At 52.6% G+C, this 57,249-nt stretch carries 53 protein-coding genes, 2 tRNA genes and 1 other RNA gene; 12 read left to right on the top strand and 44 right to left on the bottom strand.

Annotation, left to right across the window (positions count from 1 at the left end; genetic code table 11):
* Positions 1 to 106 precede the first annotated feature (106 nt).
* From SPK40_RS21710 to pncC, 7 genes are all read right to left on the bottom strand, one after another.
* Positions 107 to 183: transfer RNA gene (locus tag SPK40_RS21710), tRNA-Arg, on the bottom strand.
* 32 nt (positions 184 to 215) lie between these two features.
* Positions 216 to 307: transfer RNA gene (locus SPK40_RS21705), tRNA-Ser, on the bottom strand.
* Between the two features lie 215 nt (positions 308 to 522).
* A complete protein-coding gene (gene csrA / locus SPK40_RS21700) occupies positions 523 to 720 on the bottom strand; it encodes a carbon storage regulator CsrA (RefSeq protein ID WP_027253546.1) in 198 nt (65 codons plus the stop codon).
* 321 nt (positions 721 to 1,041) lie between these two features.
* Entirely contained in the window at positions 1,042 to 3,666 is a 2,625-nt protein-coding gene (alaS, locus tag SPK40_RS21695) for an alanine--tRNA ligase (protein ID WP_330961872.1), read from the bottom strand.
* Positions 3,667 to 3,852: 186 nt separating this feature from the next.
* Positions 3,853 to 4,314 carry a recombination regulator RecX gene (gene recX, locus SPK40_RS21690; protein WP_330961871.1) on the bottom strand — a complete coding sequence of 154 codons (462 nt, stop codon included), beginning with the start codon at positions 4,312 to 4,314 and terminating at the stop codon, positions 3,853 to 3,855.
* A gap of 165 nt (positions 4,315 to 4,479) precedes the next feature.
* On the bottom strand, positions 4,480 to 5,547 hold the full coding sequence (recA, locus tag SPK40_RS21685) for a recombinase RecA (protein ID WP_248144060.1): 1,068 nt from the start codon (positions 5,545 to 5,547) through the stop codon (positions 4,480 to 4,482).
* A 129-nt stretch (positions 5,548 to 5,676) separates the two neighbouring features.
* A complete protein-coding gene (gene pncC / locus SPK40_RS21680) occupies positions 5,677 to 6,165 on the bottom strand; it encodes a nicotinamide-nucleotide amidase (protein WP_330961870.1) in 489 nt (162 codons plus the stop codon).
* A gap of 185 nt (positions 6,166 to 6,350) precedes the next feature.
* Between pncC and mutS the strand changes: the two genes are divergently transcribed.
* On the top strand, positions 6,351 to 8,888 hold the full coding sequence (gene mutS / locus SPK40_RS21675; RefSeq protein WP_442957597.1) for a DNA mismatch repair protein MutS: 2,538 nt from the start codon (positions 6,351 to 6,353) through the stop codon (positions 8,886 to 8,888).
* 80 nt (positions 8,889 to 8,968) lie between these two features.
* Here mutS and rpoS read toward each other — a convergent pair whose 3' ends face one another.
* The 13 genes from rpoS to rlmD all read right to left on the bottom strand — a co-directional run bounded on the left by rpoS (position 8,969) and on the right by rlmD (position 22,969).
* A complete protein-coding gene (gene rpoS, locus SPK40_RS21670; RefSeq protein ID WP_248144057.1) occupies positions 8,969 to 9,970 on the bottom strand; it encodes an RNA polymerase sigma factor RpoS in 1,002 nt (333 codons plus the stop codon).
* A 54-nt stretch (positions 9,971 to 10,024) separates the two neighbouring features.
* Positions 10,025 to 11,107: a peptidoglycan DD-metalloendopeptidase family protein gene (locus tag SPK40_RS21665; protein ID WP_330961868.1), complete on the bottom strand. Its 1,083-nt coding sequence runs from the start codon at positions 11,105 to 11,107 to the stop codon at positions 10,025 to 10,027.
* Between the two features lie 3 nt (positions 11,108 to 11,110).
* Positions 11,111 to 11,740, bottom strand: a complete 630-nt coding sequence (locus SPK40_RS21660; protein ID WP_248144054.1) for a protein-L-isoaspartate(D-aspartate) O-methyltransferase — start codon at positions 11,738 to 11,740, stop codon at positions 11,111 to 11,113.
* Entirely contained in the window at positions 11,740 to 12,492 is a 753-nt protein-coding gene (surE, locus tag SPK40_RS21655; protein WP_248144052.1) for a 5'/3'-nucleotidase SurE, read from the bottom strand. The genes SPK40_RS21660 and surE overlap by 1 nt, the downstream gene beginning before the upstream one ends.
* The gene (truD, locus tag SPK40_RS21650; RefSeq protein WP_330961867.1) at positions 12,473 to 13,537 is read right to left on the bottom strand and encodes a tRNA pseudouridine(13) synthase TruD; all 1,065 of its coding nucleotides are present in this window, start codon (positions 13,535 to 13,537) and stop codon (positions 12,473 to 12,475) included. Before truD ends, surE begins: the two co-directional genes overlap by 20 nt.
* A gap of 30 nt (positions 13,538 to 13,567) precedes the next feature.
* Entirely contained in the window at positions 13,568 to 14,041 is a 474-nt protein-coding gene (gene ispF / locus SPK40_RS21645) for a 2-C-methyl-D-erythritol 2,4-cyclodiphosphate synthase (protein ID WP_248144049.1), read from the bottom strand.
* Positions 14,041 to 14,736, bottom strand: coding sequence for a 2-C-methyl-D-erythritol 4-phosphate cytidylyltransferase (ispD, locus tag SPK40_RS21640; RefSeq protein WP_330961866.1), 696 nt, complete (start codon positions 14,734 to 14,736; stop codon positions 14,041 to 14,043). The genes ispF and ispD overlap by 1 nt, the downstream gene beginning before the upstream one ends.
* 38 nt (positions 14,737 to 14,774) lie before the next feature.
* Positions 14,775 to 15,056 (bottom strand): cell division protein FtsB, encoded by a 282-nt coding sequence (gene ftsB, locus SPK40_RS21635; protein WP_248144208.1) that lies wholly within the window; start codon positions 15,054 to 15,056, stop codon positions 14,775 to 14,777.
* Between the two features lie 188 nt (positions 15,057 to 15,244).
* On the bottom strand, positions 15,245 to 16,546 hold the full coding sequence (eno, locus tag SPK40_RS21630) for a phosphopyruvate hydratase (protein WP_248144046.1): 1,302 nt from the start codon (positions 16,544 to 16,546) through the stop codon (positions 15,245 to 15,247).
* Positions 16,547 to 16,626: 80 nt separating this feature from the next.
* Positions 16,627 to 18,270, bottom strand: coding sequence for a CTP synthase (locus SPK40_RS21625; protein WP_248144045.1), 1,644 nt, complete (start codon positions 18,268 to 18,270; stop codon positions 16,627 to 16,629).
* Between the two features lie 170 nt (positions 18,271 to 18,440).
* Positions 18,441 to 19,256, bottom strand: coding sequence for a nucleoside triphosphate pyrophosphohydrolase (mazG, locus tag SPK40_RS21620; RefSeq protein WP_330961865.1), 816 nt, complete (start codon positions 19,254 to 19,256; stop codon positions 18,441 to 18,443).
* An 85-nt stretch (positions 19,257 to 19,341) separates the two neighbouring features.
* A complete protein-coding gene (relA, locus tag SPK40_RS21615) occupies positions 19,342 to 21,567 on the bottom strand; it encodes a GTP diphosphokinase (protein WP_248144043.1) in 2,226 nt (741 codons plus the stop codon).
* Between the two features lie 64 nt (positions 21,568 to 21,631).
* Positions 21,632 to 22,969, bottom strand: coding sequence for a 23S rRNA (uracil(1939)-C(5))-methyltransferase RlmD (gene rlmD / locus SPK40_RS21610; RefSeq protein WP_330961873.1), 1,338 nt, complete (start codon positions 22,967 to 22,969; stop codon positions 21,632 to 21,634).
* Positions 22,970 to 23,125: 156 nt separating this feature from the next.
* Here rlmD and barA point away from each other — a divergent pair, with 156 nt between their 5' ends.
* A complete protein-coding gene (gene barA / locus SPK40_RS21605) occupies positions 23,126 to 25,903 on the top strand; it encodes a two-component sensor histidine kinase BarA (protein ID WP_330961864.1) in 2,778 nt (925 codons plus the stop codon).
* A gap of 81 nt (positions 25,904 to 25,984) precedes the next feature.
* Here the strand turns inward: barA and acpS are convergent, their stop codons facing one another.
* The 11 genes from acpS to rpoE all read right to left on the bottom strand — a co-directional run bounded on the left by acpS (position 25,985) and on the right by rpoE (position 35,006).
* Positions 25,985 to 26,368: a holo-ACP synthase gene (gene acpS, locus SPK40_RS21600; RefSeq protein WP_330961863.1), complete on the bottom strand. Its 384-nt coding sequence runs from the start codon at positions 26,366 to 26,368 to the stop codon at positions 25,985 to 25,987.
* Positions 26,368 to 27,099 carry a pyridoxine 5'-phosphate synthase gene (gene pdxJ / locus SPK40_RS21595; RefSeq protein ID WP_248144040.1) on the bottom strand — a complete coding sequence of 244 codons (732 nt, stop codon included), beginning with the start codon at positions 27,097 to 27,099 and terminating at the stop codon, positions 26,368 to 26,370. Before pdxJ ends, acpS begins: the two co-directional genes overlap by 1 nt.
* Entirely contained in the window at positions 27,096 to 27,806 is a 711-nt protein-coding gene (gene recO, locus SPK40_RS21590) for a DNA repair protein RecO (protein WP_248144039.1), read from the bottom strand. Before recO ends, pdxJ begins: the two co-directional genes overlap by 4 nt.
* Before the next feature lie 8 nt (positions 27,807 to 27,814).
* Positions 27,815 to 28,720 (bottom strand): GTPase Era, encoded by a 906-nt coding sequence (gene era, locus SPK40_RS21585; protein ID WP_330961862.1) that lies wholly within the window; start codon positions 28,718 to 28,720, stop codon positions 27,815 to 27,817.
* Positions 28,717 to 29,391 carry a ribonuclease III gene (gene rnc, locus SPK40_RS21580; RefSeq protein ID WP_248144037.1) on the bottom strand — a complete coding sequence of 225 codons (675 nt, stop codon included), beginning with the start codon at positions 29,389 to 29,391 and terminating at the stop codon, positions 28,717 to 28,719. Before rnc ends, era begins: the two co-directional genes overlap by 4 nt.
* Positions 29,392 to 29,401: 10 nt before the next feature.
* On the bottom strand, positions 29,402 to 30,307 hold the full coding sequence (lepB, locus tag SPK40_RS21575) for a signal peptidase I (protein ID WP_330961861.1): 906 nt from the start codon (positions 30,305 to 30,307) through the stop codon (positions 29,402 to 29,404).
* 83 nt (positions 30,308 to 30,390) lie between these two features.
* Positions 30,391 to 32,187: a translation elongation factor 4 gene (lepA, locus tag SPK40_RS21570; RefSeq protein WP_248144035.1), complete on the bottom strand. Its 1,797-nt coding sequence runs from the start codon at positions 32,185 to 32,187 to the stop codon at positions 30,391 to 30,393.
* A gap of 73 nt (positions 32,188 to 32,260) precedes the next feature.
* Positions 32,261 to 32,773, bottom strand: a complete 513-nt coding sequence (locus SPK40_RS21565) for a SoxR reducing system RseC family protein (protein ID WP_330961860.1) — start codon at positions 32,771 to 32,773, stop codon at positions 32,261 to 32,263.
* Positions 32,770 to 33,741, bottom strand: coding sequence for a sigma-E factor regulatory protein RseB (gene rseB / locus SPK40_RS21560; protein ID WP_330961859.1), 972 nt, complete (start codon positions 33,739 to 33,741; stop codon positions 32,770 to 32,772). The genes SPK40_RS21565 and rseB overlap by 4 nt, the downstream gene beginning before the upstream one ends.
* A 14-nt stretch (positions 33,742 to 33,755) precedes the next feature.
* Positions 33,756 to 34,403, bottom strand: a complete 648-nt coding sequence (locus SPK40_RS21555; protein WP_330961858.1) for an RseA family anti-sigma factor — start codon at positions 34,401 to 34,403, stop codon at positions 33,756 to 33,758.
* Between the two features lie 24 nt (positions 34,404 to 34,427).
* Positions 34,428 to 35,006 (bottom strand): RNA polymerase sigma factor RpoE, encoded by a 579-nt coding sequence (gene rpoE / locus SPK40_RS21550; RefSeq protein WP_248144030.1) that lies wholly within the window; start codon positions 35,004 to 35,006, stop codon positions 34,428 to 34,430.
* Between the two features lie 329 nt (positions 35,007 to 35,335).
* On the opposite strand from rpoE, the gene nadB reads away from it, so the two are divergent.
* Positions 35,336 to 36,955 (top strand): L-aspartate oxidase, encoded by a 1,620-nt coding sequence (gene nadB, locus SPK40_RS21545; RefSeq protein ID WP_248144028.1) that lies wholly within the window; start codon positions 35,336 to 35,338, stop codon positions 36,953 to 36,955.
* Between the two features lie 57 nt (positions 36,956 to 37,012).
* Here the strand turns inward: nadB and SPK40_RS21540 are convergent, their stop codons facing one another.
* The 3 genes from SPK40_RS21540 to SPK40_RS21530 form a co-directional block, all read right to left on the bottom strand.
* The gene (locus tag SPK40_RS21540; protein ID WP_330961857.1) at positions 37,013 to 38,839 is read right to left on the bottom strand and encodes a methyl-accepting chemotaxis protein; all 1,827 of its coding nucleotides are present in this window, start codon (positions 38,837 to 38,839) and stop codon (positions 37,013 to 37,015) included.
* Positions 38,840 to 39,055: 216 nt separating this feature from the next.
* Positions 39,056 to 39,412 (bottom strand): protein YgfX, encoded by a 357-nt coding sequence (locus SPK40_RS21535; RefSeq protein WP_442957596.1) that lies wholly within the window; start codon positions 39,410 to 39,412, stop codon positions 39,056 to 39,058.
* Positions 39,413 to 39,437: 25 nt separating this feature from the next.
* Positions 39,438 to 39,698 (bottom strand): FAD assembly factor SdhE, encoded by a 261-nt coding sequence (locus SPK40_RS21530; RefSeq protein ID WP_036749374.1) that lies wholly within the window; start codon positions 39,696 to 39,698, stop codon positions 39,438 to 39,440.
* 240 nt (positions 39,699 to 39,938) lie between these two features.
* Here SPK40_RS21530 and ygfZ point away from each other — a divergent pair, with 240 nt between their 5' ends.
* From ygfZ to SPK40_RS21515, 3 genes are all read left to right on the top strand, one after another.
* Entirely contained in the window at positions 39,939 to 40,922 is a 984-nt protein-coding gene (ygfZ, locus tag SPK40_RS21525; RefSeq protein WP_330961855.1) for a tRNA-modifying protein YgfZ, read from the top strand.
* Positions 40,922 to 41,386, top strand: a complete 465-nt coding sequence (locus SPK40_RS21520) for an aminoacyl-tRNA deacylase (protein ID WP_330961854.1) — start codon at positions 40,922 to 40,924, stop codon at positions 41,384 to 41,386. Before ygfZ ends, SPK40_RS21520 begins: the two co-directional genes overlap by 1 nt.
* A 463-nt stretch (positions 41,387 to 41,849) precedes the next feature.
* Positions 41,850 to 42,053: a DUF1107 domain-containing protein gene (locus SPK40_RS21515; protein WP_248144019.1), complete on the top strand. Its 204-nt coding sequence runs from the start codon at positions 41,850 to 41,852 to the stop codon at positions 42,051 to 42,053.
* Between the two features lie 59 nt (positions 42,054 to 42,112).
* On the opposite strand, the gene gcvH is transcribed toward SPK40_RS21515, so the two are convergent.
* The 4 genes from gcvH to SPK40_RS21495 form a co-directional block, all read right to left on the bottom strand.
* On the bottom strand, positions 42,113 to 42,505 hold the full coding sequence (gene gcvH / locus SPK40_RS21510) for a glycine cleavage system protein GcvH (protein ID WP_248144017.1): 393 nt from the start codon (positions 42,503 to 42,505) through the stop codon (positions 42,113 to 42,115).
* 222 nt (positions 42,506 to 42,727) lie between these two features.
* Positions 42,728 to 43,936: an FAD-dependent 2-octaprenylphenol hydroxylase gene (locus SPK40_RS21505; RefSeq protein WP_330961853.1), complete on the bottom strand. Its 1,209-nt coding sequence runs from the start codon at positions 43,934 to 43,936 to the stop codon at positions 42,728 to 42,730.
* 2 nt (positions 43,937 to 43,938) lie between these two features.
* Positions 43,939 to 45,126: a 2-octaprenyl-6-methoxyphenyl hydroxylase gene (gene ubiH, locus SPK40_RS21500; protein WP_330961852.1), complete on the bottom strand. Its 1,188-nt coding sequence runs from the start codon at positions 45,124 to 45,126 to the stop codon at positions 43,939 to 43,941.
* A 29-nt stretch (positions 45,127 to 45,155) separates the two neighbouring features.
* Entirely contained in the window at positions 45,156 to 45,731 is a 576-nt protein-coding gene (locus SPK40_RS21495) for a YecA/YgfB family protein (RefSeq protein WP_248144011.1), read from the bottom strand.
* 391 nt (positions 45,732 to 46,122) lie between these two features.
* Between SPK40_RS21495 and zapA the strand changes: the two genes are divergently transcribed.
* The 5 genes from zapA to serA all read left to right on the top strand — a co-directional run bounded on the left by zapA (position 46,123) and on the right by serA (position 49,566).
* The gene (zapA, locus tag SPK40_RS21490) at positions 46,123 to 46,425 is read left to right on the top strand and encodes a cell division protein ZapA (protein WP_248144010.1); all 303 of its coding nucleotides are present in this window, start codon (positions 46,123 to 46,125) and stop codon (positions 46,423 to 46,425) included.
* Positions 46,426 to 46,432: 7 nt separating this feature from the next.
* Positions 46,433 to 46,614, top strand: a non-coding RNA gene (gene ssrS, locus SPK40_RS21485) — 6S RNA.
* A gap of 67 nt (positions 46,615 to 46,681) precedes the next feature.
* Positions 46,682 to 47,305 carry a 5-formyltetrahydrofolate cyclo-ligase gene (locus tag SPK40_RS21480; RefSeq protein ID WP_330961851.1) on the top strand — a complete coding sequence of 208 codons (624 nt, stop codon included), beginning with the start codon at positions 46,682 to 46,684 and terminating at the stop codon, positions 47,303 to 47,305.
* Positions 47,306 to 47,423: 118 nt separating this feature from the next.
* Entirely contained in the window at positions 47,424 to 48,083 is a 660-nt protein-coding gene (gene rpiA / locus SPK40_RS21475) for a ribose-5-phosphate isomerase RpiA (RefSeq protein ID WP_330961850.1), read from the top strand.
* Between the two features lie 253 nt (positions 48,084 to 48,336).
* Entirely contained in the window at positions 48,337 to 49,566 is a 1,230-nt protein-coding gene (serA, locus tag SPK40_RS21470; protein WP_330961849.1) for a phosphoglycerate dehydrogenase, read from the top strand.
* 81 nt (positions 49,567 to 49,647) lie between these two features.
* Here the strand turns inward: serA and SPK40_RS21465 are convergent, their stop codons facing one another.
* Positions 49,648 to 50,343, bottom strand: a complete 696-nt coding sequence (locus SPK40_RS21465) for an oxidative stress defense protein (RefSeq protein ID WP_330961848.1) — start codon at positions 50,341 to 50,343, stop codon at positions 49,648 to 49,650.
* A gap of 176 nt (positions 50,344 to 50,519) precedes the next feature.
* Positions 50,520 to 51,416, bottom strand: coding sequence for a LysR family transcriptional regulator ArgP (locus SPK40_RS21460; protein ID WP_248144005.1), 897 nt, complete (start codon positions 51,414 to 51,416; stop codon positions 50,520 to 50,522).
* Between the two features lie 135 nt (positions 51,417 to 51,551).
* Between SPK40_RS21460 and SPK40_RS21455 the strand changes: the two genes are divergently transcribed.
* Positions 51,552 to 52,172, top strand: a complete 621-nt coding sequence (locus SPK40_RS21455; protein ID WP_248144004.1) for a LysE/ArgO family amino acid transporter — start codon at positions 51,552 to 51,554, stop codon at positions 52,170 to 52,172.
* Between the two features lie 61 nt (positions 52,173 to 52,233).
* Here the strand turns inward: SPK40_RS21455 and mscS are convergent, their stop codons facing one another.
* The 4 genes from mscS to epd all read right to left on the bottom strand — a co-directional run bounded on the left by mscS (position 52,234) and on the right by epd (position 56,877).
* Positions 52,234 to 53,118: a small-conductance mechanosensitive channel MscS gene (gene mscS / locus SPK40_RS21450; protein WP_248144003.1), complete on the bottom strand. Its 885-nt coding sequence runs from the start codon at positions 53,116 to 53,118 to the stop codon at positions 52,234 to 52,236.
* A gap of 258 nt (positions 53,119 to 53,376) precedes the next feature.
* Positions 53,377 to 54,453 (bottom strand): class II fructose-bisphosphate aldolase, encoded by a 1,077-nt coding sequence (gene fbaA / locus SPK40_RS21445; RefSeq protein ID WP_248144002.1) that lies wholly within the window; start codon positions 54,451 to 54,453, stop codon positions 53,377 to 53,379.
* A gap of 139 nt (positions 54,454 to 54,592) precedes the next feature.
* Positions 54,593 to 55,756, bottom strand: a complete 1,164-nt coding sequence (locus tag SPK40_RS21440) for a phosphoglycerate kinase (RefSeq protein WP_330961847.1) — start codon at positions 55,754 to 55,756, stop codon at positions 54,593 to 54,595.
* A gap of 44 nt (positions 55,757 to 55,800) precedes the next feature.
* On the bottom strand, positions 55,801 to 56,877 hold the full coding sequence (epd, locus tag SPK40_RS21435; protein WP_248144000.1) for an erythrose-4-phosphate dehydrogenase: 1,077 nt from the start codon (positions 56,875 to 56,877) through the stop codon (positions 55,801 to 55,803).
* Positions 56,878 to 57,249: the final 372 nt, after the last annotated feature.

Raw genomic sequence — 57,249 nt, 5'->3', positions numbered from 1 at the left:
TTCGAACCTCCGACCGCCTGGTTCGTAGCCAGGTACTCTATCCAGCTGAGCTACGAGCGCGCAGAATCTTGTGTTTTCACAATGCGTTAGCACTGAGATCAAATTATGGCGCGTCCGGGAGGATTCGAACCTCCGACCGCCTGGTTCGTAGCCAGGTACTCTATCCAGCTGAGCTACGGACGCGCAATTGCAAGATTTATTTCTTCAGGAAGAAATGGCGGTGAAGGAGGGATTCGAACCCTCGATACGGGATAAACCGTATACTCCCTTAGCAGGGGAGCGCCTTCAGCCTCTCGGCCACCTCACCGTCTTGCGGTCGCTCATATTACTGTCAGGCAAAAATAAGTCAAACACTTTATTGAGAAAAAGTGCCTTTCCGCCCCCAGCTGGATACTTAATCACCAAACCGCTAACAAAAGCAACCTAAGCGGTACAACCTACTCTATTTCCTGACCAAACAAAGCTGGCCGCCAAAAAACAAAAAAGGCCAGCTTCAATGCCGACCTCTTTATAAAACAGGGTTTAGTAGTTACCCGAGCCTTGCGTTCCGGTATCTTTCTCTGCCTGTATCCGCATGTAAATTTCTTCACGGTGAACAGACACTTCTTTCGGCGCATTAACACCGATGCGAACCTGATTTCCTTTCACGCCAAGTACGGTCACTGTTACTTCGTCACCGATCATTAGCGTCTCACCTACGCGACGAGTCAAAATTAGCATTCGATTGCTCCTTGAGTAATCTTACTTTTAATTAGTTTAAACAAGGCCATTATTCATTCAACAATGTCCTTCGGGTTCATGGTCACTGCTCAAGAAACAGCGAGAAGTGGGCGATTATCCAGACTTTGACAATCAACCACAAACATTTTCTGCATCAGGCGTACAGCTCAGATCCTTCTCGAATCACTGTACATGACCACCCGCCCGAGCATCCACTGTCAGGTTCAACGACTCAATTGCCTGTAATTGTAGCACTTTCTTCATCATTGATGTCGACTGAACCACAGCCGACATCAGACACTTCAGTGCGAATGACCAGAATCAGAGACGTTCACTCAGCCAAGGCGACACACTTTCCAGCGCGGCAGGTAATGCACCGGCATCGGTACCACCAGCCTGAGCCATATCCGGACGACCGCCGCCTTTACCGCCAACCTGCTGGGCGACCATATTAATGAGTTCACCGGCTTTCACTTTGGCGGTCATATCCTTAGTCACACCTGCAATCAGGCCAACTTTACCATCGCTGACATTCCCCAGTACGACGACACCGCTTCCCAGCTTGTTTTTCAGCTCGTCTACCATACCACGGAGTGCTTTGTTATCTGCACCGTCAAGCTTCGCAATCAAGACCTTAGTCCCATTGATATCCTGTACCTGATTGATCAGGTCAGCACTTTCCTGAGCCGCCAGTTTGTCTTTCAGTTGCTGAATTTCTTTTTCCAGCTGCTTGTTCTGCGCCACCAATGCGCTGACTTTGCTGGTCACAGACGCTGAATCAGACTTCAGCAGGCTGGCCGTTTCTGCCAGTTGACTGTCCTGGGCATGCAGCGCAGCAATCGCACCGGCACCCGTCACCGCTTCAATACGGCGGATACCGGCAGCAATACCACCTTCAGAAACAATCTTGAACAAGCCGATATCACCGGTCTGACGCGCGTGAATACCACCGCACAGCTCAGTCGAGAAGTCGCCCATACTCAGAACACGGACTTCATCGTCATACTTCTCACCAAACAGTGCCATCGCACCTTTGGCTTTCGCCGCTTCGATATCCATGATGTGGGTTTCAATCACATGGTTCAGACGGATCTGCTCGTTGACGATACGTTCGATCTTACGCAATTGTTCCGGTTTGACCGACTCCAGATGCGAAAAGTCGAAACGCAGGCCGTCTGGTTTCACCAATGAACCTTTCTGAGCCACATGCTCACCCAGCTCCTGACGCAATGCTGCATGCAGCAGGTGCGTTGCGGAGTGGTTCAGGCTGATTGCAGCACGACGCTCTGCATCAACCACAGCGTTGAGGCTGTCGCCGACAGACAGGCTGCCTGCTTGCAGGACTCCCTGATGACCAATGGCATCACCAAACTTCTGGGTATCTTCAACACTGAAAGTCACCCCGTTGCCAGACAGGATACCGGCATCACCACACTGACCGCCAGATTCGGCGTAGAACGGTGTATGGTCCAGAACCACCAGCGCTTTTTCACCGGCAGCAATCGCATCCACGGCTTCGCCGTCACGGAACAGTGCAATCACCTTGCCTTCACCCTGTGTGCCTTCATAGCCACAGAATTCAGTTTCCGCATCCACTTTCACGCTGTCGTTATAATCCACACCGAACTGACCGGCTTCGCGAGCACGCTGACGCTGTGCTTCCATCGCATTATTGAAGCCTTCTTCATCAATGCTGAAACCGCGCTCACGTGCGACATCGTTGGTCAGGTCAGCCGGGAAACCGTAGGTATCATACAGTTTGAATACCGTCTCACCGTCCAGCACTTTGCCATTCAGTGTTTCCAGCGCTTCGTTCAGAATTGCCATGCCGCGATCCAGCGTACGGCCGAAATTTTCTTCTTCGATCTTCAGAACTTTCTCAACCACAGCCTGCTGTTGTTTCAGCGCGTCTCCCGCAGTACCCATAACCTCTGCGAGCGGACCAACCAGCTTGTAGAAGAACGCCCCTTTCGCACCCAGTTTGTTCCCATGACGAACGGCACGGCGAATGATCCGGCGCAGCACATAACCACGGCCTTCATTTGATGGCATAACACCATCAACAATCAGATACGCACAAGAACGGATATGGTCGGCGACCACACGCAGCGACTGATTCGACAGATCGTCGTAGCCAATCACAGATGCCGCTTCTTTAATCAGGGTCTGGAAGATATCAATCTCGTAGTTGGAGTGAACGTTCTGCATGATGGCAGCCAGGCGCTCAATTCCCATACCGGTATCTACAGACGGCTTTGGCAACGGATCCATGTTGCCATCAGCATGGCGGTTGAATTGCATGAAAACGATGTTCCAGATTTCAATGAAACGATCGCCGTCTTCTTCCGGAGAACCCGGAGGACCACCCCAGATGTGATCACCATGATCGTAGAAAATCTCAGTACACGGACCACAAGGACCAGTATCACCCATCTGCCAGAAGTTATCTGATTCAAAGGCTTTACCGCCTTCTTTATCACCGATACGGATAATGCGATCTTCAGGCAGACCAATCACTTTGTGCCAGATATCAAACGCTTCATCATCCGTCTGATACACGGTCACCAGCAGACGCTCTTTCGGCAGTTTCAGTACATCGGTCAGGAATGCCCAGCCGAACTGAATCGCATCTTCTTTGAAATAATCACCAAAGCTGAAGTTGCCCAGCATTTCAAAGAAAGTGTGGTGACGGGCTGTAAAACCGACATTTTCCAGGTCATTGTGCTTACCACCGGCACGTACACAGCGCTGCGCCGTGGTCGCTCGGGTGTAATTACGCTTTTCCAGACCCAGGAAAGTATCTTTAAACTGGTTCATCCCCGCATTCGTAAACAGCAGGGTCGGGTCATTGGCTGGAACCAGCGACGAACTTTCGACTATCTGGTGGCCTTTACTTTCAAAAAACGTAAGAAACGCACGGCGAATCTCATCAGTGCTCATGTACATTTGAAAATCCTGAATAATGCTGTGTTAATCACCCTGCCTGCAACTGCGGTTCAGTTGTCTGCGGCTGCGCGTCAAAGTGCAGTCCGCTGCAGGTTTAATCAGACTAAGATAAAAGGTTTGCCGACTATTGTAAAACAACGCGGGTTTGACGGGAAATGTTCTGTTAACACATGAGAAAAATCAGGTTCAATATTCATCATCGACCGACAGCGCATAACGAATTTGATCAAAGTCGAATCCGCGAGACTGCATAAAGCGCAAACGGCGTGCTTTCTCTTTCGGGGTTTCCATCGGTGTTTCGCCAAATTTCCGCTGGGCAACACTTTTCGCCTGCTCGAACCAGTCAACGTCTGCTTCATCTAATGCGTGTCGGATACACAGTTCATGGACTCCCTTCATCTTCATTTCCTGCTGTATCCGCAGCTTTCCCCAGCCTTTTGCGATTCCGTTCCGAACCGCCATGGCTGCATAGCGCGCATCATCCAGCCAATTATAATCCTGGCAATAAGCAATCGCCTCGCTGACTTCCTGTGCAGTGTAGCCTCGCTGTTTCAGCTTTTGCTGCAATTCTCGTTCAGCATGATCCCGGCGTGACAGATAGCCAACCGCCGCTTCTCTTGCTGATATTTTGGGAGCTTGTCTCCTCACCTGCTGTCTCCCTCTTTCCCATGCTGTGGCTGATTCACCCACGGGCTAATTGATAAAAACAAAGCGGGCACTGACTTTGGTGTTTTCACCGCCGTTCAGCGCCCGCTAAGAAAAGCCTGTTTGTTCCAACATTTCTGAACCAGGCTTATGTCTCTGGTTCAGAGATTAAAACGCATCGTCCTGCTGCGCTTCAAAATCTTCCGCCTCAGCACTGGTCGGTTCACCCGCCTCATCAGCCAGATTCGCCGGGTTCAACAGTTGCTCACGCAATTGCTTGTCAATAACTTGAGCGATTTCCGGATTCTCCGCCAGGTACTTACAAGCATTGGCTTTACCCTGACCAATCTTATCGCCCTGATAGCTGTACCAGGCACCGGCTTTTTCGATCAATTTCTGCTTCACACCCAGGTCAATCAGCTCGCCATTGCGGTTGAAGCCCTGTCCGTACAGAATTTGTGTATCCGCTTGCTTGAACGGCGCAGCCACTTTGTTCTTCACAACCTTGATACGGGTTTCGTTACCCACCACTTCGTCGCCTTCTTTAATGGCGCCGGTACGGCGGATGTCCAGACGAACAGAAGCATAAAATTTCAGGGCGTTACCACCAGTTGTGGTTTCCGGGTTACCGAACATCACGCCGATCTTCATCCGGATCTGGTTGATGAAGATACACATACAGTTTGACTGCTTCAGATTACCCGTCAGCTTACGCATTGCCTGAGACAGCATCCGCGCCTGCAGACCCATGTGAGAGTCGCCCATTTCGCCTTCAATTTCAGCTTTCGGCGTCAGTGCAGCTACGGAGTCAACAACAATCAGATCGACCGCACCGGAACGGGCCAGTGCATCACAGATTTCCAGCGCCTGCTCACCGGTATCTGGCTGAGAAACCAGCAGCTCATCGATGTTCACGCCCAGCTTCTTCGCATAGATCGGATCCAGTGCGTGCTCGGCATCAATGAAGGCACAAGTCTTTCCTTTACGCTGTGCCGCTGCAATTGTTTCCAGCGTCAGCGTTGTTTTACCCGAAGATTCCGGACCATAGATTTCAACGATACGACCCATTGGCAGGCCGCCCGCGCCCAGTGCGATATCCAGTGACAGAGAACCGGTCGAGATGGTTTCAATATCCATCGTACGGTTGTCACCCAGCTTCATGATGGAGCCTTTACCGAACTGCTTTTCGATCTGACCCAGGGCAGCGGCAAGAGCCTTCTGTTTGTTGTCGTCCATTCGACTCTCCAACGGATGCTAATTCATTCAATCAAAGTTGTGCTTAGTATACTGTCCATTCATACAGTGTCTAGCGCTGGATGGCATTTTTTTCCGCTCCGGGGGATCCACCGGGCCGGATTGTGATCTTCACTGCATCGCATTCAGGCGATCCAAAATCCCTTGCAGCGCCCGCTCGACGGCCTGCTCACGCACGCTCCAGCGGTCACCGTCAAAATGGCAGGTCTCCACCAACATCCAGCCCGTCGCATCCGCCCAGGCAAAACAGACCGTGCCAACCGGTTTGTCCGGTGTTCCACCATCCGGACCTGCAATGCCGCTGATGGCGACACTGATCTGGCCTCGAGAGTAAGTCAGCGCGCCTTGCGCCATTTGTGACACCACAGGCTCACTCACAGCACCATACTCAGTCAGCGTGTCTGCCCGTACCCCCAGCATGTCCTGCTTGGCCTCATTGCTGTAAGTCACGAAAGCGCGGTCAAACCAGCCCGAGCTCCCGGCAACATCAGTGATTGCAGCAGATACACCGCCACCGGTACAAGATTCCGCAGTCACCGCCAGCCATTGCTGCTCTTTCAGTGCCTGTCCAACCTGTATTGCCAAAGATGTTCCTGTCATCTGCTTTCCTCCGTGCGCAGCCAATGCCGCCACCTTACTCGGTTGTCCATCCGCTATCAAGCCACAGAAATTCTTCCTCACCCCTTTGCCCATCAGGGCCTTTCACGTATCCTAGGCAGCCTGATTTTTCTCGGTTTGAAGCGGGCGACAGCGTGACAGTACAAGGTTTAGAAAAACACACCCCCATGATGCAGCAATTCTTACGGATTAAGGCAGAAAACCCTGATGTCCTGCTGTTTTACCGGATGGGAGATTTCTACGAGCTTTTCTTTGACGATGCCAAACAAGCCTCTCAGCTGCTCGATATATCACTGACCAAGCGGGGCTCCAGTAACGGCCAGCCAATCCCGATGGCTGGTGTGCCTTACCACGCAGTAGAAGCCTATCTGGCCAAACTGGTCCAGTTAGGTGTGTCGGTGGCAATCTGTGAGCAAATCGGCGACCCGGCCACCAGCAAAGGCCCGGTGGAAAGACAGGTCGTGCGTATTGTCACGCCGGGTACCGTCAGTGACGAAGCGCTGCTGCACGAGCGGCGTGATAACCTGATTGCCGCAATTTTCTGTCAGAACGGCCGCTTCGGCTATGCCACACTGGATATCACCTCCGGCCGCTTCATGCTGACCGAACCCGAAACAGAAGAAGCGATGCAGGCTGAACTGCAACGCACCAGCCCGGTCGAGTTGCTGTACCCGGAAGATTTCCCGCTGCCCGGCCTGTTCAGCCATATGAAAGGTGCACGCCGTCGTCCGGTCTGGGAATTCGATCTGGAAACGGCCCGCCAGCAGCTGACGCTGCAATTCGGCACCCGGGATCTGATTGGTTTCGGCGTCGAACAGGCTGAATTTGGCCTCTGTGCCGCAGGCTGCCTGCTGCAGTACGTCAAAGATACCCAGCGCACTGCCCTTCCGCATATTCGCGCCATCACCCGTGACAGCCAGGATGAGTCGGTGGTGCTGGATGCCGCCACCCGCCGGAATCTGGAACTGACCCAGAATCTGGCCGGCGGCACCGAAAACACGCTGGCTTCAGTCCTGGATCATACTGCAACGCCGATGGGCAGCCGCCTGCTCAAACGCTGGCTGCATCAGCCGGTTCGCAACCGCCAGCAACTGAATCACCGGCTGGACGCCATTGGCAATCTGAAAGACAGCGGCATGTTTGCCGAGCTGGCTGAGGTCCTACGCCATATGGGAGATCTGGAGCGGATTCTGGCCCGACTGGCACTCCGTTCAGCCCGTCCCCGGGATCTGGCCCGGATGCGGACCGCACTGCAGCATCTGCCTCAGCTGGCAGAATTGCTGAATGAGCTCGACAGTGCCCATGTTCGCCAGCTCGCCGAATACAGCCAGCCAATGGATGAACTGTGCGCACTGTTAGAACGTGCCATTATTGAAAATCCGCCCGTCGTGATCCGCGATGGCGGCGTCCTGGCCCCCGGCTACAATGCTGAACTGGACGAATGGCGGGATCTGGCTGACGGCGCAACCAAGTTTCTGGAAGAGCTGGAAGAACGTGAGCGGGAACGCCACGACATCGACAGCCTGAAAGTCGGTTTTAATCAGGTCCATGGCTTCTATATCCAGATCAGCCGGGGCCAGAGCCACCGTGTGCCCAGTCATTACGTCCGTCGTCAGACCCTGAAAAACGCTGAGCGTTATATCATTCCTGAGTTGAAAGAGCATGAAGACAAAGTTCTGAATTCCAAATCCAAAGCACTGGCACTGGAAAAACAGCTCTGGGAAGCCCTCTTTGATCAGTTGCTGCCGCATCTGGCGCAATTACAGCAGACCGCATCAGCACTGTCAGAACTGGATGTCCTGGCAAACCTGGCTGAACGGGCCGATACCCTGAATTACTGTCGTCCGACCCTGAGTGACAAACCTGAGGTTGAAATCAGTGCTGGCCGCCATCCTGTCGTTGAGCAAGTGCTGGATGATCCGTTCATTGCCAACCCGATTTCGCTGCATCAGGACCGCCGCATGCTGATCATTACCGGACCGAACATGGGCGGTAAATCCACCTACATGCGACAGACAGCACTGATTGCCCTGATGGCTCATGTCGGCTCTTACGTCCCGGCAGATGCAGCCACCATTGGCCCGCTGGATCGGATCTTTACCCGGATTGGCGCCTCGGACGATCTGGCCTCCGGCCGTTCAACTTTCATGGTGGAAATGACCGAGACCGCAAATATCCTGCACAATGCGACGGAAAACAGTCTGGTGCTGATGGATGAAATCGGCCGCGGCACCAGTACTTACGATGGTTTGTCACTGGCCTGGGCCAGTGCTGAATGGCTGGCCGAGAAGATCGCTGCCATGACTCTGTTTGCAACCCACTATTTCGAACTGACAGAATTGCCTTCACTGCTTCCGGGACTGGCCAATGTCCATCTGGATGCGATTGAGCACGGTGACGAAATCGCCTTTATGCACGCGGTGCAGGAAGGTGCAGCCAGTAAATCCTTCGGTTTAGCCGTCGCCAGCCTGGCCGGGGTTCCGAAGTCCGTGATCAAGCGCGCGAAGCAAAAGCTGCAGCAACTGGAGGCCAGTGGCCATCAGCAGGCCATTGAGCAGCCGAGCCAGCAACACTCCGATAATCAGCAACTTTCACTGATTCCTGAGCCGAGTGAAGTCGAAGAAGCGCTGGCGCGTCTGAATCCGGATGAGCTGACGCCACGACAAGCGCTTGATGAGTTATACCGCCTGAAAGCACTGCTGTAATTCAGAACTCTCCCGATCAAAAAAGGACGCCGTGGCGTCCTTTTTTATTTTCTACTGAAATGCTCTCAACAAAGCTGTATTCACATTTCCTGATTAAACAGCGACTCGATATTCAAGCCCTGATGGGTCAGCATATCACGCAGACGGCGCAGCCCCTCAACCTGAATCTGGCGCACCCGCTCACGGGTCAGACCGATTTCCCGGCCAACATCTTCCAACGTTGAGGCTTCATAACCGAGCAGGCCAAAACGTCGGGCCAGTACTTCGCGTTGTTTCGGATTCAGCTCCTGCAGCCAGGTGACGATGGATGTTTTCATATCGTCGTCCTGAGTTGAAGTTTCCGGTCCGCCGCAACGTTCATCCGGAATAATATCCAGCAACGCTTTTTCTGAGTCACCGCCTATGGGATTGTCGACCGAACCGACGCGTTCATTCAGACGCAGCATCCGGTTCACATCATCGACCGACTTATCAAGCTGCAACGCAATATCTTCAGCGGTTGGTTCGTGATCCAGCTTCTGAGCGAGCTCACGGGCAGTCCGCAGGTAGACATTCAGCTCTTTGACGACATGAATCGGCAGGCGAATCGTCCGGGTCTGGTTCATGATAGCCCGTTCAATCGTCTGACGGATCCACCAGGTTGCATAGGTCGAGAAGCGGAAACCACGTTCCGGATCAAATTTCTCAACCGCACGGATCAGACCAAGATTCCCTTCTTCAACCAGATCCAGCAGTGCCAGACCGCGGTTGCTGTAACGGCGGGAGATCTTCACGACCAGTCGAAGGTTACTTTCAATCATGCGTTTGCGCGCCACTTCGTCACCACGCAGGGCACGACGGGCGTAAAGAACTTCTTCCTCGGCGGTTAAAAGTGGGGAAAAACCGATCTCACCAAGGTAAAGCTGAGTCGCATCTAATGCTTTCTGAGTGACAGTGTATGACGAGATGTCCAGCTCATCGTCTGCATCATCGATCTCTGATTTAGCGGAAATATCGGCTTCCTGCTCTTCGACATCGATCTCCATGTCATCATCAAACTCATCATAGTTTTCGATATCAGTAGCTGCATTACTTCTGCTCATAGCGCCTCCCAGATAGCATCTCACAAATCCGGTTCATCACGCTCGAGCAGTCTGTCAGTCTGGCAGGTACCTGAGCGGATTCACTGACTTGCCTTTGTAACGGATCTCAAAGTGCAGCCGGACACTGTTCGTTCCTGAGCTGCCCATCGCGGCAATTTTTTGCCCCGCGGTTACCGTATCTTGCTCCCTGACGAGTACCCGGTCATTGTGCGCATATGCACTGAGGTAATCGTCGTTGTGTTTGATAATGACAAGGTTGCCATAGCCCCTTAATGCATTACCGGCATAAACGACTTTTCCGGCTGCAGTGGCTTTGACGTCCTGGCCTCTGTGACCAGCGATATCAATGCCTTTATTGCCGTTTTCCTTATCGGAGAAACGGGCAATCACTCTTCCTTTCGTCGGCCATACCCAACTGTCAACCTTGTCAGCACCAGACTTTGAAGTCTTACCAGAATCGTCCTTCGGCCGGGCCTGACTTGTAACAACTTTGTTACTTTTTGAATCTTGAGAGTACTCTTTTGTGGAAGGACGATCAACATCTTTCTTGACGCTTTTTTGTGCGATTTTAGTCGTAGATGTCGCCGGTTTTGGTGGTACTGTCGCCGGTTTGGGCGATGGCTTCACCACTGGCTTACTGACTGGGGCTGATTTTACAGGCGGTTTGATCACCGGAGCCGGCACCGAGGTCGCTGCGGTTGCAGGGACTGCCGTTGCCGCAACTGCTGGACCGACCACAACGGTGGGTTGATAAGGTACAACCTCACGTTTTGGCGGTTTGGGCGGCGCGGACGGTTTTTGGATGATTGGCTGAGTCGGCTGCGCCGCAACCTTATGGCCAAACTGAGGCGCCACATACTTGGGCTTCCACAGGAAGAGTTTCTGTCCCGGGTAAATCGTATAAGGCGGAGCCAGCTGATTAATTGCAATCAGCTCATTGACATCACGCCCAGACAGATAGGCAATAAAGTACAGCGTGTCTCCTCTCTGCACTTCGTAAAAACTGCCGCGATAGCTTCCGGCTTCAGTATTCTCATAATTGGCGCCGGGCGGCGGATAAGTGGCACAAGCAGACAGCAGCAAGCCCGCTGTCAACATCACTGAGAGTCTGCGCTTCTTTCTGCTCATGCCATTCATCCGTTATGCCAGCTCCCCAGCAACTAAGGGAACAAAACGAACGGGAATAATATCGTCCGTGACAAACTGGCCGTCAATGAAACGAATACGCTTCAGAACCTGATAATCGTCGCCTACCGGAATGACCAGACGCCCTCTTTCAGCCAGCTGTCCGAGCAGTGCGGTTGGCACCGTTTCGGCGGCTGCGGTGACAATAATGGCGTCAAAAGGTCCTTTGCTGGCCCAGCCGAGCCAACCGTCACCATGCTTGGTGGATATGTTATGCAAATCCAGCTGCTTGAAGCGGCGCTTGGCCTGCCATTGCAGCGTTTTGATCCGCTCAACCGAGTAAACACGTTCGACCATCTGTGACAGAATGGCTGTCTGATAACCGGAACCGGTGCCGATTTCCAGCACCCGGGAATCCGGTTTCAGCTCAAGCAATTCCGTCATTCTGGCGACGATATAGGGCTGAGAAATGGTCTGCCCGCTGCCAATCGGCAGAGCATTATTTTCATAAGCTTTGTGTGACAGAGCCTCATCCACAAAATGTTCACGGGGAACCCTGTCCATGACTTGCAGCACTTTCCGGTCAGCAATTCCCTGCTGACGCAAATATTCCATCAGGCTATGGCGTTGTTCCGCATAGCGCATTATCCGTTGTTCTCCACTTGTTTCATCCACTGTGTCAGCTCGTCCAGCACATCATGCGCGGTGAGATCGACCTGAAGCGGTGTAATTGATACCTGCTTACGTTCAATGGCGTAAAAATCCGTTCCGGGTCCGGCATCCTGACAACTGCCCGGGGGGCCGAGCCAGTAGATCGTTTTGCCCCGGGGATCGACATCTTTCACCATTTTTTCCGCCCGGTGACGTGCACCTAAGCGGGTGATCTGCCACTCACCCAAATCGGACAGCGGAACATCAGGCACATTAATATTCAAAATTTTATTGCTGGGCAATGGCTGCATCTTGAGCCGCCCGATCATTTCCTTCACGACCTGCGCTGCCGTCGCAAAATGTTCACGACCAACGAGGGAGACGGCAATTGCAGGGACACCCAGAAAATGACCTTCCGTTGCGGCAGCAACGGTGCCTGAATACAGGACATCATCCCCCAGGTTTGCGCCATGATTAATACCTGCCACCACGATATCCGGTTTTTCGGTTAACCATTCATTCAGCGCGAAATGCACGCAATCCGTCGGAGTTCCTTCAACGGAGACTCTTCTGATCCCTTCTTCACGGACACGCAAAGGTGTCTCCAGGGTCAGAGAGTTCGAAGCCCCGCTGCGGTTCCGGTCAGGGGCAACCACATAAACCTCACCCAGCTCTTTCAGGGTATCGGCCAGAATATTAATTCCTTCAGCAAAGATACCGTCATCGTTACTGATCAAAATTCGCATATCTGCCATCCTTCTGCTCTGGCTCATCGATCAGCTCCCGCATGACAGCCGTCGCAAAACAGCCAGCCGGCAAAGAAAACTGAACCACAAGCGAATTTCCTTCCAGTTGCCAGTCCATTTCTGACGGACGCAGCATCAGCGGACGGCGTTCGTGCCGCATCCGGTTATCACGGATCAGCTTCAGCAACAGGGGTTCCTGCTCAATGACCTGCATTTCAAAGGCCGCCACCTCTCCCAGACTCGGTAAGGCGTTGTCCCCCATCATTGGCGCAGTAATAAACAAGGTTCCGTTGTCGACCTGCGCCTGTAATTCCGGCGTTACCTGCTCGACCACGTCCCAGCCATCACTGTTTACAGCCTGAACACAGTCACCGGCCAGCAGCAGCCCAGATTGACCCTGAGCCATCCGCTGGGAGAGCACCTGATTGAACAGCCAGGAACGGGCCGCAGAGAGGTAAAAACTGCGCTTGCTCTTATCCCGGACCCGAAACTCATCGTTCCCCCAGGCACGGGCTTTCACCACATTATTGCCGTCGTGACCAAAGCGTTGAGCGCCAAAATAATTCGGGACACCCTGTTGCTGAATTTTCACCAGGCGCGATTCCAGCTCCTGCGGTTGTGTCAGCTCAGTCAGACGCAACTCGAAATGGTTGCCGGCCAGATCGCCCGGACGCAGTTTCTTATCATGTCGGTCTGTCGCAAGCACTTCCACACCCGGATGTTCAGCAACAAACTGAGTCAAATCCGGATCCGGTTTACCCGGCAGATAAACGCTCAGCCACTGTTCTGTCACCGCATGCCGGTCTTTCAGACCCGCCCAGCTGACATCCCGGGATTTCACACCGCATGCTTTCGCCAGTTCATTGACCACATACTTGGTGTTTTCACCGGTTTTACGGATCTTCACCATGAAGTGCTCACCACTCCCGGCAAAGTCAAAACCCAGCTGCTCTTTTACAATAAAATCTTCCGGGCGGACTTTACTCCGGCCCTCACAGACAGGCTTGCCATTCAGCCAGCTCAGGCTGTCCATATCAATTGTCATAATTTTTCCGTTCAACAGAAAGTCACTGCGTTACAGGGAACGCAGCAGAACGACCGCTTCGCAGGCAATGCCTTCTTTGCGACCTGTAAAGCCCAGACGCTCAGAGGTCGTGGCCTTTACATTAATATTATCGACTGTTGTTTCCAGATCGTCGGCAATCCGCTGACACATCTCATCAATGTAAGGTGCCATTTTCGGTGCCTGGGCAATAATGGTGACATCCAGATTCCCAAGACAGTAGCCTTTAGCCTTCACTTTGGAATACACATCGCGGAGCAGCATCCGACTGTCTGCGCCTGCCCACTCAGCATCGGTATCCGGAAAATGACGGCCGATATCACCGGCACCAATGGCACCCAGCAGCGCATCGCACACGGCATGCAGGGCAACATCCCCGTCAGAGTGAGCAATCAGGCCATATTCATAAGGCACTTCAACACCACCGATGATGACCGGGCCTTCGCCGCCAAATTTATGTACGTCAAAACCGTGTCCAATTCGCATTACGCCTGCTCCTTACATCTTTGCTGCAGGTAAAATTCAGCCAGTACAAGGTCTTCCGGCTGTGTCACTTTCAGATTATCGGCCCGGCCCGGAACCAGCGTTGGTGCAAAACCACAATATTCTAACGCCGAGGCTTCATCGGTGATCACAGCCCCCTCGGCCAGAGCTTTGGCCATGGCATCACGTAACCTGCCCACCTGAAACATCTGCGGTGTAAGCGCGTGCCAGAGATCCGTCCGGTCAACCGTCGTTGCGATCGCCTGATGCCCATTGCCCCGTTTCATCGTATCGCGCACCGGCGCAGCCAGAATGGCACCATCCCGGCTCTGTCTGGCCTGTGTAATTAAGCGGGTAATATCATCCTGATGCAGACAGGGACGCGCGGCATCATGGACCAGCACCCAGTCGTCGTCTGCCAGCACCGCCAGACCGGCAAAAACCGAATCAGCACGCTCAGCGCCGCCCGGCACAACCACGACTTCCGGGCGGTGTGCCAGCGGCAGTTGTTTAAAATAGGGATCGCCGTCGCTGATCGCAATCACAACCCGGCCTATCGCGGGATGCTGCAACAGGCAGTCCACCGTATGTTCTAAAATCGTTTTGCCTGCAATGGTCAGATACTGCTTGGGGCGGTCAGCCTTCATCCGGCTGCCGATACCCGCGGCAGGAACGACTGCAGTTAAGGTTTGAGTCATGGTTGGTCTTACTGCAAAAATAACGTCAGAGTGTGCCCTCAGGGCGTATTGTCACCCACGATGCGGAAAAAGGTTTCTCCCGGCTTGATCATGCCCAACTCATGGCGGGCACGTTCTTCAACAGCTTCCAGCCCCTGATGTAAATCATTAATTTCCGCATACATCTGCTGGTTTCGTTGTCCCAACTCCGCATTGGCTTTTTGTTGTAACGCGACATTTTCAGTCAGCGCCATGTAATCAGACATGCCATTCTTGCCGAGCCAGAATTCGTACTGCAGCCAGGCCAGGACTAACAGCAACACAGCACAGAATACACGCATGCAAGCCTCGTTCTTGGTTGATTGATTCAGACCGGCAGGCCAGATTTTCAGCCCCGGAATGGCTAATAATCCCATAAAGCGCCCGGTGTGACCAGTTCCTGCACCGCCATTCGGACATAAAAAAGCCGCTCTGTATGAGCGGCTTATCATTCTGTGTCAGCAGTGCTGACGAAAGGAAGAGATCAGGCTTATGCCTGGCCTTTCACTTCTTTCAGACCGTTGAAAGGTGCTTTCTCACCCAGCGCTTCTTCGATACGGATCAGCTGGTTGTACTTCGCAACACGGTCAGAACGGCTCATAGAACCTGTCTTGATTTGACCCGCTGCAGTACCTACCGCCAGATCAGCGATGGTTGCATCTTCAGTTTCACCAGAACGGTGAGAGATCACGGCAGTGTAACCCGCGTCTTTCGCCATCTTGATCGCAGCCAGGGTTTCAGTCAGAGAACCGATCTGGTTGAATTTGATCAGGATAGAGTTCGCGATACCTTTCTCGATACCTTCTTTCAGGATCTTGGTGTTGGTTACGAACAGGTCGTCGCCCACCAGTTGCAGTTTGTCGCCCAGCAGTTCTGTCTGGTGCTTGAAGCCATCCCAGTCAGACTCGTCCAGACCGTCTTCGATAGAAACGATTGGGTACTGGTTCGCCAGATCCTGCAGGTAGAAGTTAAACTCTTCAGAAGTGAAGATTTTACCTTCGCCTTTCATGTTGTAGTGGCCCGCTTCTTTGTCATAGAACTCAGAAGCCGCACAGTCCATCGCCAGAGTCACGTCTTTACCCAGAACGTAACCAGCCATTTCGACTGCTTCTTTGATTGCAGCCAGTGCCGCAGCGTTAGATTCCAGGTTTGGTGCGAAACCACCTTCGTCACCCACAGCAGTGTTCAGGCCTTTCGCCTTCAGAACTTTCGCCAGGTTATGGAATACTTCAGCACCGATACGCAGCGCTTCTTTCAGCGTTTTTGCGCCAACTGGCTGAATCATGAATTCCTGGATGTCTACGTTGTTGTCTGCGTGCTCACCACCGTTGATGATGTTCATCATTGGCAGAGGCATAGAGAACTGGCCCGGAGTGCCGTTCAGCTCAGCGATATGCTCATACAGAGGCATGCCTTTCGCAGCAGCGGCTGCTTTTGCGTTTGCCAGAGATACCGCCAGGATTGCGTTTGCACCGAACTTAGATTTGTTTTCAGTGCCGTCCAGGTCGATCATGATTTGGTCGATGTCGGCTTGTGCTTTCGCATCTTTACCAACCAGTGCCTGAGCAATAGGACCATTCACCGCTTCAACGGCTTTCAGTACACCTTTGCCAAGGAAACGAGATTTGTCGCCGTCACGCAGTTCCAGTGCTTCACGAGAACCGGTAGATGCACCAGATGGCGCCGCAGCCATACCTACGAATCCGCCTTCCAGGTGAACTTCCGCTTCAACTGTTGGGTTACCGCGTGAGTCGATAATTTCACGACCCAGAACTTTAACGATCTTAGACATTGTGTTTCCTCTTGCTTTATTTTGATTTAAAAAAGCGAAAAAAAAGCTGTCGCACTCCTGTGCAACAGCTATTTGTAATCTTAGCTGTTTTCTAGCTCGCCGCGCTGGTGCTGACCAGCCGCCTTCACGAAACCTTCAAACAACGGATGCCCGTCACGTGGGGTCGAAGTGAACTCAGGGTGGAACTGAGCCGCAACGAACCATGGGTGATCCGGCACTTCAATAATTTCGACCAGTTTCTTGTCTGCGGACAGGCCGGAGACTTTCAGACCTGCTTCTTTCAGCTGAGGCAGCAGATTGTTGTTCACTTCGTAACGGTGACGGTGACGCTCATGAATGGTCGCACTGCCGTACAGTTCACGGGCTTTGCTGCCTTCTTCCAGATGACACAGCTGAGAACCCAGACGCATAGTACCGCCCAGATCAGACGCTTCAGTACGTTCTTCAACGTTCCCTTCGCTGTCAACCCACTCAGTGATCAGACCCACAACCGGATAAGGGGATTTCGCATCAAACTCAGTGGAATGTGCACCAGTCAGGCCAGCCACGTTACGAGCGAACTCAATCAGAGCCACTTGCATGCCCAGACAGATGCCCAGGTACGGAATTTTGTTTTCACGCGCATACTGCGCTGTCATGATCTTGCCTTCAACACCACGACCACCGAAGCCGCCCGGAACCAGAATTGCGTCCAGGCCTTCCAGCATTTCAACGCCTTTCGACTCAACGTCCTGTGAATCAACATACTTGATGTTCACAGACAGACGGTTTTTCAGACCGGCATGTTTCAGCGCTTCGTTGACTGACTTGTAAGCATCTGGCAGCTCGGTGTACTTACCGACCATACCGATCGTCACTTCGCTGGTTGGATTCGCTTCTTCATAAATCACGCGTTCCCACTCGCTCAGATCAGCTTCTGGCGCAGTAATGCCGAAACGCTGACAAACCAGCTCATCCAGACCCTGAGACTTAATCAGCTGAGGGATTTTGTAGATGGAGTCGACGTCTTTCATCGAAATCACAGCTTTCTCAGGCACGTTACAGAACAGTGCAATCTTGGCACGTTCGTTCGCAGGAATCATGCGGTCAGAACGGCAGATCAGCACGTCTGGCTGAATACCGATAGACAGCAGTTCTTTCACTGAGTGCTGAGTTGGCTTGGTTTTCACTTCACCCGCGGCAGCCAGATATGGCACCAGCGTCAGGTGAGTAAAGATGGCACGCTCACGGCCCAGCTCAACCGCCAGCTGACGGATCGCTTCCATGAATGGCAGGGATTCGATATCACCCACAGTACCGCCCACTTCGACAATCGCAATGTCGTGGCCTTCGGCACCGGCAATCACACGCTCTTTAATCGCGTTTGTGATATGTGGGATCACCTGGATGGTCGCACCCAGGTAGTCACCGCGACGCTCTTTACGCAGTACGTCTTCATAAACACGGCCTGCGGTAAAGTTGTTGCGCTTGGTCATCTTGGTACGAATGAAACGCTCGTAGTGACCGAGGTCTAGGTCGGTCTCTGCACCGTCTTCCGTAACGAATACTTCACCGTGTTGAATGGGGCTCATCGTACCCGGATCAACGTTGATGTAAGGGTCTAGCTTCATCATGGTCACTTTCAGACCACGGGCCTCTAAGATGGCCGCTAGTGATGCTGCAGCAATACCTTTACCTAGGGAGGATACAACACCGCCCGTCACAAAAATGTAATTCGTTGTCATGTTAAACCTGGAAGATTTGGTGTAGAGGATAAAAAGTATCTGGACGGGAAATTAGTATACCAGACACATTTTATTGCCACAACGTGAAAACTATCACAGTATAGACGACAGGTTTTTGTCCCAAATCAAGCCCAAATGCCTTGACGGTTTAAATGCAAGCCGGTTAGCGCTTACTCCCCCGATTGGCTCTGTTTTTCCTTCTGTTTAACTTTTTCCCACTCGGCATCAAGCTCATCCAGTGAGCAGGTATCTACGCGTTTTCCTTGTTCCAGGACACTTTGTTCTACTGCGCGAAAGCGGCGTTCGAACTTTCGGTTGGCCCGGTGCAGCGCCATTTCCGGCTTCACTTTCAGGTGACGGCTGAGGTTCACCACCGCGAACAGCAGATCCCCGATCTCTTCCTCAATTCTGTCCTGATCAGGGATGGCCTGATGGGCTTCTGCCATCACCTCATCCATTTCTTCCTGCACTTTTTCGACGACCGGGCCCAGCATTAGCCAGTCGAAACCATATCTCGCACAGCGTTTCTGGATTTTATCGGCCCGGTTCAGTGCGGGCATGGCTTTGGGGATATTCGCCAGAATGCTGTCGTCCAGCCCTTTTTCTGCACGCTCTTTGGCTTTTTCCGCTTCCCAGTTGGCGTGAATGGCAGCTTCATCTTCAAAACGCTGGTCGGCAAACACATGCGGATGACGCCGGATCAGCTTGTTGTTGATTCCGCTGACGATATCATCAAATTCAAACAGTCCCTGTTCTTTCCCCAGTTGGCTGTAGAAAATCACCTGAAACAGTAAATCCCCCAGCTCTTCCTTCACTTCAGCCCAGTTTTCTTCAGCAATCGCATCCGCGACTTCGTAAGCTTCTTCCAGGGTATGCGGCACGATTGAGGCAAAATCCTGCTGGAGGTCCCAGGGACAACCGCCGTCCGGATCCCGCAGTTTTGCCATAATAGCCTGCAATGTGTTGATGGGGGCTTTCTCGCTCATGATGACCGTATCCTGCTCTGTTCATAAAACGAAGCGGGCCGGTGCCCGCTTCTGCTGAATGGTTAATCTCGTGAATCTGCCAGATTCAGTGTAACCGTCTGGCCTCGACCACATCTTTGACCTGTTCCAGTCGCTTGAGGACCCTGCCCAGCGTATCCAGGTCAGTCAGTTCGACATCAAAATCCATGATCGACATCTGCTTTCTGAAATCAATCCGGCTCTTCACACCGGCAACCTTGACCTTCTCGTTATGCAGTGTGTTCGTCAGATCTTTGATCAGGCCATTGCGTTCAGATGCCGTTACCCGCACTGTCAACGCGTAACGGCCTGCAAAACTGCCGCCCCAGACCGTGTTGATGATTCGCTGCGGCGCTACATGACGCAATTCTTCCAGCTGTTCGCAGTCACTGCGGTGCACCGAGATCCCCCGGCCCTGAGTCACAAAGCCTGCAATGTCATCACCGGGGATCGGCTGACAACAGCGCGCCAGATGCGTCATCAGGTTATCGACCCCTTCCACGACCACTGCATCACGCTGCGGTTTTTTCTGACTGGCCTTGTTACTCGCTTCCGTCAGGCGCTCCAGCAATTGCTGATCTTCTTCTTCCGCGGTCGGTTTGTTCACCAGCGCATTGATGTGGTTGATCACCTGGTTGATACGCAGGTCACCGCTCCCGACACCCGCAAAGAGTTCGTCGGTCGAATTCACGTTGAAGCGTTTCAGAGCATAAGCTTCGGCGTCTTTCATCGTCGCGCCGATTTTGTGCAGTTCCTGCTCCAGGATCTCCCGGCCGGCCGCAATATTCTTGTCTCTGTCCTGCTTCCGGAACCAGGCATGCACTTTGGCACGGGCACGGCTGGAATTCACAAAGCCCAGGTTCGGATTCAGCCAGTCACGGGACGGATTGGGTTCTTTCTGGGTGATGATTTCCACCTGATCACCCATTTGCAGGTGATACGTGAAAGGTACGATACGTCCTTCGACTTTGGCACCGATACAGCGGTGTCCCACTTCTGAGTGAATGTGGTAAGCAAAATCCAGCGGGGTCGCATTCTGCGGCAGGTCCACCACATCCCCTTTGGGCGTAAAGGCATAAACCCGATCGTCGAACACCTGACTGCGCAGTTCTTCGAGCATTTCGCCCGAATCGGACATCTCTTCCTGCCAGGCCAGCAGTTTCCGCAGCCAGTTGATTTTCTCATCATAGGCGGAATGAGCACCGGACGACGTGCCGGACTCTTTGTATTTCCAGTGCGCAGCCACGCCCAGTTCCGACTCTTCGTGCATCTGCTTGGTGCGGATCTGGATTTCAATCGTTTTGCCTTCCGGACCAATCACCACGGTATGAATCGACTGATAACCGTTCGGTTTCGGGTTCGCGACATAGTCGTCGAATTCTTTGGGCAGATGACGGTACTTGGTGTGGACCACTCCCAGCGCGGCGTAACAATCCTGAAGCTGGTCGGCAATGATCCGCACCGCACGCACGTCAAACAGTTCATCAAACGCCAAGCTCTTCTTCTGCATCTTGCGCCAGATGCTGTAAATATGCTTCGGCCGGCCATGTACTTCGGCTTTGATGTGCGACGCTTTCATCGATTCATCCAGATCGGCCACGAAGCGTTCGATGTACTGTTCACGGTCAATCCGGCGTTCAGCCAGTTGCTTGGCAATCTGTTTGTAGGTTTCCGGGTGATTGTACCGGAAGGCGTAGTCTTCGATTTCCCACTTGAGCTGACCGATCCCCAGACGGTTCGCCAGCGGTGCGTAGATATTGGCACATTCGCGCGCAGCAGCACGACGTACCGCATCCGGCTCGTCTTTCACTTCGCGCAAATGACAGATCCGCTCAGCCAGTTTGATAACCACGCAGCGGAAGTCGTCTACCATCGACAGCAGCATCCGGCGGATATTATCCACCTGCGCCGATTGTGCCGCGCCTTCTTTGATGGCATTCAGCTGGCTGATAGCAGCCATCTGTTTGACCCCTTTTACCATGTACAGGATCGACTGGCCGTATTCCTCTCTGACCTCATCACTCTTGTAGAGCCCGGCCTCGACCAGCGGGAACAGCAACGCAGCAATCAGGGTATCGGCATCCATACTGAGCATCACCAGGATTTCGACCATCTCCCGGCCACGCCACAGCATCTGGCTGGCAACAGCCTGATTATCCAGATGCGCTTCACAACGCTGATAGGTTTGGATCAGACGGTTCGAGGTTGTGCTGTCCTGTAACAGGCTTTCTGCCCAGGGCACCAGCTCAAATTGAACGTTTTCCTTTAAATGCGCACCGCGAACTGCGACCATGATTCTGTCCTGTATTTCGTAGTTACGGATGGATACCTGTCACCTTTCAAGTCAGTGCCTGAATTCAGGCACGGGTAAACAGGGCCATCGATTCCAAATGTCCGGTATGGGGAAACATATCCAGCATCCCCAGGCGTTGCAACTGATAGCCTTGCTGCAACAGTACCTGACTGTCCCGCGCCAGCGTTGCCGGATTGCAGGACACATATAAAATATGGCTGGGTGACAAAGCTGCCACCTGCGTCATCACACCTGCCGCTCCGGCACGGGCCGGATCCAGCAGGACTTTATCAAAGCCTTCATGCGCCCAGCTGAACGACGCAATTCCGTCTTCCAGATTGCCCTGATAAAAAGCAGTATTTTTCAGACCGTTCAGCGCAGCATTCTCACTGGCACGCTGCACCATGGCATCCACGCCTTCAACGCCTACCACTTCCCGGGCTCTTTTGGCCAGCGGCAAGCTGAAGTTACCCAACCCGCAGAATAAATCCAGCACCCGGTCTTCAGGCTGCACATCCAGCCATGACATCGCCTGTGCGATCATCTGTTCATTGACAGGCCGGTTGACCTGAATAAAGTCCTTCGGTGAAAACGCCAGCCGGAGTCCTTCCACTTCGTAATACGGTGCATCACCGGTCAGTTGGATCACTTCGTCAGGAGCGGGTGAAAGGAATAGCATAACACGTTGATTGTCAGCAAATTGCTGAATCTTCGTCATATCCGGGTCAGAAAATGGTTTCAGATGCCGGATCAGGACCACCGGGCCGTTATCCGCTTCCACCAGCTCCACATGCCCGAGGTTACGCCGTCCCTGCAGGGAGTTCAGCATTTCCCGGAGCGGCGGCAGCAGATCATTCAGCGATGCGGCCAGCACCGGGCAATGTGCGATGTCGATAATGTCTTTGCTCTGTTCCTTGCGAAATCCAAGACACAGCCCCTGACCCGGCTCAACCCTCAGGCTGAAACGCGCACTGCGCCGATACTGCCATTCCTGACCCGTCACTGCGCTGTCCTGAGTCAGAACCGCGGTTTTTTCCTGCCCGTCAGCGAGGGCAAATTTTGCCATCAGCTCTCCCAGCGACTGACGCTTTGCATCAACCTGAGCAGAATGAGAGAGGTGTTGCAAGTTACAGCCACCGCACTGGTCATAAACCGGGCACTGCGGTGTAATGCGTTCCGGGCTGTCTGTCAGCCGTTTGATCACTTTCGCTCGGGCGTATTGTTTTTTGTTTTCAGTGAGCTGAACCAGTGCGCGTTCGCCGGGCAGCAACCCCGGAATAAACAACGGTTTGCGGTCAAGGTGGGCAATCCCCGCGCCCAGATGATCCAGGCGGGTCACAGTAACTTCTTTGTGCTTGGTGTCGCTGACAGTACGTTTCGTCGGCTTAAAAAAGCGTGCCATAATGTTGTAACTCACGGTGTTTTGTCGCCTTTTCAGGGCGATGCCGCAGAGACTTCAATTGTCGCTGCGGGAAAGATTCATTAAGCTAAGGGCTGGAACATGCTTGCGTGGCCAGCATAGGCCGCAATTCTCCCACAGAATCGATTTCTTGTAACCATGACCAAATACGGACTTCGCGCCCGGGTTTTCACCCTGACATTAGCACCAACCCTGATCATTGGCCTGCTATTGAGCGCATTTTTTACCCTGAGCCGCTACCGGGATCTGGAACATCAGCTGGTGGCAACCGGGACCAGCATTATTGAACCGCTGGCCATCTCGACCGAATACGGGATGGCTGATCACAACCGTGAAGCAGTCCGGCGCATTATCAGCTACGCGCACCGCAAGCATTCCGACATTGTACGCAGTATCGCCGTCTTCGACAGCAATAATGAGCTTTTTGTCACTTCAAACTTCCACCGGAATTTTGAAGCCCTGATGTTCCCGGATGACAAGCCGATTCCTTTCCTGCCCGATATTGTCGTCAATGACACCACGATGATCATGCGGGCGCCGATCCTGACTGAAGCCCAGCAAAGTAACCTCTCAGCCCCGGGCTTTCAGGCCAAGGCGCTGGGTTACATTTCGATTGAAATGGACATGAGTCCGCTGCGGCTGCAACAGTATCAGGAAGTCTTCACCGCCCTGATGGTCCTGTTGCTGGGTCTGATCCTCTCCGGCCTGTTCGCCTATCGCCTGATGCGGGATGTCACCCGGCCGATTTCCCACATGATCAGTGTCGTTGACCGTATCCGCCGCGGGCACCTGGACGTTCGGATTGAAGGAGAACTGCTGGGCGAACTGGATAACCTGAAAAACGGGATCAACGCCATGGCGATTTCCCTGTCTGATTATCACATCGAGATGCAACAGAGCATCGATCAGGCCACTTCCGATCTGCGTGAAACTCTGGAGCAGCTGGAGATCCAGAACGTCGAGCTGGATATTGCCAAAAAGCGGGCACAGGAAGCAGCCCGGGTGAAATCGGAATTCCTGGCTAACATGTCCCATGAACTGCGCACCCCACTCAACGGCGTCATCGGCTTTACCCGTCAGATGCTGAAAACCCGGCTCAGTGCCAGCCAGCATGATTATCTGCTGACGATTGAAAAGTCGGCCAACAACCTGCTGACCATCATCAATGACATCCTCGACTTCTCGAAACTGGAAGCCGGAAAACTGCTGCTGGAAAACATTCCGTTCGACTTTACCGATTCTCTCGATGAGGTGATGCGACTGCTTGCACCAAGCGCCCACGAAAAAGGACTGGAATTGACGCTGCGGGTCGATCCCCGGATTCCAACCGGCCTGATTGGGGATCCGCTTCGCATCCAGCAAGTACTGACGAACCTGATTGGTAATGCCGTTAAATTTACCGAGCGCGGTAACATTGATATTGCCGTCGAGCTGAAAGCCGACCGAGATGAAAACCTTGAACTTCAGTTCATGGTCCGGGATACCGGGATCGGGATTTCTGAGCGCCAGCAAGCCCAGCTGTTCCAGGCATTCAGTCAGGCCGATGCCAGTATTTCACGCCGGTATGGCGGAACCGGTCTGGGGCTGGTGATTACCCAGAAACTGGTCACCCAGATGGGCGGTGAAATCAGCCTGACCAGCCGACTGCATCAGGGCTCAACCTTCTGGTTTACCTTACGGCTGAATAAAACCGACCTGCCGGTTTCACAGCCGATCGATACCCGCGACCTCAAAGGACGCCACCTGCTGCTGATCGAATCGAACCTGCAGGCTGCCAACGTGTTGCAACAGCGCCTGCTTCAGGCTGGGCTGGAAGTAACCTACCGCGCCGATATGCCGGAAGATGATGTCGAGCATCACGATTTTGCCCTGCTCTGCCTGTCGCCGGGCGAACAGCCGCCGCTGGCGAACATTCTGGATATGGTGTTCAAAGCTGAGCAACTGGCCGATAAGGTTCTGGTGTGTCTGCCGACCACTGAGCTTGCCCTGTCGGAACGCCTGCTGACCGCTGGTGTTACCGCCTGCCTGGGTAAACCACTGGCACAGCGTAAACTCTTCGATGCACTGATCGGCCAGACCGATCAGCTGGAAGAACCGGAACCTTTACCGCTGGCTTCCCCGGCTGATGCGCTGTTACCACTGACGGTCATGGCCGTCGATGATAACCCGGCGAACCTCAAGCTGATCGCAGCCCTGCTCAGTGAGCGGGTCGAAACCGTCATCACCGCAACAGGTGGCCGTAAAGCGGTGGAATATGCCCATCAGAAGGCTTTTGACCTTATTTTCATGGACATTCAGATGCCGGAAATGGACGGGGTCAGCGCCTGTCAGGCCATCCATGAAACCGACCTTAACCATAATACGCCGGTAATTGCCGTCACGGCCCACGCCATGGCCGGTGAGCGCGAACGCCTGCTCCGGGCGGGGATGGATGACTACCTGACCAAACCCATTGAAGAACAGATCTTGCAGCAGATGCTGGCCAAATGGATTCCTCAGCCTCAGAACAACGGGCCTGCCAGCCTCCCGGAACCGGCACCAACCAATTCAGCAACCCCCGCGCCGGGTCCGCTCAATCAGAATGTCAGCTGGGATTGGGATCTGGCGCTGAAGCAGGCCGCCGGTAAGGAAGATCTGGCCAGAGACATGCTGCAGATGCTGCTCGACTTCATGCCCGAGGTCGAAATGCTGGTAAACGAAGTGCTGGACGGCAAAGAGATTGAGCTGTGGCCGTCGATACACAAACTTCACGGCAGTTGTGCCTACAGTGGGGTTCCGAGGCTGAAAAGTCTCTGCTACACACTGGAAACCCAACTGAAAGCCGGCACGGCAGTCACAGACCTGGAACCGGAGCTGTTTGAGCTGATTGATGAGATGAACAATGTCGTGAAAGCATCACAGGCCTACCGGCAATAAGCCATCTACATGACAAACAAAAAAAGGCCAGACATATCACGTCTGGCCTTTTTTTGTTTGTCGCCGGGGTAACCGCGCGCGTCAGTCTGTTTCCAGAATCACGGTAGCAACGGCATAGTGCTTTTCATCAGCAATTGTCAGGTGGACATGACGAACAGCCATCTGCGCCGCCAGTTCAGCAGCTTTCCCGCCCAGCGTCAGTTCCGGTTTACCGCGCTCATTGTTCGTCACAGTAAAATCCTGAAAAGACACACCACAGGCGATGCCGGTTCCCAGCGCTTTAGCAGCCGCTTCTTTGACAGCAAAGCGCTTTGCCAGATAACGGCCAGCCTGTTTGTGCTGGCTGAAAATGGCCTGCTCCTGAGGGGTCAGCACTCTGCGTGCAAAGGCTGCCCCGGTACGCTCAAGCACAAGCTCAACGCGGGCAATTTCCGCAATATCCGTGCCCAGACCGACAATGGCCATTACCAGCGCGCTTCCAGCATCACAGCTTTCATGTCGGCAACCGCTTGGTGCAGACCGTCGAATAGAGCGCGGCCCACAATCGCATGGCCAATGTTCAGCTCATAGATTTCCGGCAGTGCGGCGATTGGCTTCACGTTATGATACGTCAGACCATGACCGGCATTCACCTTGATCCCCTGATCGCTGGCGTAGCTGGCTGCCGCAGCAATTTTTTTCAGCTCGGCCTGCTGCTCTGTATCCGTCGTTGCATCGGCATAGTGACCGGTGTGCAGCTCGATATAAGGCGCGCCACAGGCTACCGCAGCATCAATCTGCGCACGGTCAGCATCAATGAATAACGACACCAGAATTCCGGCTGCAGACAGTTTTTCAGTCGCCGCTTTCACTTTGTCCAGCTGTCCGACCACATCCAGGCCGCCTTCTGTGGTCAGCTCTTCGCGTTTTTCTGGCACCAGGCAAACAAACTCAGGTTTGGTCTCCAGAGCAATCTGAACCATTTCATCGGTCACCGCCATTTCCAGATTCATCCGGGTCTGAATCGTTTCACGCAGAATGCGCACGTCACGGTCGGTAATGTGGCGGCGGTCTTCGCGTAAATGAATGGTAATACCATCAGCGCCAGCGCGTTCGGCTACTTCTGCCGCGTGGACAGGATCCGGATAACGGGTGCCACGGGCATTGCGTAAAGTAGCGACGTGGTCAATATTGACGCCGAGCAGTATATTCTTCATGAAGCGGTACTCCTTCCTCTAGGGATAAACAATTCCCTGCTTTTTAATGGTTTGCTGCCAAGATACGGTTTCAGGGCCATCCGTGTAAAGCGCTTTGCAGCCCTGAGCTGATCCTGTGTTTCAAAATGACGGGCGGCAATGGCTTTCAGCTGCCGCCCGGTAAACGTAAGCTGCCCGGCGACGACAGAGGCAATAAACCCCCTTTGCTCCCGGTAGTTATAGGTCATCACATCATCCACGGGCAGGCCACTGCCCGCACAATGCAGGAAATCCACGCCGTACCCCAGATGATCCAATAAAGCCAGTTCAAACCGTCGCAGGGCCGGTTCCGGGTTCTCGGCCTGAGCCAGTTCACGCAAGACATTAAGATAATCAAGAAACAGCGCCGGATACGGCGTCTGTGCTTCCAGCACCCGGGCGAGAATTTCATTCACATACAGGGCGGAATAGAGAATGTAACTGCGCATCGGCAGTCCGATACTGATCGGCTCAGCATGGGTCATGACGGGCATGCTGCCACGACCAGACCATTTGAGAAATAACGGGGTAAAAGGTTGAAGCGCTCCTTTGAGATTGGAGCGCTTACGGCGTGCGCCTTTTGCCATCAGGCTGATCCGACCGGACTCTTCACTGAAGACGTCCAGGATCAGACTCGTCTCACTGTAGGGACGAGCATGCAGGACAAAACAGCGCTGCAACCCTTCCATCGCTGTCCTTAGAGATCGTCGATATAACCGAGGCTGCGCAAGGCGCGCTCGTCATCTGCCCAACCGGATTTCACTTTCACCCAGAGTTCCAGGTAAACCTTACGTTCGAACAGATCTTCCATATCCAGACGGGCTTCACGGCCGATGGTTTTGATTTTCTCGCCAGCTTTACCGATGACCATCTTCTTCTGGCCTTTACGTTCCACAAGAATCAGGCCATTGATATCAAAGCCGTCCGTTTCCGGATTATAGTCAAACCGCTCGATTTCCACGGTCACAGAATACGGCAGTTCCTCACCGGTAAAACGCATCAGCTTTTCACGGATAATTTCAGACGCCATAAAGCGCTGAGAACGGTCTGTCACATACTCTTCCGGGAAGTAGTATTCCCCTTCCGGCAGACTTTCGCGAACGATCTGCTCGACCACGTCGATACCGCCGCCGTGTTTGGCCGAAACCGGTACGATTGCTTTAAAATCCATCTTTTCCGACAACGCCTGAATGTGCGGGAAAAGATCATATTTCATTTTGACGTTGTCGATTTTATTCACCAGCAATACAACAGGCAGACCTGTTTTCGCCAGCTTGTTGAGCACCATCTCGTCATCTGGCGTCCACTGGGTTCCGTCGACCAGGAACAACACCAGCTCCACATCAGTCAGAGAACTACTTGCCGCCCGGTTCATCAGACGGTTGATGGTTCGTTTTTCTTCGATGTGCAGTCCCGGCGTATCGACGTATACCGCCTGAAAGCCGTCGCGGGTGTCCACCCCCATAATCCGGTGACGTGTTGTCTGCGGCTTACGTGAGGTAATGGATAACTTCTGCCCGACCAAACGGTTCAGCAGCGTGGATTTGCCGACGTTCGGACGGCCTACAATGGCAATAAAGCCACAATGGGTTTTGTCTGTCATGATTCTAACTGCTTCAATGCCAGTTCTGCTGCAGCCTGCTCAGCCTTGCGCCGGCTACCGCCTTTTCCAATCACAGGTTTATCCAGCCCCGTGACCTCGCACTGCACAGTGAATTCCTGATTATGTGCTTCACCCTGCACCTTAGTTACAGTATACGCAGGCAACGGCAAACGTCGTCCCTGCAGGCATTCCTGTAGGCGGGTTTTCGGGTCTTTCTGGTTAATCCCGGGCTTAATGGTTTCGAGACGGCTCTGATACCAGCTCAGGACGATGCTGCGGACATGCTCAATATCACTGTCGAGATAAATAGCGCCAATGATAGCTTCCACACAGTCGGCCAGAATCGAATCACGGCGATAGCCGCCACTTTTCAGTTCGCCCGGTCCCAGCAACAGGTAATCACCCAGTTCAAACTCCCGGCCCAGTTCAGCCAGGGTTTTGCCGCGTACCAGCGTGGCACGCATCCGGCTCATATCACCTTCATCCACTTTCGGGAAGCGGTGATACAAATCATCGGCAATCACAAAACTCAAAATAGAATCACCCAGAAATTCCAGACGTTCGTTGTGTGTCCCGTTCGCGCTGCGGTGCGTCAGCGCCAGCGTCAGTAATTCGCTGTTATTAAATTCGTGTCCCAGCTTTCGCTGGAGTCTTTCTACAGGAGATGTCATTTTTTCCCGATCAGTTTATGCCACCGATGCGATTGAATCGCACACCGGTAGGAATCCAAGATGGAAGTACGCTCTCGGCACTTCGTTCAAATTCAAAGCTGATCCAGATCCCGACCGCCTTGCCCACCAGGTTTGCTTCCGGCACGAAGCCCCAGTAACGACTGTCAGCGCTGTTGTCACGGTTGTCACCCATCACAAAGTATTGACCTTCCGGTACAACCCACTCCGCCATGTCTGACGCTGAGTGATATTGATATTTCAGCGTCTGATTCGGCTCCAGCGGATGGATGAGAATATTATGCTGCACTTCACCCAGCTGTTCCGTGAACTGAATCAGGCGCGTTCTGCCCTGAACAAAATCACTGTCCTGCATATGGGTCATCAGGACTGGCTTACACTCAGTGCCGCCCTGAGGCACGATACAAATCTGCTTGTTGTAACTGTACCGCACGGTATCACCTGGCAGTCCTACGACGCGCTTAATGTAATCTACGCTCGGTTGCGGCGGATATTTGAAAACCACAATATCCCCACGTTCCGGCTCACCGGTTTCTACCATCTTGTGACGGAAAACCGGATCACGCAGGCCATAGGCAAACTTTTCAACCAGAATGAAATCACCCACCAGCAGGGTTGGCATCATCGATCCGGATGGGATCTGGAACGGCTCATAAATAAATGAGCGAAAAACCATGATAATGGCAATCACAGGGAACATTGAGCAGCTTGACTCAACCCAGCTCGGCTGTGGTGCAACCGACTCCAGTGTTTTTGAATCTACCTGGCCACCTGCATTTGCAGCGGCAGCATCAATTTTAAGCTGACGCTTGGGTGCCCAGATAAACCGATCCAGTGCCCAGATGATCCCGGTAAACAGGGTCGCCAGCACCAGGATTAACGAAAACAGATTAGCCATTGCTGTTCCTATGTCCCTATGATGATTTTTTCATGTTTTTCTAGCCATTCCGCCGCAAAACTGCGGCGGAAGGCGAACTCGATTTATTTGTCTTTGCCAACATGCAGAATGGCGAGGAAGGCTTCCTGCGGCAGTTCGACGTTACCGATCTGCTTCATCCGCTTCTTGCCTTCTTTCTGCTTCTGCAGCAGCTTTTTCTTACGGCTCACATCACCACCGTAGCACTTGGCAATCACGTTTTTACGTAACTGTTTGACCGTCGAACGGGCAATGATGTGGTTACCAATAGCCGCCTGAATTGCGATATCGAACATCTGGCGAGGAATGAACTCTCTCATCTTCTCAACCAGATCACGGCCACGGGACTGTGCATGATCCTTATGGGTAATAATAGCCAAGGCATCAACACGATCACCATTCAGAAGAATATCTACGCGAACCATGTCCGATTCTTCATAGCGCTGGAAGCCATAATCCAGCGACGCATAGCCGCGGGAAGTCGACTTCAGACGGTCGAAGAAATCCAGAACCACTTCAGACATCGGGATATCGTATGTCAGCGCAACCTGATTTCCGTGGTAAACCATGTCAACCTGCGTACCGCGTTTTTCCACACACAGTGTGATCACGTTACCCAGATATTCACTTGGTACCAGAATGTTACAGCGGGCAATCGGCTCACCAATCACTTCAATCTCATTGATTGGCGGCAGTTTCGCCGGGCTGTCAACATAGAATAATTCACCGTTGCTCTTCTTCACTTCATACACCACAGTCGGTGCAGTCGTGATCAGATCCAGATCATACTCACGCTCCAGGCGCTCCTGAATGATTTCCATATGCAGCATGCCAAGGAAACCACAACGGAAGCCAAAGCCCAGTGCGGCTGAATTTTCCGGCTCGTAAAACAGTGACGCATCGTTCAGGCTCAGCTTGCCCAACGCATCACGGAAGTTTTCATATTCATCAGATGAAACCGGGAACAGACCTGCATAAACCTGAGGTTTCACCTTCTTAAAGCCCGGCAGTGGTTTATCACAGCCGTTTTTCGCCAGCGTCAGGGTATCACCCACCGGCGCACCGAGGATGTCTTTAATACCGCAAACAACCCAGCCCACTTCACCGGTTCTCAGGATGTCTGTATCAACCTGTTTTGGCGTAAAGATACCGATACGATCAATATTCCAGCTCTGACCGGTACTCATCACCTTAATCTTGTCGTTTTTCTTCAGGGAACCATTCTTAATACGGACCAGAGAAACAACACCCAGATAATTATCGAACCAGGAGTCGATGATCAGTGCCTGTGGCGGCGCATCCGGATCACCTTCTGGCGCCGGAATTGAACGCACGATGTTCTCCAGAACATCTTCAACACCCAAACCGGTTTTGGCTGAACAGCGGGTCGCTTCCAGTGCATCGATACCCACGATTTCTTCAATTTCTTCCGCGACACGCTCTGGGTCAGCGGCAGGCAGATCGATTTTGTTCAGGATCGGCACAACTTCCAGATCCATCTCGATCGCTGTATAACAGTTGGCCAGCGTCTGGGCTTCAACCCCCTGACCGGCATCGACTACCAGCAGCGCGCCTTCACAGGCCGCCAGCGAGCGGGAAACTTCATAGGAAAAGTCCACGTGCCCCGGGGTGTCGATAAAGTTCAGCTGATAGGTTTCGCCATCTTTTGCCGTATAGTTGAGCGTCACGCTCTGGGCCTTGATGGTGATACCACGTTCACGTTCCAGATCCATTGAATCAAGCACTTGCGCAGCCATTTCACGATCGGAAAGGCCACCGCAGACTTGAATCAGACGGTCAGATAACGTCGACTTACCATGGTCGATATGTGCAATAATCGAAAAGTTACGAATGTGCTTCATGAATTGGCGTGACTAACTCGTGATTAAAAAATGAATGGGATCCTAAGATCAAGTTGGCAGATTCTACCGAATTTCAACGGCTGCTGCTATCTTTCGATAACGCATTTGTTGACAGGCCGTCCGCAACGGGCTGACCAAGAACCCGGATCAGGCTGGGCTGGTATTCCCCCTGAGCAGACAAGCCGGACGCGCGACGACGGGCCAACAGCAACCCCAGCGCACCGCCCAGCAGTGCACAGGCAATCACACCGCCTTCACCGCCACCGGCCAGCTCAACAAACCACCATTGACCCAGTAAGGTCCCGAGCAGCATACACACCAGCGGCAAAACGTACACCAAAAGCGCCGACTGCAGCACACTGCGCTCAGACAGACCGATTTCAACCAGCTGCCCGACTTCAATCGGTTCATCAATATTTCTTGTCGACAGAGTCAGCTGATGCTGCCGCCCGGGCAGCACCTTGCTGATGACTCCCGTCCCGCAACTATTCTGCGAGGCACAGGAACCACAACTGGTTTGTTGCTGGCAACTCACCGTAATCTGGTTCCGTGCAACGGCGACGACCGTCGCCAGTGAATGCATCATGGTTTTCCGGCTCCATCAAAGGTTACTGATTCAGCAACCCGTCTGGCGGTCGCAGGCGGAATATCCCCGACCACAGTCACTTCTTTATCTTTCAGCAGCTGGCTGTGCAGCGTGCGGCGGCCCTGACGAACCAGTTGTTCCCGCACACTGAACCCGTCCGCTGCCGAAACGTAAATTGAAAAGCTGAACAACCCGTCGGTATACATCTGACTTTCCACCGGACGCTCTGTCAGCATCAGCCGGTGCCGATTATGCGCAATACTCTCAAACCCCTGTGGCAGCCAAGTCACCTGCCAGGACAACTGAACCTGAGGCTGGGGCGGCAACTGAACAACTTCAGGCAGTTTCACCGACTTCAGACTTTCCAGCACATCCGCCACTTTATCATTGACGACATACGAGACCGCCCGATACTGCTCCAGCGGTTCCCCGTCGCGATCGAGCAAATCTGCCCTCAGCACCAGATGTGAGTGAGTATCCATCCACAACAGATAGGAGTAACGGGCGCCGTCTTTCGGAGCAATACGCACCACATCGCAGGCCGTTCCGGCCTCGCGGGAGCGTCCCATCGGAATGAAATCGTAATATTGCGCCAGTTCTGCAACATTACTCCGCATGATCGGCGGCAAAGGGGCCACCATACGGTTACTGTTGATCGTAAACGGATCCAGACCAGGCTCGAAATAGCTGACTTCCTCTCCCCGCTGAATCACTTCCCGCGGCGGACCACTGAGATAAACCAGATGTGCATAAGTCTGCCCGTCTTCTATCGCATGGCGGTAGCGTAACGGTTCAATACTGTTTTTCTTGATGAGGATGTAAGACACCTCATAACTCAATTGCCTGGTGGCCTTATCCATTTGATGCAACAAAGCCTCTGCAGAAGTGGTTGTCTCTTCTTCCGCAGAGGCTTGCCAAGGCATTGCCAGGCTGACCAGTGTCATTACACCGACCAGAAATTTTTTCATATCACCGCCACGAATCAGTGTGATTCCAACAGAGTTTTATCCAGACTGCCGTCTTCTGCATTCAGGCGCAGCTGCAACTCATAATCCTGCAACATTGCGTTGATACGCCGGCGTTGCTCCATCAGTTGAGCTTCGCTTGGCGACTCAGAGTGAGGGCGAACAGAATCACGGGTCAGGCTCACAGGTTCAGCAGTTCCGGCAAAAGGAATGGTCTGAAGAACAGGTACATCATTATTTGCCCCACTGGCTAATGATGCTTCTTCACCACCGTTATATTGTTGTACGCCGATAATCACTGCCAATGAGACGCTTGCTGCGACAGCAACCTGACCAAACTGCGTCAGCCAGGCTGGCATAGAGCGCCGAGCCTGCTGAGGACGAGGCTGCTCAGTCTGTGGCATCTGAACCACATTGTCATGACCTGTCGTTACAGCATGATTGCCTGACAGGCTGTGCGCAGGTTCGTCTTCCAGTGCCATCGCCACCTGACCGGCGATATCCCATCGCGGTTGTCCCGGCGCTTCACCATGCAAAACATCGCTCATCAAATGATAAGCCTGCCAGCTTTGCTTTGCGGCGTCATCGACCAGAAGCTGGTTAATCACACTCTGATCGACATCTTCACCATCAAGCAAAGCCGAAATTTTTTCTTTATCAGCCATCTTTGTCACCGTTTGGCCCAAATATTAGCGCTGCATCAGGGGGGTGATCCGTTTTTCGACCGCCTCCCGAGCCCGGAAAATACGAGAACGTACCGTACCGACCGGACAGCCCATGACTTCTGCAATTTCCTCGTAACTCAATCCCTCAAGTTCACGAAGCGTAATTGCGGTCTTCAAATCATCCGGGAGGCTTTCTATGGTACTGAATACCACCCGCTTCAATTCATCTGACAACATTTGGTTCTCAGGGTTCGAAATTTCTTTCAGAGCACCGCCATTTTCATAATATTCGGCCTCCTCCGCGTCCACATCGGTGGCTGGCGGACGTCGCCCCTGAGCAACTAAATGATTTTTTGCTGTGTTGACAGCAATACGATAAAGCCAGGTATAAAACGCGCTTTCCCCACGAAAAGACGGCAGCGCGCGGTAAGCCTTAATAAAAGCTTCCTGCGCTACATCCGGCACATCACCGGAGTTACCGACATAACGGGCAATCAGATTACAAACCTTATTCTGGTATTTCACGACCAGCAGATTAAAGGCTTGTTTGTCCCCTCGTTGTACTCGCTCTATCAGTACCTGGTCAGTTAACGGCTCGCTCATTCGAGCGTGTACTCCTCTGTCTGTGACAAGGTCATCCTGTTCTGAATGCAATAATAAAGATGGCTTCACCATTGATCATCCTCACTTCAGAACCGCTTATATTCTATGGACATAGAAGCCTAAAGAACTAAAGACCCCAAAAAAAGCGCAAAGTTCCATGCACACCATACTGACTCAGCCGTTTGTGCGCAACTGCCTATCTATTGACAATTGAACCGCACAGCCGCGATCGACAGAAATGCAAACTCAATGCTCACACCATCAAAAAAGTCCCACCAAAACGGTTTTTTGATAATATAGCGAACTTACCACAGGGATATGAGATCAATATGAAAGAGAACCGAGAACACAGTTGCGATGTCCTGGTCATCGGTAGTGGCGCGGCAGGCCTGTCTCTGGCACTGCGTCTTGCTCCGATGTGTCAAGTGCTTGTCCTGAGTAAAGGCCCGCGTAGCGAAGGTTCAACCTACTATGCCCAAGGCGGTATCGCTGCTGTTTTTGATGAAACGGACAGTGTGGACTCTCATGTTGAAGATACTCAGATTGCCGGTGCCCATTTATGCGATGAAGATGTGGTCCGTTTCATTGCGGAAAATGCCCGCGACTGCGTGCAATGGCTGATTGATGCCGGGGTACCGTTTGATCAGGAAGATAACAGTACGGATGCTCAACCGCGTTACCACCTGACCCGCGAAGGCGGCCACAGTCACCGCAGAATTCTGCATGCAGCCGATGCCACCGGTATGGCGATGCAGATGTCACTGCAGGACAACGTCCACAATCACCCGAACATTCAGGTGCTTGAACGCCACAACGCACTGGACTTAATCACCAGCCACAAGCTGGGTCAGACCGAACAGCCAAACCGTGTTCTCGGTGCTTATATCTGGAACCGCCAGCGTGAGTCCGTCGAAACCGTACGTGCAAAATTCGTGGTTCTCGCCACTGGCGGGGCGTCCAAGGTTTATCAGTATACGTCAAACCCGGACGTTTCTTCCGGCGACGGGATTGCCATGGCCTGGCGGGCCGGGTGCCGGGTCGCTAACCTGGAGTTCAACCAATTCCATCCAACCTGTCTGTTCCATCCGGAGGCGCGCAACTTCCTGTTAACGGAGGCACTGCGTGGTGAAGGTGCTTACTTGCGTCGCCCGGACGGCTCCCGTTTCATGCCGGAATTTGACGAGCGTGCGGAACTGGCCCCCCGGGATGTCGTCGCCCGCGCCATCGACTATGAGATGAAGCGTCTGGGTGCAGACTGTATGTATCTGGATATCAGTCACAAACCGGCTGATTTCGTTACCAAACACTTCCCGACCATTTATGAAAAGTTGCTGACCTACGGCATCGACATCACGACCGATCCGATCCCTGTCGTACCTGCAGCCCACTATACCTGTGGCGGTGTGATGGTGAACAAACAGGGCCAGACAGATCTGACCGGCTTGTATGCCATTGGTGAGGTGAGCTACACCGGTCTGCACGGTGCGAACCGGATGGCTTCTAACTCATTGCTGGAATGTGTGGTCTACGCCTGGTCGGCCGCGAACCATATCAGCGAGCATATGAATGAAGTCAGCCTGCCTGCTTCACTGCCGCTGTGGGACGAAAGTAAAGTCTCCAACTCCGACGAAGAAGTCGTGATTCAGCACAACTGGCATGAGTTGCGTCTCTTTATGTGGGACTATGTGGGAATCGTGCGGACGACCAAGCGTCTGGAGCGAGCCATGCGCCGTATCCAGCTGCTGAAGCAGGAAATCGACGAGTACTACAGTAACTTCCGGGTCTCAAACAACCTGCTGGAGTTACGCAACCTGGTACAAGTCGCTGAGCTGATGGTCCACTGTGCCCTGGCACGCAAAGAAAGCCGGGGCCTGCACTACACTCTCGATTACCCGGAAATGCTGGAGACCCTGTCGCCAACCATTCTGGATCCGCGCAAGACCCAATAGCGGCTAAAAAAACGGGAGCCGCCATGGCTCCCGTTTCAGATCTGACAGTTAATCAACTCAGACTTTGAAGACCTTGATGGCTTCAGCCAGCGTACTGGCCTGCTGCGAGACCGACTGCGCCGCCTGCACATTTTCCTGCACGATGGTGACATTGCTGTTGGTCACATCACGGATTGAAACCACACGCTCACCAATGTCCTCAGACACATAGCTTTGCTGTTCCACAGCAGCGGCAATCTGAGTACTGGTCTCCAGAATTTGCTGCATATCCGAAATAATAGTGTTAATTTTGACCTCCGCACTATCGGCCTGCGCAACGCTCTGTTCACCCAGCGAACGACAATGTTCAATATGGCTCACGACCTGCTCGGTCTGCTGTTGCAGGGAGCTGATGATCGACGTGATTTCCTGTGTCGATTGCTGAGTCCGCATCGCCAGAGAGCGAACTTCATCTGCAACTACCGCAAAGCCTCTGCCCTGCTCACCGGCACGGGCTGCTTCTATCGCCGCATTCAGTGCCAGCAGGTTGGTCTGCTCAGCGATATTTTTGATCACATCGACCACAGAGCCGATATTGTCAGACAAGCCCGATAGGCTCGACACTTCCTCGGTACTTTGCGCCAGACCGGACGACAGCTGATAAATACGCGAACGGGTCTCCACAACTTCCGCCAGTCCCCGTGACGCTTCATCATGACTGCGGGCCGTGTGCGAAGCCGCCTGCTGAGTACTGCTGGCGACATCCCCGATCGTCGCACGCATTTCCGTACTGGCTGTAGCAACCGAGTCGCTGTCTGTCAGCTGGGCAGCCAGAGCATGTTCAGCCTCCTGGCTTCGCTTTTGCAGCTGAGAAGAAGCGGCACCCAGCTCAGATACAGCTGACTGTACTTCGCTCACAAGCTGACGCAGGCTATTCAGAAGATAGTTAAAATGTGTCCCCATTTCCGCCAGCTCATCATTCCCCGAAGTATCGGCATGCAAAGTCAGGTCATGGCGCGTCGCAATACGGTTCATCAGACCGCTGAGGCGTTCAACCGGACGCAAGATGGACACACTGATCCGCCAGGACAGAACGATCACAGTCGCAATGATCGCGATGACCACCAGCCAGGTAAACCGGGTAATCATGGCATTGACGGCAACCGCCTCTTGATCCAGTTTCTGCTGCATCAGTGCAAACTCAGCTTCAACCTGATGTGACTGATCACGGATCTGACCTCTCAGGCCTTCTTTATGGCTCAGGCCCACCCGGGTTTTCTGAGCGACAAACTGATCAAATGCCTGTTGAAAATCACGATACAGCTGACCCAGTCCGGCCGTTAACTGATCGCCGTATGCGTCCTGATAGCGGTGATATTCGGAAAGCAAAGCTTTGTCATCTGTAGTCGCAAATAGCTTGGCCGTCAGGACAACCTGATAAGCTTCCAGCGACAGCGGGCTGTCCGATGCCTGTGTAATCAGAACATCGCCTTTTTCATACAGGTCATGATACAACCCTTCAGACAGGCTCAGTCCCAGAGACTGATAACCGGCAACCAGGTCTTGCATCCCGTGATGGTAGCTTGCCATCTGCCCGGGCAGTGAATTGACCTGCGGCAATTGAATCGACAGTGAAGCCAAGTCATTTTTAAGCGATGTCAGCTGACGAGAAAACTTGTCGATATTCCCGTTAAACGTCTTGAGATATTTCACGTCCATACGGGCCAGAAAATCTTTTTCATTGCGTCTGAGGTTCAGCAATGTCACTTCCAGCTTATCGATTTGCCCTTTTGCAGTTTCTATTTTTGCGAACTGCTGATTACTGTAACTGTTGATCCCGATCAGTAAAAAAATCGCAGCAACAGTTAACCCCGCCAGCCCCAGTAACTTATGTCTGATTTTCATTACATTGCTTTCCCTCAAGAGACACCTGTGCGGAAGTTCGCCATTGCTAATTCCGAGGCTGTTATTATAAATTTCTCATCATGTAATTACACAGTAAGAACGTCAGACAACGCCGGTATCCTGAGGACTTCGCGCGGTTTTCAAGCGGGTTATGTGTTAAAAATTGAAGTGCCTTCCAAGTTTGAATCTGTCGCAGTAACAAGCCAAAGGAAATAATTAAGCCAACCGACAGAAGAGACTCAGACGTCGGAATTCCTGATCTGTACAGGCATCCCGACATATCGTCAGGCGATGTACGTGTTGGGAAGCTTCCAGTTCCATCACCAGCAGGTAGGGGGTGAGCAACAGTGCATGAGATAATTGCCACTGCCGGTTTTGCCATTCCAGTTGCTGATCCGCAAAAAGAACGAGGCGACCTTTGATTTGAGCGGCGCGGTTTCCGGCTTTTACATATTCAGGCCACAGCCATAAACACATCAGCCAAACCAGCGGCAATGACAACACCTCAATCACGGCCAGAAAGAACAGCATGCCTGCCGCCGTCAGGTAAGCCCCGGTTAAAGCGACAAGCAAGATATCAGAAGGAAAGATATGCAGATTAGCGAAGCTTACTCTTGTTGTGGGCAACAATTTTGTCCACCATCGCTGCATGAACCGGGTTGCTGCTGTTCCCGTGTTCCATCAGCCAATTAAACAAGTCAGGATCGTCACATGTCAGCAGAGAAACGAAATCCTGACATTCCTGCGGGCTCAGATCATCAAAACACTCTTCAAAAAACGGCAAAAGGATGACGTCCAGCTCCAGCATGCCACGGCGGCAAGCCCACCTAATTCGTGCTTTATCATTGGCACCTATCATTTCCAACCTCAACTCCTGTTGGTGTATTTATTGCGGCAATACTACCAGCCTGGCTGTCCGCCGCCTATCTGCACAAGCAGACGACACAGTAAAATGAGAGCTGGTCGAGATAATACCTGACATCAAAACTCAGGTATTGCAGACTGCTGGCTGACAAAATCCAGCCAGAGCGATAACATAGCGCTTATTCGATGCCTTTCTGAGGGTAATTCGTTCCCTCTTTCAACAATGGATACGATGATGAGTACCTGGTCTGAAACTTTGCAATTCGACAAAATCCCGCTTACCGCTGAAAGCGCAATGCCTTCCCTTGCCCTGATCGATCTCAGCAGCTGGGGACTGGTGACTCTCGTTGGCCCGGACAGCATTTCATACCTGCAGGGACAAGTGACCTGTGATGTCGTCTCACTGGCGCCGGACCAGTCCACCCTGGGCGCTCATTGTGATGCCAAAGGCAAGATGCGGACCGTCTTCCGTCTGTTCCGCCATCGGGATGGGCTGGGCTGGTTACAGCGCAAGAGCGTGATGGACACCCAGTTACCGGAATTGAAAAAGTACGCCATCTTCTCAAAAACCACCATCGAAGCCAGTCAGGACATTCTGTTGGGATTCGCGGGTGAGCAGGCTGAAGCCATGATCGATCAGCTTGTTGGCGGCGAAGGTGATGTGCGCCCGCTGCCTGATGGCACTGCCGTGAAAATTGATGATCAGCGCTGGCTGCTGGCCGTCGATGCAGCAACGGCCAATGACATTGCAGCCAAATTGAGTGGCACAGCCTTATTGTCTGATGATTCACTGTGGGATTTTTATGATATCCGTCAGGGCATTGCCCGGATCGAATCAGCAACTGAGCTTGAATTCATTCCTCAGTCCCTGAATCTGCAGGCACTGGACGGGATCAGCTTCAAGAAAGGCTGCTACACCGGCCAGGAAACCGTTGCCCGGGCCAAATGGCGCGGCATCAATAAACGCGCCATGTATTTGCTGTCCGGACCGGCAGCGCACTGTCCGAAAGCCGGAGACGTACTGGAGCGCAGCGTCGGTGAAAACTGGCGTAAAGGCGGCACGGTGATTGCCGGTTATCAGTTCAGCGATGGTCAGGCGATTGCCTTGGTTGTGCTGCCGAATGATCTGGATGAGGGAACGGCTTTCCGTCTGGCAGCCGAGCCTGAAGGTCAGTGGCTGCAACAACCGCTGCCCTATTCGCTGGATGAAGAGGCCTGATGTTAGATACGCCTGTCACCCGTTATCTTCAGCAGGAAGGCATCGACTTCCTGCTGCTGACGCACAGCAAACCCGCCCGTACCATCGAGGAAGCCGCTGAAGCCCGCGGAGTCGCACCCGAAGTAATGGTCAAATCGATTCTGCTGCGGGATATGAGCGGTTTTCATGTCCTGGCCTGTGTGCCGGGTACCAGGCAGGTCGATCCCAAGAAGGTCCGGGCTCTGTTTGCGTGCCGGCGTATGACCTGCGCAGACGCCAGAGACGTCGAAAGTGTCACCGGACTGGTCATTGGCACCGTCGCCCCCATCGGGCTGAAGCAAAGATTGCCGGTCGTCTTCGACCACGCGCTGGCAGAATTCCAGCGCGTCAATATCAGCAGCGGCGACCGTATGGCCGGAATTGAACTGGCAATGCAGGATTTAGTTCAGCTCTGTGCGCCGATGTACGGCGACATTTGCCGTTAGGTTTCCTCAGCATCTGATTCTCATTTGCGTAAACATGCAACTTTTCCGTCATAAAACACAGAGATCGGAGCAGTCATAAATTCCAGCAGATCCTACTTTTTTATCTGCTGGCTCTCCCGTTTTCTGCCTCATATTTCACCACACCCCAGCCTTATGAATGTGTCGGAAAGTTGCACAGCACTCCGAAAACAAGCCTTAAACCACTGATAAACATAAGGAATGCCTAAATCAAATACAGACATCTGTCTATTTCCAAACATTTTGTTACATGGCTATCCATACAACACTTCAGAACTTTATCCTGTATCGGTAGGATTTTGACAAAATTATTTAAATCAAGATCTCATTTTACATAAACATTATGCTGTGAATATCACAATTATTTCACAGTTGATTCCCTATAATGCCCCCGGTCACGAACACCAAGAACACATAAAAACTTAAGGCAAGGTTGCTCATCATTATGCGCATGTTTAAACAGTACATCCCCAAGATGGTTGCAAAACACGTCAGCAGGCTATTCAGTGGAAGAATTTATATTGATGGTCGCGGGGGGTATGAATTCGATAATGGGCTGTTAAAAATCCCAACCAAAGCACAACAGCGTCATTTTGACACCGTCAAAGAAGTCAATCAGGAAATCCGCCGCCTGAAAGAGGCTGCGTAACCGAAATGAGCAGGCCGGTCACAACCGGCCTGACTGGCAAAGATCAACAAACCGATGGGTTAATCTTCTTCTTGTGTTAACTCCTGGTATGCCGCCGCATCAAGCAATTCATCCAGTTCACCTTCATCATCCGCTTTGATCTGAAACAGCCAGCCATCGCCGTAAGGATCGTTATTCACCAGTTCCGGAGCCAGCTCAAGATCTTCATTGATCGCAATGACCACCCCGGATAAAGGGGCATACACATCGGAAGCCGCTTTCACCGACTCCGCAACGGCACATTCATCGCCCGCTTCTGTCGTACTGTCCACATCCGGCAGATCAACAAAAACCATATCTCCCAGCAATTCCTGAGCATGATCGCTGATCCCTACGGTATAAACGCCATCCCCTTCGGGACGCACCCATTCATGGGTATTCGTATATTTCAGTTCAGAAGGAATGTGACTCATAAATAGTTCCTTACCCAAAGCGGCCTGTTTCGCGACAGCCGACACGTTCTCGACAAAAGAAGTTTCCCGAAAAGCGGGCTTCGCCAGCCCTGCCTAACATTACTTTAGGAGAAAAAAATCAGATTGAAAGCAAATCCCCTCACAAAAAAAAGCCGCCTCTTTCGAGACGGCTTCTGTTTCAAATTTCAAAATAATCACTCAGCTCAACGACTGATTCTCTGCTTACGCTTTCGCCAGTGCCGGCAGGTCGCCACTGAGACCCAGCGCCCGGCGCATGAACTGATCTTTCACGCCCGGGGCATGATTGGCCAGCAGAAGGCCGACATCACGCAGTAATTTTTTCGCCGGATGATTGCCGTCAAACAACTCACGGAATGCCTGCATGGTCGCAATCATCTTCGCGGCTTCAGCTTTACGCCAGCGCTCAAAGTAACGCAGGTGCTGACGAGCGCCGATATCCTTATCCTGACGCCACAGTTCAATCAGCGTCTCCGCCAGACTCGCCGCATCCAGCAGTCCCAGATTCACGCCCTGACCCGCCAATGGATGAATGGTATGGGCAGCGTCTCCAATCAGAGCAATACGATCCCGGACAAAGTCACGGGCATAACGCATTTTCAGCGGCACAACCTGACGCTCTCCTTCCAGACTGCATAAGCCCAGACGACAATCAAATGCAGCTGTCAGGGCATGATTGAATGCATCCGGCGTCATGGCCAAGAGCGCTTCCGCCTTCTCCGGTGTGACAGACCACACGATGGAGCACAAATCCGGCTCTGCCAGCGGCAGAAATGCGAGCGGGCCATCCGGCGTGAAAATTTGCCGGGCAGTCTGCTGATGCGGCTCAGCACAACGAATATTTGCCACCAGCGCATGATGACCGTAATCCCAGTATGTCAGCGGAATATCAAGTTGATTGCGTACCCAGGAATTGGCGCCATCAGCACCAACCACCAGTTTGGCCGTCAGATGCTGTCCGTTATCCAGGGTCAGCCAGGCTTCATGTTCGCCAAAAGCCAGTTGCTGGCAGCGGACGGGAGCCATCAGGCTGACATTGTGCTGTTTTTGGATCTGATCCAGTAAAGATAACTGAATCACACGATTTTCAACGATGTGGCCCAGATCCGGCTGTGACAACGCTTGTGCGTCAAAACTGATATGAGCGAAGCTGTCCTGCTCCCAGACATCCATTTGCTGATAGGGGCTGATCCGGCGTGCTGCCATCCCCTGCCAGGCGCCGACACGGCGCAGGATACGTTCGCTGGCCCGGCTGAGCGCCGATACCCGGACATCCGGCTGCGACGACAGTTCAGGCTCCGGCAGGTGGCCTTCAATCACAGCGATCCGGAGCTCCGTATCTGCCAGTGCCGCAGCCAGGGTCAGGCCAACCATACCACCGCCGATAATTGCTACATCTACGCTTTGCATCATGCTTATCTGTCCACCTGTCCCATCGCCCGCTTCACCAGCGGTGCTTTCAATACGTTTAGTGCATTCATGGCCATCAGACCGGCATTCCGGCCTGCCACCAATGGCCAGTATTCGTTGGCAAAGACTGTCACCAATCCTGAGGTCATCGCAATTGTGGCGGCCTGATCTGACTCTCGGCGCTGACGGAAACGACTGAGTACAGCCATGCTGCCAGCCTCATCGCCCCGCGAAACGCCGGCCACAACTTCTTCAGCCAGCGTCATCACATCACGCAGCCCCAGATTGAATCCCTGTCCGGCGATCGGATGCAGGGTTTGTGCTGCATTGCCAATGACCGCGAACCGGTGCGACACCCGACGCTCCGCCTGACGCAGGCTCAGCGGGTAGGCATAGCGCTGACCCGTTTTGACCATCTGTCCCAGACGCCAGCCAAAAGCTTTCTGTAATTGCTGCAAAAACATTTCGTCATCCCAGCCCATCACCGTCTCTTGCTGTTCCGGAGGAACGCACCAAACCAGCGAGCTGCGTCCCTGACTCATCGGCAACAGGGCAAGCGGGCCAAAGGGCGTAAAGCGTTCAAAAGCTTCGCCCTGATGCGGTTTCGCAGTTGACACATTGGCAATGATTGCCACCTGTTCAAAATTCAGTGACGTCTGGGAAATTCCCAGCTGAAGGCAGCATTCCGACAGCCCTCCGTCTGCAGCAACCAGCAAATTCGCCCGGCAGGATTCACCGGAAGAAAGCTGCAGGATGACCTGATCAGTTTCCCGCTCAATCGACGTGATTTTTACCGGACAAAGCAGATCAATCCCCGAACTTTGCGCGAGCTGTTCATGAAAAACCGCGCCAGCCTGAGCCAGTTCGATCACATAACCCAGCGCATCAGCACCATATTCATCTGCCGCGATCCGAGCCAGACCGGCATGGCCCCGGTCAGACACATGAATCCGGGAAATCGCAGTTGCTTCACGCATCAGTGCAGGCCAGAGACCAAGCTCTGTCATCAGCTGCACCGACCCCAGCGACAGGGCAATACTGCGGGCGTCATAACCGGGATGACCGGACTGCTCCGGTAACACGGCCTCAACAACAGCAATACGCAAAGCGCCTTCACTCAGCCTGTCCAGCGCCAGCGCCAGGCTGGCGCCCGTCATTGCGCCTCCGGCAATCACAACATCATACTGCTTCACGTTTGTCTTCCCTCAGAACACCACGATGATCAGTGCAGGGTCGGCTTGTCAGCCTGCTCACTCTGGTGCCGTGCAACCAGTTCAAAGTAACAGGTCAGTGCACACATGCGAACATGCTCAATCACCTGTTCGAACAGCGCGGCCTGCTCTTCCATATCGTCATCTTCATCGATGCCCAGCTGTGCAATATCCTGCAAATCACCCAGCGCTTCCTGGACGGCAGCCGGTAATTTCTCATGATTCAATCCCATCAAACCCAGCCCGGAGAGGAAACAATTCACCCATTCGCTTAATGCTTCGGCGCGATCCATCAGGTCCATTTCATCATCCGGCAGGAGCAAAGTGACTTCAAACCCGGTACTCGCCAGCGCTTTGGCCGTAATTTCCACCAGACTTTGTGTCAGTGTTCTGGCTTCACCACCCAGCGATTCACCGTTATTGGCATAGTCCGCAATCGGACCAATCCACTGTTCTCCGTCTGCCGGCAAACCGCCGCACAACATGCCTGTCAGCAGTCCGTGCAGTTCAGCAGGCGTGACTGCCAGAGACTGAATTTTCAAAGCAGTTTCAACCGCTTCATATGCCGGCAACTTTACTTCGCTCATGGGCTTTTCACCTTAATCAGTTGGTGTCAGATGGGTTGGAGATATGCTACCACTAAGGCTGGTTTCAGGCTAACGTAAAGCAGGAGGCGATTGATTCATCCGTCATTTTTGCAGCCTCCCTTCAGCAGAATGACAGAAAAAGCGCCGAACTGATGAAGAACTGTCTCCCTGATGGCTTCCCTTCAGTCTGACCCAGTCGCGCGCTTGCAAGTTAAATTGGCTTTTTCTATATTAGCCGCAGATATATCCAAATCCCCCTCAAGAAGTCTGATTCAGTCAGATTTGCTTGGTTCACAGGCCCGGTACCGGTTGATGGTCTCTGTCTCTTGAGGTCAGTAGGGGGATAATGGCTCAATCAAATCACAGTGACTGACACGGAACCAAGACAGCTATGAGCTCGCAGGCAGTTGAAATTGAAATTTTAGGCCGTACCATTAAGGTCAATTGTCCGGAAGGCCAGGAAACGGCACTGCGTGCGGCGGCGGCAGATTTTGATAACCGCCTGCAAGAGCTGTCTCAGCGAACCAAAGTCTCGAATCCAGAACAGTTACTGATGTTTACCGGACTAAACATTTGCAGCGAGCTGCACAAAGAACGCAAAGAATTTAGCAGCAATGCGCAATCTGTGTCCGACCGAATCGGACAATTAGCAGAAAGCTTAGATCAGGCATTGCAAAATCAACCGCAACGTTGATAATGAATTGACCCTGGGGTGTACGTCAGCGAATCGACGTCCCCGAGCCGATAAGCAAAAAACCAGGATCGGCTTTTATCAGCTACTGAGCAGGCTCAGCATGACTGAGAAGCCTACGGCTGATGCTGCCAATCCACCTTGAACGTCTGGTTCAAGGGCAACAATTCGCAACGGCACCTTGGGGTACTCCTTCTTTTCTATCCTGCTCTCAGCCAGCAGTATTTTCCTGAGCAGGCGACGACGGATAAAGCATGATATGGATGCCTTCCACCGCCATGGCCAGGCTGGCCTGACAACTCAATCCACCCGACAGCAACTTCGTCAGCAAGTCCGCCTGAAACGTCAGACACTGTCGCTTCACCAGCAGGAACAGGCGAGCAAAGCCGTGCTGGCACGTTTTAATCAGCTTCAGGATGTTCATCACGCGCAGCATGTTGCGATTTACCTCAGCAGTGACGGAGAACTGGATACAGGACCGCTGATCGAGTGGTTGTGGCATCATGGTAAAACCGTGTATCTGCCGGTACTGCATCCCTTCAGCAAAGGCCACCTGCTGTTTTTACACTATCATCCGGACAGCCGGATGCACTGTAACCGCTACGGCATTGCGGAGCCTGTGCTGGATGTTCGCCATGTCAAACCCGTACACGAACTGGATTTGATGTGCACGCCACTGGTTGCCTTTGATGAACAGGGGCAGCGACTGGGCATGGGCGGCGGCTATTATGACCGTACACTGAGCCAGTGGCATCATCACGGAAAAGGACCTCGGCCACTCGGACTGGCACATGACTGCCAGCAGATCCGTCACCTGCCATCCGAAGCCTGGGATGTCCCCTTACCCGCCATCATCACCCCATCGGCCTACCATCATTGGTAAACATCTGAATCACAGGATATCTAAACAGGGATCTCAGTCATGTTTTTCCAATGTCAGCAACCGCAGGGTCGGCTATAATCAGCGCTCGCATTCTGTTGGTCATCACGAGGAGAAAGGCATGACACAAGATGAAATGAAGAAAGCGGCGGGCTGGGCAGCCCTGGACTATGTGACCAAAGGCAGCATTGTCGGCGTTGGCACCGGCTCGACCGTCAATCACTTCATCGATGCCCTGGCCACCCGCAAAGAAGAAATCAAAGGGGCAGTCTCCAGTTCTGTGGCTTCCACCAAGCGTCTGGAAGAGCTGGGTATCCCGGTCTTTGATGCCAACGAAGTGTCCTCACTGGACATCTACGTCGATGGTGCCGATGAAATCAATGCCGAGTTTGACATGATCAAAGGGGGCGGAGCCGCCCTGACCCGCGAAAAAATCGTGGCCGCAATTGCCAAGAAGTTCATCTGTATTGTCGATAACACCAAAGAAGTCGACGTGCTGGGCCAATTCCCGCTGCCCGTTGAAGTGATTCCGATGGCCCGGTCTTTCATTGGCCGTGAACTGGTGAAACTGGGCGGTGACCCGGTTTACCGTGAAGGCGTGGTCACAGACAACGGCAACATCATTCTGGATGTCCACAGCATGAAAATCACCAACCCGAAAGCACTGGAAGATCAAATCAATGCCCTGCCGGGCGTAGTTACGGTTGGCCTGTTTGCCCATCGTGGCGCAGATGTCCTGCTGGTTGGCACACCTGAGGGCGTGAAAACTGTCACTAAATAACAGTTTAGACGCTTTTCATACGGCTTGATGACTAAACGGCATAATATATGCCGTTTTTTCTTATCCATTTCGTAATATTCTCGCCACGCCACCAAATTTTTTGATACTTTAGTGAGAACGCAATCGTTTAAGCTCACCAGACGGCAATACAGGGTGTACGCCTGTCACCATACCGCATCACACAGTGATGTGGCGGGAGCACGTTATCCTGCTCGCTGAATGGAATACCTGTTGTTTTTAAGGAAAAGAACCTATGGCTAAAGTTTCTCTGGATAAAGATAAAATTAAAATCCTGCTCCTGGAAGGCGTTCACCCCTCAGCACTGGAAGTTCTCAAACAAGCCGGTTACGAAAACATTGAGTATCACAAAGGCTCTCTGGCTGGTGATGAACTGCTGGAAGCAATTCAAGACGCGCATTTCGTGGGTATCCGTTCCCGCACGCAGCTTTCCGCAGAAGTCTTTGATGCCGCCAAGAAACTGATCGCCGTCGGTTGTTTCTGTATCGGGACCAACCAGGTCGATCTGGCGGAAGCCAGCCGCCGTGGTATCCCGGTGTTTAACGCCCCATTCTCAAATACCCGAAGTGTTGCAGAGCTGGTGCTGGGTGAAATTCTTTTGCTGCTGCGCGGCATTCCGGAGAAAAATGCCAAAGCCCATCGCGGTGAATGGCAGAAAAGCGCCGACGCCTCCTATGAAGCCCGCGGGAAAAAACTGGGGATCATCGGTTACGGCCACATCGGTACACAGCTCAGTATCCTGGCTGAAAACTTGGGAATGGATGTTTATTTCTATGACATTGAAAACAAGCTGACCCTGGGCAATGCAACCCAAGTGGATACGCTGAGTGAATTGCTGAACAAAGCCGATGTCATCACACTGCATGTCCCGGAAACGCTGGATACTCAGAACATGATGGGTGCAGAAGAGTTTGCACGCATGAAGCCGGGTTCCATCTTCATCAACGCGGCCCGCGGCACTGTGGTCGATATTGACGCGCTGTGCAGTGCACTGGAGAGCAAGCATCTGGCCGGTGCGGCAATTGATGTTTTCCCGGTTGAGCCTAAAACCAATAACGACCCGTTTGAATCACCACTGACCCGTTTCGACAACGTGATTCTGACGCCGCATATCGGCGGGTCAACACAGGAAGCGCAACAGAATATCGGCATTGAAGTCGCCGGTAAGATTGTGAAGTACTCAGACAACGGTTCAACCGTTTCAGCCGTTGGTTTCCCGGAAGTAACTTTGCCCGAGCACAGAGGGTGTTCTCGTCTGCTGCACATTCACGAAAACCGTCCGGGCATTCTGAACCAAATTACGACGATTTTCGCTTCAGAAGGCATCAACATCGCGGCACAATACCTGCAAACCAGTCCTGAACTGGGTTACGTGGTCATTGATGTTGAGACAGAGCGCTCAGAAGAAGCCCTGAACAAACTGAAGGCTATCGACGGAACCATTCGAGCCCGTATCCTGCACTAACCGTTCAATTTCCTTCCTTGTAAACAACAAGAAGCTCGCACTATGGCGAGCTTCTTTCTTTCGGAGATAAACCAGCTGAGATTAGTTTTCCAGACGGAAGACCACTTCCACACGGTCACGGAAGGTGATTTCAGCATCCTGATAGGTCGCTTTAGTTTCAACCGCAGCATCCATCGCCATGCGTCCCATGACCGGGCGAGGCATCGGATCGAAATAACGAATATTCCAGACCCCATCAATATTGGTATCAAAGCCTTTTGCCAGAGATTTTGCTTTGCTCTTCGCATCTTTGATAGCAGCCTGACGAGCCTGCTCCTGATACTTTTCTGCGTCGCTGACCTTCAGCTCAATATTTTGAATGTGATTGATCCCGTCACCCAGCGCATTATCCAGATAGGTATTGAGTTTATCGAGGTCACGGACCATCACCGTCACCTGACGCGTCGCCTGATAGCCGACCAGCTCCGGTGGGTTGTCGCTACTCCGGTGGTACTGCGGATGCAGATAGATGTTGGCACTTTCAATATCTGCACGCTTCACGCCGCTCTTTTGCAGACGGTCCATGAACGCAGTCACAGCTTTGTCGACAGCCTGCTTGGCTTCCTGTGCCGATTTACGGGTTTCCTCAACCGCGACCGTGAACATAGCCATATCTGGCTGAGCAGTCACCTCGCCCACGCCAATGGTTTCCAGCCGCGGAAAGTTGTCATCTGCCATAGCCAGCGGGCTGAGCAGACTGGCACCACCGAAACAAACAGCAAGCAAAGTTTTCTTCATAACACCATCCCAATCTATTGATAAAGTGACACCCAGCCTTCTGAGGTGTTACGGGTATCCGGTTCTGTAAACTTGTGCGGGTTTGGACAAGCGGATAAAAGAATTTATCCCGGCTTTACATCAATTTACACAAAACATTCTGCTGATGACAGGACATCCGGCGTTCCGGAAAAGCCTCACTGCGGCAGCTTATGCCGGGCATGGTCCAGCAACTGAGCGGTCACTTCGCTGAATACACCGCTTTCCAGTGCCCAGTGATGCCAGTAAATTCGCCGGGTCAGCATGATCCCCGGCGTCAGATTCACCAGTTCGCCGCTTGCCAGCTCTTCTTCTATCTGCACTTTCGGGATCAGGCAGTATGCCACGCCGTGAAGCGCCAGCTTGACGAATGCTTCCGAAGAGCGCACCCGGTGTGTCAGGACGCTGCCCCGCGGCAGATTAAAGTGCTGCTGAATGAAAACTTCGTGCATGTCATCGTACTGATCGAAAGCTACAGCGGGGGCTCCCAGCAACGTATCGCGATTCACCCCGTCTGCAAAATAGGTCGCCTGAAAGTCGGGGCTGGCAACACACAGATAGTCCATCCGGCCTAGATAATCGGCCACGCAGCCCGGCATTGGCGTTGCTTCCATGCTGATCGCGCCGACCACTTCCCCGCTGCGTAACCGGTCCAGTGTGCGGCTTTCATCTTCCAGCATCAGATTGATTTCAATGCGTCGCTGTTTGAGCAGCGGGCTGAGTGCCGGGAGCAACCAGGTTGCCAGGCTGTCGGCATTGGAGGCAATCGACATTTGCAGCGGCTGACTCTGCTCGCCGGGACGGATATCCGGCAACAGCTCCTGCTCCAGCAAACGCACCCGCCGGTACAACCCCAGCAGCTTTTGCCCTGCCGGTGTCGGACGCGGAGGCTGTTCACGAACAAGCAGCGGCTGAGCCATGTGTTTTTCCAGCTGTTTGATCCGCTGCGAAACTGCGGACTGCGTAATACACAGGACTTCGGCTGCGCGCTCAAAGCCCCGCTGAGACACAACAGCATCCAGCGCCTGTACCCAGCGATAATCGAGTCCTTCCATGTCACTCCTTGATTATTAGCCAATCTAATAAATCATAAAAATTATTAGTTTTACTAAATCATAGCGAGCCCTTTAAGCTTTAGCCAGTTGAAAGTTTTAGCCCATTATCACAATTCAGAGTAAGGACAAAAAAATATGAGTCTGTGGCCGTTACTGCAAGGCTTTGGCCTGGGCGCCAGTATGATTATCCCTATCGGCGCACAAAATGCCTATGTGCTGAATCAGGGAATCAAACGCAACCATCACCTGACCACAGCAACGGTGTGCAGTCTGCTGGACATGCTGTTCATCAGCCTGGGGGTCTTTGGCGGCGGCGCCCTGTTATCCAGTAATGAAACCGTATTGCTGGTGGTCACTCTGGGGGGCATCGCATTTCTGGTGTTTTACGGCAGCCTCTCTCTGAAAAGCGCCTTCAGCCATCCATCCTCAGAGGAAGCTCAGGACCAGATGCTGGCCCGCGGCCGACGGGCCGTGATTGCCGGCGCACTGGCAGTGACGGTGCTGAACCCGCATCTGTATCTGGATACCGTGGTCATTCTGGGGTCCATTGGCGGTCAATTTGAAGGACACGACCGTATTGCGTTTGCAATCGGCACCATTCTGGCGTCTTTTGTCTGGTTCTTTACCCTGTCGGTAGCGGCAGCAAAAATGGCACCGACGTTATCGAAGCCTCATGTCAAACGGGGCATTGATATCGCCGTCGCCGCAATGATGTTTGTCATCGCGGCCCATTTAGCCAAAGGTTTACTGGTTTAATCCGTCCCTAAACAACAATGGAGCCAAACGGCTCCATTGTTCAGGGTCAGTCTGAAAGACATCAGTCTTCGACTTTGTTGAGATGCACATCCATTTGCGGGAATGGAATCTCAATGCCTTCTTTATCCAATCCTTCTTTGATTGCCTGCAGCAAATCAAAATACACAGCCCAGTATTCAGAAGTCTTCACCCAGGGGCGTACTACGAAATTCACGGAAGAATCGGCCAGTGCAACCACACCAATGGTCGGTGCCGGATCTTTCAGTACACGCGACTCAGCATCCACCACTCGCTTCAGCACTTCCTTGGTTTTCTTCAGATCAGACTTGTATGAAACGCCAATCAAGAAGTCAATCCGACGGGTCTCATGTCTGGAGTAGTTCGTAATCGGTCCGCCAATCACAGCAGAGTTCGGAACGACAACCATTTTGTTGTCCGGCGTTTTCAGTACAGTCTGAAATACCTGAATCGACTCCACAGAGCCTGCAACCCCTGCCACTTCCACATAATCGCCGGATTTAAAAGGACGAAACGCAACAATCAGCACACCGGCTGCGAAGTTAGACAGAGAACCCTGTAAGGCCAGACCCACGGCCAGGCCGGCGGCACCGATCACCGCGACAACGGAAGCCGTCTGCACCCCTACCCGGCTCAGCGCCGCAATCAGGACAATCACAAACAGCAGATAGCGCACCAGTGACTGCAGGAACTTCACAACCGCTTCATCCATCTGCTTGCGGCGCAGCATCTTACTGAAGCCGTTCGCAATGCCTTTGGCAATCAGATTACCGATAAACAGAATCAGCAATGCTGAGATCAGGTTTACCCCGTACTGGATCAGCAGATCCTGATTATCCATAATCCAGCCGCCAGCTTGTTTGACCCCGTCCGCCAACTCATTATTTGCTATGGTATCCACCACTTTATCTGTCACGCTTTCAGTCATAGCACTCTCTCTATTATTTATTATTCAACTGACGCGATCATGCACGTCCCTGATAATGAAACAAACTGAATTTCTCTCTAACCTATCAACATTGAACCGCTTTGTCTTACCGAATAGTCACTATTGCTCAATTGACGCTGTCCGTGCAATTCGGAACAAGGTTCAGTTTATGCGGCAACCAACAAATTATTGTGAAAGTCTGGTAAAACACAATAAAAAAGCCCGCATTCGCGGGCTTTCTTCTCAAATTACTGAGATTTACAGAACGTCGATCGCATTCAGATCAGAGAAAGCTTGTTCCAGACGTTTCACCATCGATTCCTGACCTTTACGCAGCCATACGCGTGGGTCATAGAATTTCTTGTTTGGTGCGTCTTCACCAGTTGGGTTACCGATCTGACCCTGCAGGTAAGCTTCATTCTCCAGGTAGTATTCACGGATACCATTCCAGGTCGCCCACTGAGTATCAGTATCGATGTTCATTTTGATCACACCGTAACCGATAGACTCACGGATTTCTTCCAGCGTTGAACCAGAACCACCGTGGAATACGAAGTTCAGTGCGTTTGGTGCAATACCGAATTTCTCAGCACAGTACGCCTGAGAGTCGCGCAGAATGGTTGGCGTCAGCACAACGTTACCTGGCTTATAAACACCGTGAACGTTACCGAAAGAGGCCGCGATGGTGAAACGAGGGCTGATTGCGATCAGTTTCTCGTAAGCGTAAGCAACATCTTCTGGCTGCGTGTACAGAGAAGACTGATCCAGGTGAGAGTTATCAACACCGTCTTCTTCGCCACCGGTACAACCCAGTTCGATTTCCAGCGTCATGCCCATCTTGCTCATGCGTTCCAGGTACTTGGCGCTGATCTCGATGTTTTCTTCCAGAGACTCTTCAGACAGGTCAATCATGTGAGAAGAGAACAGCGGCTTGCCTGTTTCTGCAAAGTGCTTCTCACCAGCGTCCAGCAGACCGTCAATCCATGGCAGCAGTTTCTTCGCCGCGTGGTCGGTGTGCAGAATAACTGGCACGCCATACGTCTCAGCGACAGCGTGAACGTATTTCGCACCCGCGATAGCACCCAGGATCGGGCCTTGCTGACCTTCCAGTTTCAGGCCTTTACCCGCAAAGAACCCAGCACCGCCGTTAGAAAACTGAACCACAACCGGCGCTTTTACTTTTGCAGCCGCTTCCAGTACAGCGTTGACAGAGTCAGTGTTAACCACGTTTACTGCTGGCAGGGCAAATTTGTTTTCTTTTGCCACTTCAAAAACTTTCTGAACGTCATCGCCAGAAATCACACCAGGTTTTACGAAGTCGAAGATCTTAGACATAACAATAGTCCTATTAGCTTTGTTGTCCGGGTTTAAAGATAAACTCGTTGCAAATTGGTGTGGCCGTCAGAATCTGTTTTGGCTGTACAGCCACACACCGCATGTTCAGGTCGCAGGGACCAACCCTGCGCAACTGTTATCAGGCTTTCGCTCGTTCTTCCAGCATAGCAACGGCTGGCAGTTTTTTACCTTCCACAAACTCCAGGAATGCGCCGCCACCGGTTGAAATGTAAGATACTTTATCTTTGATGCCGTACTTATCAATCGCTGCCAGCGTATCACCGCCACCTGCAATTGAGAAACCAGCGGATTCAGCAATGGCATTAGAAACCACTTCAGTGCCTTTGCCGAACTGCTCAATTTCGAAGACACCCACAGGGCCATTCCACAGGATGGTCTTCGCATCTTTGATGATACGAGCCAGCTCAGCCGCTGAGTCCGGGCCGATATCCAGTACCATGTCGTCTTCTGCGATTTCGTTCGCAGCTTTAATGGTCGCTTCAGCAGACTCAGAAAATTCTTTGGCACACACAACATCAGTTGCCACTGGCACGTCTGTCTGTGCCATCAGTGCTTTCGCCGTATCAACCAGATCAGCTTCATACAGAGACTTACCAACGCCGTGGCCTTCTGCTGCGATGAAGGTATTCGCAATACCGCCGCCGACAACAACCTGATCGGCAATTTTCGCCAGAGACTCAAGCACGGTCAGTTTGGTCGATACTTTCGAACCGCCAACGATAGCAACCATTGGGCGAGCCGGGTTATCCAGTGCTTTACCCAGAGCTTCCAGCTCAGTTGCCAGCAGCGGGCCTGCACAGGCAACCGGAGCAAACATGCCGACGCCATGCGTAGACGCCTGCGCACGGTGCGCGGTACCGAATGCATCCATAACAAAGATGTCGCACAGTGCAGCATATTTCTTGGACAGCGCTTCATCGTTCTTCTTCTCGCCCGCATTGAAGCGAACGTTTTCCAGAACAACCAGCTCGCCGGTGTTCAGTTCCAGACCATCCAGGTAGTCTTTCGCCAGTTTCACGTCACAATCCAGTGCGTCCTGCAGATAGTTCACAACAGGCTGCAGAGAAAATTCTTCCGCGTATTCACCTTCGGTCGGACGACCCAGGTGAGAGGTAACCATTACCTTAGCACCTGCCGCCAGGCAGTGCTGAATCGTTGGCAGAGATGCCAGGATACGTGCATCAGAAGTTACTTTGCCTTCTTTGACTGGCACGTTCAGATCAGCACGGATCAGTACACGTTTACCGGCCAGATCCAGATCAGTCATCTTGATTACAGACATGGTTTGTCCTCTCAATAGTCTTACTGTTTAAATGATAAATACTTTCAGCCCTGCGAATTCGCCTGACTGGGAAATTCTGTGACGTCTTTTAGTTTGTGGCTTGCCTGATACATCGCCAGCGCCGTATCCAGCATACGGTTGGCAAATCCCCATTCATTATCACACCAGACCAGCAGCTTCAGCAGGTGCTGGTTACTGACCCGGGTTTGGGTACCATCAACAATGGCGCTGTGGGGATCATGATTGAAATCAACAGAAACAAGCGGTGCAGTGGTGTAATCGACGATATCTGTCAATTTACACCGAGCGGCCTCAGCCAGAGCTTGATTTACATCATCAACCGAGACATTAGTTTTGACGGTGACGCTTAAATCCATCGCGGTGACGTTAATTGTAGGAACCCTGACTGAAATCGCCTCGAATTTGTCCGCAAATTTGGGAAAAATACGACCTATGCCCAAGTGCAGTTTGGTATCGACAGGAATAATCGACTGACTGGCAGCACGTGTCCGTCGCAAATCCGTGTGGTAGGCATCGATCACCTGCTGGTCATTCATCGCAGAGTGGATGGTTGTGATAGTACCGGATTCAATGCCGAAGGCATCATCAAGCACTTTAATTACAGGGACGATACAGTTGGTCGTACAGGAGCCGTTGGAAACGATGCGGTCTTGAGGCGACAATGTCTGGTGGTTCACACCGAAGATAATTGTGTTATCGATGTCATTTGCAGCAGGATGAGAGAAAAGAACTTGCCGGGCGCCCGCTTTCAGATGGGCTTCGCCATCTGCTCTGGAGCCAAAAATGCCGGTGCAATCGAGAACGATATCCACTTCTAAATCGCGCCAGGGCAAGAGCTCAATATCACTCAGGTGCAGAATACGAATCGCATCTTCGCCGTCTTCTCCGGCCACGAAGAGATGCTCCTGATCATGCGTCACTTTACGGCCAAAACGACCATGGCTGGAATCATACTGGAGCAGATGCGCCATTGATTCCGGCTGAGCCAGTTCATTGACCGCCACGACTTTGATCTGGCGATGTTTGCCGCTTTCATATAAGGCCCGCAGAATGCTGCGGCCAATACGGCCAAATCCATTAATTGCGACTCGTACTGTCATATCCGTGCTACAAAAGTGAAAAGCCGCTCTAGTGTATACCAAGCGTTAACGAGAATCACCCTAATTGTGACCCGCCTCACCCCCCAGAATGATTCTCTGTGAGGAGGTCACAAATCCAGTAAATACGCCCGCTCCGACACTATTGTCCCTTATATCAAATATCTGATTCACACATTCGCGGGATAAAAAAGGCCCCGTTCCGGAGCCTTTTTTTTCAACCTTCGAAATAATTTTTCTGCAACCTGACCATAACAATTGGTCCGGGTAGTGCTTAAGCCAGCAGTTCTTTCGCAGTGCTCACCACGTTTTCAGTGGTGAAGCCGAACAGTTTGAACAGCTCGCCAGCCGGTGCAGATTCACCGAAGCTGGTCA

The organism is Photobacterium sp. 53610, from assembly GCF_036409375.1.
Lineage (GTDB): Bacteria > Pseudomonadota > Gammaproteobacteria > Enterobacterales > Vibrionaceae > Photobacterium.
This window is presented reverse-complemented; position numbering and strand designations above follow the sequence as displayed.

Bases quoted from the DNA above. Each gene is read 5' to 3' on its own strand.
- csrA (WP_027253546.1), bottom strand. From the start codon at position 720: ATGCTAATTTTGACTCGTCGCGTAGGTGAGACGCTAATGATCGGTGAC.
- alaS (WP_330961872.1), bottom strand. From the start codon at position 3,666: ATGTACATGAGCACTGATGAGATTCGCCGTGCGTTTCTTACGTTTTTT.
- recA (WP_248144060.1), bottom strand. From the start codon at position 5,547: ATGGACGACAACAAACAGAAGGCTCTTGCCGCTGCCCTGGGTCAGATC.
- pncC (WP_330961870.1), bottom strand. From the start codon at position 6,165: ATGACAGGAACATCTTTGGCAATACAGGTTGGACAGGCACTGAAAGAG.
- mutS (WP_442957597.1), top strand. From the start codon at position 6,351: ATGATGCAGCAATTCTTACGGATTAAGGCAGAAAACCCTGATGTCCTG.
- rpoS (WP_248144057.1), bottom strand. From the start codon at position 9,970: ATGAGCAGAAGTAATGCAGCTACTGATATCGAAAACTATGATGAGTTT.
- SPK40_RS21665 (WP_330961868.1), bottom strand. From the start codon at position 11,107: ATGAATGGCATGAGCAGAAAGAAGCGCAGACTCTCAGTGATGTTGACA.
- SPK40_RS21660 (WP_248144054.1), bottom strand. From the start codon at position 11,740: ATGCGCTATGCGGAACAACGCCATAGCCTGATGGAATATTTGCGTCAG.
- surE (WP_248144052.1), bottom strand. From the start codon at position 12,492: ATGCGAATTTTGATCAGTAACGATGACGGTATCTTTGCTGAAGGAATT.
- truD (WP_330961867.1), bottom strand. From the start codon at position 13,537: ATGACAATTGATATGGACAGCCTGAGCTGGCTGAATGGCAAGCCTGTC.
- ispF (WP_248144049.1), bottom strand. From the start codon at position 14,041: ATGCGAATTGGACACGGTTTTGACGTACATAAATTTGGCGGCGAAGGC.
- ispD (WP_330961866.1), bottom strand. From the start codon at position 14,736: ATGACTCAAACCTTAACTGCAGTCGTTCCTGCCGCGGGTATCGGCAGC.
- ftsB (WP_248144208.1), bottom strand. From the start codon at position 15,056: ATGCGTGTATTCTGTGCTGTGTTGCTGTTAGTCCTGGCCTGGCTGCAG.
- eno (WP_248144046.1), bottom strand. From the start codon at position 16,546: ATGTCTAAGATCGTTAAAGTTCTGGGTCGTGAAATTATCGACTCACGC.
- SPK40_RS21625 (WP_248144045.1), bottom strand. From the start codon at position 18,270: ATGACAACGAATTACATTTTTGTGACGGGCGGTGTTGTATCCTCCCTA.
- mazG (WP_330961865.1), bottom strand. From the start codon at position 19,256: ATGAGCGAGAAAGCCCCCATCAACACATTGCAGGCTATTATGGCAAAA.
- relA (WP_248144043.1), bottom strand. From the start codon at position 21,567: ATGGTCGCAGTTCGCGGTGCGCATTTAAAGGAAAACGTTCAATTTGAG.
- rlmD (WP_330961873.1), bottom strand. From the start codon at position 22,969: ATGGCACGCTTTTTTAAGCCGACGAAACGTACTGTCAGCGACACCAAG.
- barA (WP_330961864.1), top strand. From the start codon at position 23,126: ATGACCAAATACGGACTTCGCGCCCGGGTTTTCACCCTGACATTAGCA.
- acpS (WP_330961863.1), bottom strand. From the start codon at position 26,368: ATGGCCATTGTCGGTCTGGGCACGGATATTGCGGAAATTGCCCGCGTT.
- pdxJ (WP_248144040.1), bottom strand. From the start codon at position 27,099: ATGAAGAATATACTGCTCGGCGTCAATATTGACCACGTCGCTACTTTA.
- recO (WP_248144039.1), bottom strand. From the start codon at position 27,806: ATGGAAGGGTTGCAGCGCTGTTTTGTCCTGCATGCTCGTCCCTACAGT.
- era (WP_330961862.1), bottom strand. From the start codon at position 28,720: ATGACAGACAAAACCCATTGTGGCTTTATTGCCATTGTAGGCCGTCCG.
- rnc (WP_248144037.1), bottom strand. From the start codon at position 29,391: ATGACATCTCCTGTAGAAAGACTCCAGCGAAAGCTGGGACACGAATTT.
- lepB (WP_330961861.1), bottom strand. From the start codon at position 30,307: ATGGCTAATCTGTTTTCGTTAATCCTGGTGCTGGCGACCCTGTTTACC.
- lepA (WP_248144035.1), bottom strand. From the start codon at position 32,187: ATGAAGCACATTCGTAACTTTTCGATTATTGCACATATCGACCATGGT.
- SPK40_RS21565 (WP_330961860.1), bottom strand. From the start codon at position 32,773: ATGATGCATTCACTGGCGACGGTCGTCGCCGTTGCACGGAACCAGATT.
- rseB (WP_330961859.1), bottom strand. From the start codon at position 33,741: ATGAAAAAATTTCTGGTCGGTGTAATGACACTGGTCAGCCTGGCAATG.
- SPK40_RS21555 (WP_330961858.1), bottom strand. From the start codon at position 34,403: ATGGCTGATAAAGAAAAAATTTCGGCTTTGCTTGATGGTGAAGATGTC.
- rpoE (WP_248144030.1), bottom strand. From the start codon at position 35,006: ATGAGCGAGCCGTTAACTGACCAGGTACTGATAGAGCGAGTACAACGA.
- nadB (WP_248144028.1), top strand. From the start codon at position 35,336: ATGAAAGAGAACCGAGAACACAGTTGCGATGTCCTGGTCATCGGTAGT.
- SPK40_RS21540 (WP_330961857.1), bottom strand. From the start codon at position 38,839: ATGAAAATCAGACATAAGTTACTGGGGCTGGCGGGGTTAACTGTTGCT.
- SPK40_RS21530 (WP_036749374.1), bottom strand. From the start codon at position 39,698: ATGATAGGTGCCAATGATAAAGCACGAATTAGGTGGGCTTGCCGCCGT.
- ygfZ (WP_330961855.1), top strand. From the start codon at position 39,939: ATGAGTACCTGGTCTGAAACTTTGCAATTCGACAAAATCCCGCTTACC.
- SPK40_RS21520 (WP_330961854.1), top strand. From the start codon at position 40,922: ATGTTAGATACGCCTGTCACCCGTTATCTTCAGCAGGAAGGCATCGAC.
- SPK40_RS21515 (WP_248144019.1), top strand. From the start codon at position 41,850: ATGCGCATGTTTAAACAGTACATCCCCAAGATGGTTGCAAAACACGTC.
- gcvH (WP_248144017.1), bottom strand. From the start codon at position 42,505: ATGAGTCACATTCCTTCTGAACTGAAATATACGAATACCCATGAATGG.
- SPK40_RS21505 (WP_330961853.1), bottom strand. From the start codon at position 43,936: ATGATGCAAAGCGTAGATGTAGCAATTATCGGCGGTGGTATGGTTGGC.
- SPK40_RS21495 (WP_248144011.1), bottom strand. From the start codon at position 45,731: ATGAGCGAAGTAAAGTTGCCGGCATATGAAGCGGTTGAAACTGCTTTG.
- zapA (WP_248144010.1), top strand. From the start codon at position 46,123: ATGAGCTCGCAGGCAGTTGAAATTGAAATTTTAGGCCGTACCATTAAG.
- SPK40_RS21480 (WP_330961851.1), top strand. From the start codon at position 46,682: ATGGATGCCTTCCACCGCCATGGCCAGGCTGGCCTGACAACTCAATCC.
- rpiA (WP_330961850.1), top strand. From the start codon at position 47,424: ATGACACAAGATGAAATGAAGAAAGCGGCGGGCTGGGCAGCCCTGGAC.
- serA (WP_330961849.1), top strand. From the start codon at position 48,337: ATGGCTAAAGTTTCTCTGGATAAAGATAAAATTAAAATCCTGCTCCTG.
- SPK40_RS21465 (WP_330961848.1), bottom strand. From the start codon at position 50,343: ATGAAGAAAACTTTGCTTGCTGTTTGTTTCGGTGGTGCCAGTCTGCTC.
- SPK40_RS21460 (WP_248144005.1), bottom strand. From the start codon at position 51,416: ATGGAAGGACTCGATTATCGCTGGGTACAGGCGCTGGATGCTGTTGTG.
- SPK40_RS21455 (WP_248144004.1), top strand. From the start codon at position 51,552: ATGAGTCTGTGGCCGTTACTGCAAGGCTTTGGCCTGGGCGCCAGTATG.
- mscS (WP_248144003.1), bottom strand. From the start codon at position 53,118: ATGACTGAAAGCGTGACAGATAAAGTGGTGGATACCATAGCAAATAAT.
- fbaA (WP_248144002.1), bottom strand. From the start codon at position 54,453: ATGTCTAAGATCTTCGACTTCGTAAAACCTGGTGTGATTTCTGGCGAT.
- SPK40_RS21440 (WP_330961847.1), bottom strand. From the start codon at position 55,756: ATGTCTGTAATCAAGATGACTGATCTGGATCTGGCCGGTAAACGTGTA.
- epd (WP_248144000.1), bottom strand. From the start codon at position 56,877: ATGACAGTACGAGTCGCAATTAATGGATTTGGCCGTATTGGCCGCAGC.